This window comes from Pseudonocardia sp. Ae505_Ps2 (assembly GCF_001932425.1).
Lineage (GTDB): Bacteria > Actinomycetota > Actinomycetes > Mycobacteriales > Pseudonocardiaceae > Pseudonocardia.
Map to the genome: position 1 here is coordinate 775884 of NZ_MCIP01000001.1, position 57122 is coordinate 833005.

Genomic DNA, 57122 nt, shown 5'->3' on the forward strand with positions numbered 1-57122 from the left:
CGCGGCACCGGTCGGTGGCGATCAGGGTGCCGTCGAGATTCACGTGGGTGTGCCCGGCTGTGCGGGCGGCGAGCAGGGCTCCGTGCAGGCCGGGTGCGGCCGCGGCGAGGACGTCGATGCCTTCGTGCAGGTAACGGTAGGCCGTTGCAGTGCTGATCGCGTTGTCACCGGCCGAACATCGGACCCGGGTAGCATCACAGAACCAGCGGATCACCAGCACTGCCTGGGCGAACGGGGTCAACGCCCGCCGCCGGGTGCCACGTCGACGGCGTTGAAGGACCAGGAGCCGCGCCAGATAGACCACGGTGCGCTCCCCGATCGGGAGGACAGCGGTGTAGGTGACAGGATCAGACATGCAGGACCTCGGTGACGGTGTCGATCTGTGCTGGACCGAACCGATCTACCGGGGTCCTGCCCCGTTCCCGCTCATCTCACCACCCTCGGCGTGTCGCCACGACCTGCCACCCCGCTACTGAGAACACCTCAATGAGCCTTTGCCAACCTGGCTGGGACGGGGTGGGTGGATGTCCTCCGAGGCCACCCGCTGGCCCGCCTGTTCCCTGTCGATGCAGGTCACCCCGGTGACTCCGCCAGCCTCCGATGTCGCGTCTCAAGCTTCTGACCAGGGCCAACGTCAGGTTGGCAAAGGCTCAATGCCCCGGCGTCGTCGGGAGGCCGCTGTCCAGATGTGGGCGACGGTCTCGTATTCACCGTCGTCGTCACGGTCGTGCGCGATGACGAACCCGGCGAGACGACCGATGAAGACCGATAGATTCTCCTCCCGAACGAGGACGGTCTCCAGAACGAGACCGTCCAGGGCCCTGAGACCACCGCAGACGCCTCCTGCCACTCAGGTGGCGCCGCGGAGCTGTCGCAGCACCAGAACGGCGCTGAGACCGCATGCCCCGACGCGGGGCCAGGCACGGACCGTCAGGTGCCGTTCCCCCACTCTTCTTCTGTCACTCTGTCACTACACCGCCCCTGACCAGCACAAACGAGAGTGACAGTTCGAGTGACAGGCCAGTGACACTGTCACTCTGTCACCCGGCGGGCCCCGGAATCGTTCGACGGTAGCGCTCTACGGCCAGGCGTCGTCGACGCTCCTCTCGCCCGCGAGCGAGAGGAGCGAGCGCCCCCGCGTGGGCTTGGCCCACGGAGGGCCCACAGATGCCCGTATCTGGCCGTAGGCGACCGGACACACCCGGACAACGAAAGAGACCCCCGGCTCCGGCGTTTCCGCTGGTCGGGGGTCTCTTTCACGTGCTGTGGCTGGTCCAGGATTCGAACCTGGGAAGGCTACGCCGACGGATTTACAGTCCGCTCCCTTTGGCCGCTCGGGCAACCAGCCGGGGTGCATCTCGGTCTCGCTGAGTGCGTGAACGAGGATACGACACGACCTGAACGACCCCGCCGAGGGGTCCCCGACCGACCCGGAGGAGAGACGATGGCCGACCCGTCGTTCGACGTCGTGAGCAAGGTGGACCGCCAGGAGGTCGACAACGCCCTGAACCAGGCCGCGAAGGAGCTGTCGCAGCGCTTCGACTTCCGCGGCACCAACACCACGATCGCCTGGGCCGGCGAGGAGGCGCTGACCTTCGAGTCCGAGACCGAGGAGCGACTGCTCGCCGGGATCGAGGTCTTCAAGGAGAAGCTGATCAAGCGGCAGATCTCCCTGAAGGCGTTCGAGGCCGATGAGCCGCAGATCTCCGGCAAGACCTACAAGGCGAGCGGCAAGATCCTCCAGGGCATCGCGCAGGACAAGGCCAAGGAGATCAGCAAGGCCATCCGCGACGAGAAGCTCAAGGGCGTCCAGGCGCAGATCCAGGGCGACCAGCTGCGCGTCTCGGGCAAGAAGAAGGACGACCTGCAGGCCGTCATCGCGCTGCTCAAGTCCAAGGACTTCGGCATCGCGCTGCAGTTCACCAACTACCGGTGACCAACCGGCCCTGAGCTGCTGAAGCCCTGGCTCAGGGGTACCGGGTACGGACCAGGTGGCGGGGCCGGCTGGAGTTCGCGCGGACGCTGGTGCCCGCCGTCGACGGGCTGCTGGACCACTCCCCGGCGGACGCAGCCGTGCAGCGACCCGGGGCCGTGACCTGACCCGGCTCCCCTAGGCCGGCGGCGCCGGCCGCAGGTGCGCCCACGGCCGCGCCCGCTCCAGCTGCGCCGCCAGCGCCAGCAGCAGCGGCTCCGAGCCCGGCCGCCCGACGAACTGCACGCCCAGCGGCAGCCCGGACGCCGTCCGGTACAGCGGCACCGAGGACGCGGGCCGGCCGGTCAGGTTCGCCAGCTGGGTGAAGGGGACCGGGGCGAAGTTGGCGTCGACCAGGCTCTCCACCAGCCCGAGCCGTCCGAACAGGCCGGACGCGCCGGCCCGCAGCAGCGCCTGCGCCCCGATCCGGGCCACGGCCGGCAGCCCCAGCTCCCCGATCGGCCACGGCGGCCGGGCCAGGGTCGGGGTGAGGAGCAGGTCGTAGCGCTCGTGGAACGTGGCCAGTGCGCGGGTGTGGTCCTGGCGGCGGGCGAGCGCGGCGAGGTAGTCCGGCGCGGGGGTGGCACGCCCGATGGCGGCCATCACCCGCGTCTCCGTCTCGAAGGCGTCGTCGCCGCAGCCGGTCAGCGCCCGCGCCGAGGCCACCTGGGCCGAGATCGTGGAGAACCAGGTGGTGAGGAAGTCGGTGGCCAGCGCCCGGCCGTCGAGGGCTGGGGCGGACTCCTCCACGACGTGCCCGAGCGAGGTCAACAGCTCGGCGGCGTCGGTGGCCGCGGCGACCGCCTCCGGGTCGACCTCGGTACCCAGCGGCGACGCGGTGGCCAGCCCGATCCGCAGCGGCGCCGGGTCGTCCCGGACGGCGTCGGCGTAGGGGCGCTCCGGCGGGCGCACGACGTAGGGACCCTCCGGTTCCGGCCCGGCCGTCACGTCGAGCAGCGCGGCCGAGTCCCGCACGGTCCGCGACAGCACGCCCTGTACCGCCGCGCCGTGGAAGCCCTCCGCGACGTCCGGCCCGGACGGCGTCACGCCGCGGCCGGGCTTGAGCCCGAACAGCCCGCAGGCGGCGGCCGGGATGCGGATGGAGCCGCCGCCGTCGCTCGCGCCGGCCGCGGGGACGATCCCGGCGGCGACGGCCGCGGCGGACCCCCCGGAGCTGCCGCCGGGGGTGCGGGCGGGGTCCCACGGGTTGCGGGTCGGCCCGCCGAGCGCGGGCTCGGTGACGGCACGGGCGCCGAACTCGGGAGTCGCCGTCCGTCCGAACACCACGAGACCGGCCTCGGTCCAGCGTCGGACCACCGTCGACGTCTCGGGTCGCGGGTGGTCGGCGAGCGGGCGGGAACCGGACGCCGTCGGGACCCCGGCGATGTGCTGGGCGAGGTCCTTCACCAGGAACGGGACACCCGCGAACGGCCCGCTCAGCGGGCCGCGTGCGCGGGAGCGGGCGGCGTCGTCGAGCCGCAGCCGGATGGCGTTGATGCCCGGCTCGACGGCGTCGGCACGGGCGACGGCGGCCTCCAGAAGGTCGGCTGCGCTCACCTCACCCGCCGCGACGAGCGCGGCCAGCCCGACGGCGTCGTGGTTGCGGTAGTCGTCCCAGGAGATCCCCACGGCGGGGATACAAACAGATCGGTCAGGGGGTGGACACCGGGGCGGGCACCGGCGCCGGGGACGCGTCCGAGGTACCGGTGACCCCGGCGACGATGCCGAGAGCCATGACGACCGCGGCCGCGGCACCCAGGACGGCCGGCAGCACCGGCCGGGTGCGAGCCGGAAAGTCGGGCAGCCGGAATCCGCCGGAGGTCCGGGTCGCGCCACCCTCGGGGAGCGGGGCCTGACGGACCGGCTCGGGAAGCGGGGCCCGGCGGACCGGCTCGGGGTGCCGCCGGACGGTCGGGGCCTGGGCCGGGGGGCCCGACGGGAACCGCACGGGCGGGCGCTGGCCCGCCGGGGGCCGGCCCGTGAGGGGATGCCGGGCCGCGGGCGGGCGGGCCGGGTGTCGCGGGCCCGCCGGGGCGTACTGCCCGGGGACGTGACCGCCCGGGGCCTGCCGGGGCGGAACGTGGCCGGGAACGTAGCCGCCCGGGACCTGCCGTGGCGGGACCTGGCCGGGACGCCGGCCGCCGGGCCCGACTGCGTCGCGGGGGCGCGGGACGACGGGCAGCGCGGTGGTCGGTGCGTCGGCGGAGGACCCGCCGCCCGGCGCCGTGTGCGGCGCCGCGGGGCGGGAGGAGCGGGGCTCCGGCGGCGTCGTTCCCGCGGCGGGGGTGGGTGCGGCAGGAGCGTCCGTGACCGGGTCCGGGTCGGAGGCGGTCGTGGTGTCCGCCTCGGCGACCGTCGGCGCGACCGGGGTGTCGGCGTCCGAGGACGGTCGGGCCGACGGCAGCACGACCGGCTCGTCCGGGCCGGCCTCGGTGACCACGTCGTCCCCCGGGCGGGCCGGTGACGGGACCTCGACCGGGCCACCCTGGAGCGGCACCGACGGGGTCTCACCGGTGTCGGTGAGCGCGTGGCGGGGCTTCTGGGACGGGGTCTCGCTCATGGGTCCTCTTCCGCAGGGGGAGCTCTGCTCTGAGAGCTTCATCGCTCCCGGCACCCCGAACCGTTACGGAACAGCGACCCGGGGTCGCGCAACCACCCCCGGAACGGTCCGGTCAGCGGCGAACCATCTGCTGGAGCCGCGCGATCCGGTCCTCGATCGGCGGGTGGGTGGAGAACCACCTCGCCATCTTCTCGCCGGGCCGGAACGGGTTCGCGATCATCAGGTGCGACTGCGCCGTGAGCCGCGGGTCCGGGGGCAGCGGGGCGGCCGCGGTGCCGTACTTGAGCTTGTGCAGCGCCGAGGCCAGGCCCAACGGGTCCCCGGTGAGCTCGGCCCCCGAGGCGTCGGCCTGGTACTCCCGCGACCGGCTGACGGCCATCTGCACCACGCCGGCCGCGATCGGGCCGAGGAGCGCGACCAGGATGATCGCGATCGGGTTCGGGCGGTCCTCGTCGTTGCCGCCGAAGATCGAGGCGAACATCGCGAAGTTCGCGAGGAACGACACCGCCGAGGCGAGCGCTCCGGCGATCGACGAGATCAGGATGTCGCGGTTGTAGACGTGGCTGAGCTCGTGGCCGATGACCGCGCGCAGCTCGCGCTCGTCGAGGAGGTGCAGCAGACCGGTGGTCACGCACACCGCGGCGTGCCGCGGGTTGCGGCCGGTGGCGAACGCGTTGGGTGCGTCGGTCGGGCTGATGTGCAGCGACGGCATGGGCTGGCGGGCCCGCTGGCTCAGCTCGCGGACGATCCGGAACAGCTGGGGGTACTCGGCCTCGGTGATCGGCTGGGCGTGCATCGACCGCAGCGCCATCTTCGCCGAGTTGAAGTAGGCCCACCCGTTCACGGCGAACGCGACGACCAGGGCGATGACCAGTCCGCCGCGGCCACCCAGGACCCCGCCGATCGCGAGGATCAGGGCGCTCATCGCGCCGAGGAGGACGGCCGTCTTCAGACCGTTCATGTGGCTGTGCACGCCGGGGTCACCTTTCCGTGCGGTCCTGCTGGGGTCACCCTTCTCAACGGACGAACCGGGCAGCGCGTTCCCGGGTGTGACCGGGGCCCGGCCCGGGGCACCCGCCACGTGCGGGAGGCCGGCCCGGCGTGGAAGAGTCGGGCCCATGAGCGACGGCGATGTCACGACAGAGGTCCGGACCGAGGTCACCGACGGTGTCGCGGTGCTCACCGTGTCGAACCCGGCACGACGCAACGCGCTGAACCTGGACCTGTCGCAGAAGCTCGTCGCCGCCGTCGAGGCCGCGAACGCCGACGACTCGGTCGGCGCGATCGTCGTCACCGGTCAGGAGCCCGCGTTCTGCGCCGGCGGCGACCTCGCGGAGCTGCAGCAGGCCGACCCGGCGACGCTCAAGCGCGTCTACTCCGGGTTCCTCGCCATCGCCTCCTCCCCGCTGCCGACCCTGGCCGCGGTCAACGGCGCCGCCGTCGGCGCGGGGATCAACCTCGCCCTGGCCTGCGACGTCCGGCTGGCCGGCCCGACCGCACGGTTCGACGTCCGCTTCATGCAGCTGGGCCTGCACCCCGGCGGCGGCTACACGTGGATGGCCCAGCGCGCTCTCGGCGCCCAGGGCAGCGCCGCGATGACCCTGTTCGGCGACGTCCTCGACGCCCGCGAGGCCGAGCGCGTCGGTCTGGTCTGGCGCGCCTACGACAGCGACGAGGACCTGATGGCCGGCGCCCGTGAGCTCGCGGGCCGGGCCGCCGCCGCGCCGCGGGACCTGATCGTCACGACCAAGGCGACGATGCGGATCACCGCCCGGCTCGACGCGCACGCCGACGCCACCGACATCGAGGTCCGCGCCCAGGCCGAGACCGTGCACTCCGAGGCGTTCGCGGAACGCGTCGCGGCGCTGCAGAAGAAGATCAGCAGGAAGTGACCCGCGGCACGAACGTGACGCGGGCCATGTGACGTGATCCCGGGTCTCCGGACAGGGGGACGAACCGGGAGTTAACCTCGATGTATCGAGGGACAATTCGACGCCGAACTGGGGACCATCAGCCCATGACGACCAGCGACACTCCCGTCGAGGCACGCGACTCCGAGGTCGTGCAGCGCGACCGGGTGGTCATCCGGTTCGCCGGCGACTCCGGTGACGGCATGCAGCTGACGGGTGACCGCTTCACCTCCGAGACCGCGAACTTCGGCAACGACCTGTCGACGCTGCCGAACTTCCCCGCGGAGATCCGGGCTCCTGCCGGGACGCTGCCCGGGGTGTCGTCGTTCCAGCTGCACTTCGCGAACTACGACATCCTCACTCCGGGGGACCGCCCGGACGTGCTGGTCGCGATGAACCCGGCGGCGTTGAAGGCCAACATCGGCGACCTGCCCCACGGCGGCGTGCTGATCGTGAACACCGACGAGTTCACCAAGCGGAACCTGACCAAGGTCGGGTACGCGGCGAACCCGCTCGAGGACGGCTCCCTGGAGCCCTACGCGGTGCACGGGGTCGCGATGGCGACCCTGACCCGAGGCGCCCTGGAGGAGACCGGGCTGTCCAAGAAGGACGCCGAGCGGGCGAAGAACATGTTCGCCCTGGGTCTGCTGTCGTGGATGTACCACCGGCCCTCGGAGTCGACCGAGCGGTTCCTGCGGGAGAAGTTCGCGAAGAAGCCCGACATCGCCGAGGCCAACATCCTGGCCTTCCGCGCCGGGCACGCCTACGGCGAGACGACCGAGGCGTTCGCGGTCACCTACGAGGTCGCCCCGGCCCGGCTGGCGCCGGGGACCTACCGGCAGATCACCGGGAACGTCGCGCTGGCGTACGGGATCATCGCCGCCGGACGCACGACGAGCCTGCCGGTGTTCCTGGGCACCTACCCGATCACCCCGGCCTCGGACATCCTCCACGAGCTGTCCAAGCACAAGGCCTTCGGCGTGACCACCTTCCAGGCCGAGGACGAGATCTCCGGCGTCGGCGCGGCGCTGGGCGCGTCGTTCGGCGGCGCGCTCGGCGTCACCACCACCTCGGGTCCGGGGATCGCGCTCAAGGCCGAGACCGTCGGCCTGGCCGTGGCCCTGGAGCTTCCGCTGCTGGTGATCGACGTGCAGCGCGGCGGCCCCTCGACGGGGCTGCCCACCAAGACCGAGCAGGCCGACCTGCTCCAGGCCCTGCACGGGCGCAACGGCGAGGCCCCGCTCCCGGTGATCGCCCCCTGCACCCCCGGCGACTGCTTCATCGCCGCGGTCGAGGCCGCCGCGATGGCCGTGCGCTACCGCACCCCGGTGATGCTGCTGTCCGACGGCGCGCTGGCCAACGGCTCCGAGCCGTGGAAGATCCCCGACGTCGAGACCCTGCCGACGGTGGACCCGGGGTTCGCGACCGAGCCCAACGCCCCCGACGGGTCCGGCGAGTTCTGGCCGTACCTGCGTGACCCCGAGACCCTGGCCCGGCCGTGGGCGATCCCCGGCACCGCGGGTCTGGAGCACCGCGTGGGCGGGCTGGAGAAGGCCGACGGGCGCGGCTCGATCTCCTACGACCCCGACAACCACGACCGCATGGTCCGGCTGCGCCAGGCCAAGATCGACGGCATCGAGGTGCCGGACCTCGTGGTCGACGACCCCGACGGCGACGCGGACTTCCTCGTCGTCGGCTGGGGGTCGACCTTCGGCCCGATCAACGCCGCGGCGCGGCGGGTGCGCAAGCTCGGCCACTCGGTCGCCACGGTGCACCTGCGCAACCTCAACCCGATGCCGGCCAACCTCGGCGAGATCCTGGGCCGCTACCGCACGGTGCTCTGCCCCGAGATGAACCTCGGCCAGCTCGCCATGCTGCTGCGCGCCCGCCACCTGGTCGACGTCAAGAGCTACACCAAGGTCGCCGGGCTCCCCTTCGGCGCCGAGGAGCTGCAGGACGTGTTCCTGGACTACCTCACCGGCAAGCACCCGGAGTCCGCGGCCGACACCACCCCACGGCCCGCCAACGAGACCACTGGAGCGCAGGCATGACCGCCACCGATCTCGGTCTGCCGTCCATCGGCGGCCTCGACGGGGTCCCGACGACGGACGCGAAGCAGACCGCGAAGGACTACACCTCCGACCAGGAGGTCCGCTGGTGTCCCGGCTGCGGCGACTACGCCGTCCTCGCCGCGGTCCGCCAGTTCCTGCCCACCCTGGGCATCAAGCGCGAGAACACCGTGTTCGTCTCCGGGATCGGCTGCTCGAGCCGTTTCCCGTACTACCTCAACACCTACGGGATGCACTCCATCCACGGGCGTGCCCCGACGATCGCGACCGGGCTGGCGACCTCGCGGGAGGACCTGTCGGTGTGGGTCGTCACCGGTGACGGCGACGCCCTGTCCATCGGCGGCAACCACCTCATCCACGCGCTGCGCCGCAACGTCAACATCAAGATCCTGCTGTTCAACAACCGGATCTATGGCCTGACCAAGGGCCAGTACTCGCCCACCTCCGAGGTCGGGAAGGTCACCAAGTCCACCCCCATGGGCTCGCTCGACCACCCGTTCAACCCGATCTCGCTGGCGCTGGGCGCCGAGGCGTCGTTCGTCGGGCGCGCCCTGGACTCCGACCGCAAGAGCCTCACCGCCGTGCTGCAGGCCGCCGCCGAGCACCGCGGTTCCGCCCTGGTCGAGATCTTCCAGGACTGCCCCATCTTCAACGACGGCAGCTTCGACGTCCTGCGCCGCGGCGACAACGAGAACCGGCTCATCCCCCTCACCCACGGCGAGCCGATCACCTTCGGCGCCCCGGGTGAGGACGGACGCGGCTCGCACGCGGTCGTCCAGGACGGGTTCGGCCTCGCCGTCGTCGAGACCGCGTCGGTCGACCCCGCGACGATCGTGGTCCACGACCAGACCGACCACGAGCTCGCCTTCGCCCTGTCCCGGCTCTCGGACCAGGACCTCACCCACACCGTCACCGGGGTCTTCCGCAGCACCGACCGCCCCACCTACGACGACGCCGCACGCGCCCAGGTCCAGGCCGCGAAGGACGCCAAGCCCGACGCCGACCTGCAGGCCCTGCTCAACGGCCGCGACACCTGGACCATCGTCTAGGACCGGCCCGCGACCGACGACGGCCCCGGCACTCCTTCCAGGGAGTACCGGGGCCGTCGTGCGTCCACCGGTGTCCGGGCTCAGCGGGCCCCGGGACGTTCGTTCCACGCGATGAACCCGGCCGCCCGGGCGGCGCCCTCCGCGGTGAAGTACAGGTCCGCCCGCGTACGGACGTAGTACGGCGACTCGGGCGGGTGGAACCGCCGCGACCCGCTGTGCACCTTCACCCGGTGCGTCTCGGGAGGGTCGCCGCCGTCGGCGGGTGCGAGCACCGAGTCCGGGTACGGGCCGGGCCGCACGCCCGGGGGCAGCGGCTCGGACGCCGCCGACGGGCCGATGATCAGGGAGTCGAGCGCCGCCAGCGCCGAACCACCGGCGGGCTGCCGCGTCCGCGACGGGATCGGCAACGGTGCGGGCGGGCCGTCGTCGTCCGACGCGGGGGCCGGCTCGGGCAGCGGCGCCGGTTCGACGTCGTCGCGCAGGGCGTGCCGGCCGGACGGCTCGTCGTCGTCCTCGGCCACCCCGTCCTGCGGCGCGGGGTTGCTCTCGGGGCGAGGAAGGGGCACCGCGGGGGCCGTGGCACCGTCCGGTGCTCCGGCGCTGCCGCCCGGTTCCCCCACGACCGGTGCGGCGGGGGCTGCCGCGTCGTCCTGGGCCGCGTCGCCGTCGGCCGGGGCTTTCTCGGCCGACGCGTCCTCGGTCAGACCGCCCTCGGCCAGATCATCGCGAGCCGCGGCGACCTGGGCCGGGGCGTCGTGAGCCGCGCTGCCGTCGGCCGGGCCGTCCTCGGCCGGGGCCTCCTCGGTCGGACCGCTCTCGGCCAGATCGCCCTCGGCCGGCTCATCCTGGGCAGCGCTGTCGTGCCCGTGGGCCAGGTCGCCGCGGGCCGGGGCGTCCTGGGCTACGGCAACGGGTTCGTCGGTCGCGGGTCCGTCGGTCGCGGGTCCGTCCGCCCCGGTGAGGCCGACGGGTCCGTCAGCCCCGGTGGGGCCGGTCCCGCCCACGGCGGCGGTCCCACCCGTGGCCGCGGTCCCGCTCGCGGCGGCCGGCGAGGGACCGGGCGCCTCGGAGCCGGCCGGCACGTCCGCGGCCACCCCGGGGCGGGCTGCCGGGGGGACGACCTGCTCCCCCGCACCGTCGGCCACGGCGGACGGTGGCGGTGCGCCGTCCGGCGGCGGTGTGGTCGCCCCGGTCACCCGGTCCGGGTCGGCCTCCCCGACGGGCTCGAACAGCCCCACGGTCCCGGGTCCGCTCCCCGGGCCGGGCCCGTCGGACGCCTCCACCGTGTCGGGCGCACCCGTGGCCTCCGGACCGTCCTCGACGGCCCCTGCGCGGCGGCGGGACACCAGCACCCCTGCCGCCACGAGTACCACGAGCACCGCCAGCAGTACCCACATCCAGCCCATGCCGGACCTCCGTCCGCCCGGGACCCTCCCGGACCGCTGTCGCCGTGCTTGGTATCACGGATCGTGCCCGCCTCGCCGTCACCGCGCGCGGTGGCACACCCGTACCGGATCATCGTGCCCGTGACCCACCACCCGAAGCGACCATGACCGCCGCCCGTTCCCCCGAACGAACCACACCCGAACGGAGTGAGCGGAACCCCGCCGGGCTCGCCGCGGGCGTCGGCGCGTACGTGCTGTGGGGTCTGTTCCCGGCGTTCTGGCCGCTGCTGGACCCCGCGGCGCCGCTGGAGGTCCTCGCCCACCGCGTGCTGTGGACCGCCGTGCTGATGGCGGTGGTGCTGACCGTGCTGCGCGGCTGGGGCGACGTGCGCGGGCTCGGTCTCCGCGGGTGGCTCGCGACGGCCGCCGCCGCGGTGTTCATCGCGGTGAACTGGGGCCTGTTCATCTGGGGCGTCTCGGTTGGGCTGGTCGTCGAGTCCGCGCTCGGCTACTACATGACCCCGCTGGTCGGGGTGCTGTTCGGCGTCCTCGTCCTGCGGGAGCGGCTGCGGCCCGCGCAGTGGGTGGCGCTGGGGCTGGCGGCGACGGCCGTCGTGGTCATCGCCGTCGGCAACGACACGGTGCCGTGGCTGTCGATGGCCCTGGCCTGCTCGTTCGGGATCTACGGGCTGTTCAAGGCGACCGCGCCGCTGCCCGCCGCGGCCGGGCTGACCGCGGAGGGCCTCGTGCTCGTCGTACCGGCCGCGGTGTTCCTCGTCGTCCTGGCGCTCACCGGCGGCGGCACGTTCACCGGGCACGGGCCGTGGCACCTGCTGCTCATGCTGTCCGCGGGTCCGGCGACCGCGCTGCCGCTGCTGCTCTACGGCGCCGCGGCGCGACGGCTGCCGCTCACGACCCTCGGGGTGCTGCTCTACGTCAACCCCACGCTGCAGTTCCTGTGGGGCGTGCTGGTCGTCGGACAGCCGATGGCCCCGGCCCGCTGGGCGGGGTTCGCCCTCGTCTGGCTGGCTCTGGTGGTGTTCACCGTCGACCTGCTGCGACGGCGACGCCCACCGGCGGCTCAGCCCACCCGCTCCACCGTGTAGTCGGTCAGCGTCCGCAGCGCCTCGATCGCCGGGCACGGCGGCAGCACCGCCAGCTCGGCACGCGCGCGGTCGGCGTACCCGGCGACGGTCTCGCGGGCCTTGACCAGCGCGTCACCGGAGCGGAGCAGCTCCAGCGCCTCGGCCACCTCGTCGTCGTCGCTGATCGGGGCGGCCAGCAGCTGCCGCAGCCTGCGCGCGTCGGCGGAGTCGTCGCCGTCGCGCAGGGCGTAGAGCATCGGCAGGGTGTGCACGCCCTCGCGCAGGTCGGTGCCGGGCGTCTTGCCCGAGTCGTCCGACGGCGACGCGATGTCGATGATGTCGTCGGAGATCTGGAACGCGGCCCCGATGACCTCGCCGAAGGTCCGCAGCGCCTCGACGTGCTCGGTCGGCGCACCGGAGAACATGCCGCCGTAACGACCCGAGGTCGCGATGAGCGACCCGGTCTTCTCCGCGACCACCCGCAGGTAGTGCTGCACCGGGTCGTCCGACGCCTTGGGGCCGCGGGTCTCGCGCATCTGGCCGGTCACCAGCAGGGCGAACGTCTCGGCGATGATCCGCACCGCGTCCGGGCCGAGGTCGGCCACCAGCCGCGACGCGTGTGCGAACAGGAAGTCCCCGGTCAGGATCGCGACCGAGTTGTCCCAGCGGGAGTTCGCGGACTCCGCGCCCCGCCGCATGGACGCCTCGTCCATCACGTCGTCGTGGTACAGCGTCGCCAGGTGGATCAGCTCCACCACGGCGGCCGCCGTGATCACCTCGTCGCGTTCGGGATGCGGTCCCACCTGGGCCGCGAGCAGCGTGAACAGCGGCCGGAACCGCTTCCCGCCGGCCTCGATGAGGTGCAACGAGGTCTCGGTGACGAACTCGTAGTCGCTGTGCACCTCGCGGTGCAGCAGGTCCTCGACCCGCTTCAGCCCGTCCGCCGTGGCCTCGGCCAGGACCGGATCGGCCATCCGGATCCCGGCCACGCTCTGTGTCTCCACCCCCACAGCGTACGAATCTCAGCCCGCGAACGCGCCGCTGGCGGCCCATTCGAGGACAGGTGTGGGAAGAATCCCGAGAACGAGGGTCGCCAGCGTGCCCAATGTGATGGCCACGGTGGTGAACGCCCCGGGCACGACGACGGCCGGACCGTCCTGGGCGGGCTCGGAGAAGTACATGAGCACCACGATGCGCAGGTAGAAGAACGCGGCCACCGCGGACGCGACCAGCGCGATCACCACGAGCGGCACCATGCCGTCCGCCGACGCCGCCGAGAACACCGCGAACTTGGCGGTGAACCCGCTGGTCAGCGGGATCCCGGCGAGCGCGAGCAGCAGGAACGTCATGATCCCGGCGACGAGCGGGGACCGCTTCGCCAGGCCCGCCCAGGCCGCCAGGTCCGAGGCCTCGCCGTCACCGGTGCGGACCAGCGAGATGATCCCGAAGACCGCGACCGTCGTGAAGCCGTAGGCCAGCAGGTAGAACATCAGGCCCACGGTGCCCTGCGGGGTCAGCGCCATCGCGCCGAGCAGGATGAACCCGGCGTGCGCGATCGAGGAGTAGGCGATCATGCGCTTCACGTCGGTCTGGGTGAGCCCCAGCACCGCGCCGACGACCATCGACACGACCGCGACCACCCACAGCACGCCGCGCCACTCCCACACGGTGCTGCCGAAGCCGACGTAGAGCACCCGGGCGATCGCGCCGAACGCGGCGACCTTCGTGCAGGCCGCCATGAACGCCGTGACCGGCGTCGGGGCGCCCTGGTAGACGTCCGGGGTCCAGGTGTGGAACGGGGCCACCGAGCCCTTGAACAGCAGCCCCACCAGCAGCAGCGCCAGACCCGCGAACAGCAGCGTGTCCGAGGCCAGGGTGCCCGCGGCGGCCTGCGAGATCGCCGAGAGGCGCACCGAGCCCGCGTAGCCGTAGAGCAGCGCGATGCCGTAGAGGAAGAACGCCGAGCCGAACGCACCCAGCAGGAAGTACTTGACCGCGGACTCCTGCGACAGCAGCCGGCGGCGGCGCGCCAGCCCGCACATCAGGTACAGCGGCAGCGACAGGACCTCGAGCGCGATGAACATCGTCAGCAGGTCGTTCGCCGCGACGAAGGCCATCATGCCGCCGAGCGCGAACAGCACGAACGGGAACGGCTCGGTCTGCATCGTCGGTGCCTCGTCGGGCGCCCCGTAGGAGCGGTCGACGTGCTCACCGCCGACCGGGGTGGCCGGGCCGCCGCCGGCGCGGACCGCGGCCCGCTCGGCGGCCGAGGCGACGAACACCCCGCCCGGCTCCACCGACCGGTCCGCGATCAGCAGCAGGCTGGGGATCGCGAGGACGATCAACGTGCCCCACAGGAAGAGCGAGGGCGCGTCCACCGACAACGCGGTGCCGAAGGTCAGCACGGCGGCCGGGGACCCGAGCGCGTACCCGGCCAGCGCGACGAGCGCCGCGACCAGCGTCAGGCCGGTCAGCAGCACCTGCACGGGCCAGCGCTGGTGCCGCGGGAGGAACGCCTCCAGCAGCACCGACACGCAGGCACCCGCGAACACGATCCACAGCGGCGCGGTGGCCGCCCAGTCGACCGCGGGCATCTCGATCGGGGCCACCTGGGCGGGGAGAACCAACGAGCTCATCGAGCGATCCCTCCAGCGACGACCGGGTCGGGCAGGCCGAGCTCGGTCATCGTCGCCGTCACCGACGGGTTGATCAGGTCGAGCACGGGGCCCGGGTAGAAGCCGAGCACCACGATCGCGACGACCAGCGGCGCGAGCACGCCGATCTCACGGGCCGTGAGGTCGGGGAAGCCGGAGCCCGTGCGCTGCGCGGCGACCGCCGGGTCGATCATCGACCCCGGGCCGCCCGCGCCACCGCGCTCCAGCGCCGCCATGACCGCGGTGCCGCGCACCGGGCCCTGCATCGTGCGCTGGTAGAACCAGAGCACGTAGAGAGCGGCGAAGATGATGCCGATCGTCGCGATCACGGTGAACACCGGCCGGTTCGGGAACGACCCGACCAGCACCAGGAACTCCGAGACGAACGAGTTCGTGCCGGGCAGCGCCAGCGAACTCATCCCGGCCAGCAGCAGGCAGCCCGCCATCACCGGCGCGATCCTCGCGACGCCGCCGTAGTCGGCGATCAGGCGCGAGCCGCCGCGGCTGATCAGCACGCCGACCATCACGAACAGCATGCCGGTCGAGAGACCGTGGTTGACCATGTACAGCGTCGCGCCGGCGAAGGCCTGGCTGGAGAACGCGAACACCCCGAGCGCGATGAAGCCGAAGTGTGCCACCGAGGTGTAGGCGACGAACCGACCCATGTCGGTCTGGGCGACCGCCAGCAGCGCGGCGTAGACGATCCCGGCGACGGCGAGCACCAGCACCAGCGGCGCGAGGACCTGGCTGGCCTGCGGGAACAGCGGCAGCAGGTAGCGCAGGAAGCCGTAGGTGCCGACCTTGTCGAGCACGCCGACCAGCAGCACCGCACCCACGATCGGGGCCTCGGCACCCGCGTCGGGCAGCCAGGTGTGGAACGGCACCAGCGGCGCCTTGATCGCGAACGCGACGAAGAAGCCGAGGGACAGCCAGACCTGGGTCGACTCCGGCACGCTCGACGCCATCGCCTGCAGCTCGGCCCAGGTGAACGTGCCCTGGCCCAGCTGCTGCTCGCTGACGACGAACAGCCCGATCAGCGACGCCAGCATGATCAGGCCGCCGAGCAGCGAGTACAGGAAGAACTTGACCGCCGCGTACTGCCGTCGCGGCCCGCCGAAACGGCCGATCAGGAAGTACATCGGGACCAGCATGGCCTCGAAGAACACGTAGAAGAGGAAGACGTCGGTGGCGGCGAAGACGCCGACCAGCGTCGCCTGGGTCGCCAACAGCAGTGCGAAGTACCCGGCGGCCGAGCGGCCCTCGGGCAGCTTCTCCGCCCACGCGAACAGCATCAGCCCGGGCACCAGGAACGCGGTGAGCCCGATCAGCGCCAGCGCGATCCCGTCGACGCCGAACGCGATGTGCGTGCCGAACGCGGGGATCCAGGACATCGAGAACTCGAGCTGGAACCGGGCGCCGGCCTGCGCCGCGGGGATGGAGTAGAGCGCCCACGCGACGACGACGAGCACCAGCTCGAGCAGCGCCGTCGCCATCGCGACCGCCTTGGCGGCCCCGGTGTTGGCACGCAGCGGGTACATGACCAGTGCGCCGAGCACCGGCACCAGCAGCAGGGCGATCAGGAACGGGTTGCCCCCGGAGCCGGGGACGATGGGAGCCGTGTCCAGGGGAGTCATGAGACGAACCTCACCGCCAGCATCGCGGCGACGACGATGACCGCCCCGCCGAGCATCGAGAGTGCGTACGACCGGACGAAGCCGGTCTGGAGCCGGCGCAGGCGGCCGGACCCGCCGCCGAACGCCGACGCGGTGCCGTTGACGGCCCCGTCGATGCCGCGGTCGTCGAACCAGGCCAGCAGCCGGGTCAGCGCGATGCCGGGCCGCTCGATGAACGCCTCGTTGAAGGCGTTCGCGCCGAGGTCCGCGCGGGCCGCGGCGACGACCGGCGACACCCGCTGCGGGCGCTGCACCGGCACCGGGGAGCGCCCGACGAACAGGTAACCCGCCAGCACGCCGAGCAGCGAGACGCCGACCACCAGCCACGGGATCACCGCGTGCGGCAGGGCGCCGCCCTCGAGCTCGACGCGCTCCCCCACCACCGGGGCGAGCCACTCCGGGATCAGCCCGTAGAGCACGCCACCGCCGAAGACGGAGCCGACGGCCAGCACGATCATCGGGACGGTCATCGTCGCCGGGGACTCGTGCGGGTGGTAGTCGCGGCCGTCGGTGGACCGCACCGTGCGCCAGCGCTCCGCACCGAAGAACGTCATGATCATGAGGCGGGTCATGTAGAACGCGGTGAGACCGGCCGCGAGCGTCGCGAGCCCGCCGAACACCCAGCCCTGCCAGCCCTCCTGGGCGAACGCGGCCTCGATGATCGCGTCCTTGGAGAAGTAGCCGGACAGGAACGGGAAGCCGATCAGCGCGAGGTAGCCGAGGCCGAAGGTCACGAAGGTGACCGGCATCTTCCGCCACAGGCCGCCGAAGCGGCGCATGTCGACGTCGTCGTTCATGGCGTGCATGACCGAACCGGCGCCGAGGAAGAGCCCGGCCTTGAAGAAGCCGTGCGTCAGCAGGTGCAGGATGCCCAGCGCGTAGCCGGCCGGCCCGAGCCCGACGGCGAGGATCATGTAGCCGATCTGGCTGACCGTGGAGTAGGCCAGGACCTTCTTGATGTCGTCGTAGGCGCAGCCGATGATCGCGCCGATCATCAGCGTGACGACACCGATGAGCGCGACGACCAGCCGTCCGGTCTCGGACAGGTTGTAGATCGGCGACGCCCGGGCGATGAGGTAGACGCCCGCGGTGACCATCGTGGCCGCGTGGATCAGGGCCGAGACCGGGGTCGGGCCCTCCATCGCGTCCGGGAGCCAGGACTGCAGCGGGAACTGGCCGGACTTGCCGCAGGCGCCGAGCAGGAGCAGCAGCGTGATCGCGAGGACCGTGCCGCCGCCGACCTCGCCGATGCGCGCGAACACCTCCGTGTACTGCAGGGTCCCGAGCTCCAGCCAGAGCAGGAAGATCGCGATCGCCAGGCCGACGTCGCCGACCCGGTTCATCAGGAACGCCTTCTTCGCCGCCGTCGCCGCCGACGGCCGGTCCTGGTAGAAGCCGATCAGCAGGTACGACGCCAGACCGACGCCCTCCCAGCCGAGGTAGAGCATCACGAAGTTGTTGCCGAGGACCAGCACCAGCATCGCGGCGACGAACAGGTTCAGCTGCGCGAAGAACCGCCGCCGGTTCGGGTCGTGGCTCATGTAGCCCACCGAGTAGAGGTGGATGAGCGCCCCGACCCCGGTGATCAGCAGTACGAACGTCAGCGACAGCGTGTCGATCCGGAGCCCGAAGTCGACCTCCAGCGCGCCGGAGGACATCCAGGACCACAGCGACTGCTCGCGCAGGCGCTCGTCGGCGGGGAGACCGAGGGTCTGCAGGAATATCGTCACACCGACGACGAACGCGCCGACGACGGTCGCGACGCCGAGCCAGTGGCCCCAGGCGTCGGCCCGCCGTCCGGCGAGGAAGAGCACGAGTGCACCGGCCGCGGGGAGCGCGATCAGCAACCAGGCCAGCGAAGCGGCGCCGGTCGCCTGCGGGGCGGCCTGTGCGAGAAGGACGGTCACCAGCGCGCTCCTAGTACTTCAAGAGGTTCGCGTCGTCCACCGACGACGACTGGCGGGTGCGGAAGATGGCCGTGATGATCGCGAGCCCGACGACGACCTCACAGGCCGCGACGACCATCACGAACAGGGCCATCACCTGGCCGTCGAGGTTGCCGTTGATGCGCGAGAACGTGACCAGGGTCAGGTTCACCGCGTTCAGCATGAGCTCGATGCACATGAACACGACCACGGCGTTGCGCCGCACCAGGACGCCGACGGCGCCGATGGTGAACAGCAGCGCCGAGAGCAGCAGGTAGTACTCGGGCCTCATCGGTGCTCCCCGGTGTCGGCGGCCTCACCGGAGGCGGCGGTCCGGTCGGGTGCGGGGCGGCCGGTCAGCGCGTGCGCGTCCGGGGTCGTCGTGTCCGGCACGTCGACCGCGACCGACTCGATGATCTCCGACAGCGACTCCGGGGCGATCGAGCCGTCGGGCAGGATCGCCGGGACCGCGACCGAGTTCGCCGTCGCGTAGACGCCGGGGCCGGGCAGCGGGGAGATGCGGGCGTGCTCGCCGCGCAGCCGTTTCAGCACCGTCGCGCGCTGGCCGATCTTGGTGTGCTGGCTGCTCTGCGAGCCGGACAGCACCATCGCGCCGAGCGCGGCGACCATCAGCAGGGCCGCGGTCAGCTCGAACGCCAGCAGGTAGTCGGTGAAGATCAGCCGGCCGAGGCCGGGGACGTTGCCGTTCCACCCGAGCCCGCCCTGCGCCAGCCCCGCGGGGGTGACGCTGGTCAGGCCGCGGGCCAGCCCGCCGACCAGGAGCGCGGCCAGCGCCACGCCGAACACCAGCGCCGCGGCCCGCTGCCCGCGCAGGACCTCGATCACCGAGTCCTTGGAGTCCCGTCCGACCAGCATGAGGACGAACAGGAACAGCATCATCACGGCGCCGGTGTAGACGATGATCTGCACGAACCCGAGGAACGGGGCGGACTGCACCAGGTACAGCACCGCGATCGAGAACATCGTCAGGACCAGCAGCAGCGCGGCGTGCACCGCGTGCCGGGCGAAGACCAGGCCGAGCGCACCGGCCAGCGCAACCGGTCCGAGGATCCAGAACGCGACCGCCTCGCCGGTGCTCACCTCCCCGGCCGCCTGGGCCAGGACCGCGGCGGCCGTGGTCATCGGGCCTGCTCCTTGGTCTGGTCCTGGGCGGCGGCCCCGGAAGGCGATGGCACAGCGAGCGTCGGGCCGGAGACGTAGTAGTCCTGCTCGTCCTCGCCGAGGCGCATGGGGTGCGGCGGCTGCTCCATGCCCGGCAGCAGCGGGGCCATCAGCTGCTCCTTGGTGTAGATGAGGTCCTGCCGGTTGTCGTCGGCCAGCTCGTAGAAGTTCGTCATCGTGAGCGAGCGCGTCGGGCAGGCCTCGATGCACAGGCCGCAGCCGATGCACCGCAGGTAGTTGATCTGGTAGATCGCGCCGTAGCGCTCACCCGGCGAGTACCGCGCCTCCTCGGTGTTGTCCCCGCCCTCGACGTAGATGGCGTCGGCCGGGCAGGCCCAGGCGCACAGCTCGCAGCCGACGCACTTCTCCAGCCCGTCCGGGTGCCGGTTGAGCTGGTGGCGCCCGTGGTAGCGCGGTGCCGCCGGCGGGAAGTCCTCGGGGTACTCCTCGGTGACGACCTTCTTGAACATCGTCGAGAAGGTGACGCCGAAACCCTTGAAGAAGTCGAACATCTAGCGCGCGTCCTTTCCGGCCGTGACGGCCTTCCGACGCTTCGGGGGTGAGTCGGGGACCACCAGGTCCAGCGGCGGGACGGGGTAGTCCGACGCCGGTTCGACCGGCGGTGCCTCGGTCTGCCGGTCGGGCAGCAGGAACGCCACCGCCAGCACGACGGCCAGCACGAAGCCGATCAGCGACAGCAGCAGCACGTAGTTGTCCGAGCCGGTGTTGACGAAGGCCCGGATGCCGAAGATCGCGACGATCCAGACCAGCATGACCGGGACCAGGACCTTCCAGCCCAGCTTCATGAACTGGTCGTAGCGGAACCGCGGCAGCGTCCCGCGCAGCCAGATGAACACGAACAGGAACAGCAGCACCTTGATGATGAAGGCGACGAACTGCATCCAGCCGTAGGCGTTGAGGAAGCTCAGCGGCCAGGGCCACATGCCGCCGCCGAGGAACAGCGTCACCGCCATCGCCGAGACGGTCACCATGTTCACGTACTCGGCGAGGAAGAACAGTGCGAACTTCAGCGACGAGTACTCGGTGTGGAACCCGCCGACCAGCTCCGACTCGGCCTCGGGGAGGTCGAACGGGGCCCGGTTGGTCTCGCCGACCATCGCGATCACGAAGACCACGAAGCTCGGCAGCAGCAGCCAGAAGTACCAGCCCGACGCCTGCGCCCCGACGATCGTCGCGGTGGACAGCGAGCCGGAGTAGAGGACGACGCCGACCACGGCCAGGCCCAGCGCGATCTCGTAGGAGATGACCTGGGCGGCCGAGCGCAGCGCGCCCAGCAGCGAGTACGGCGAGCCCGATGCCCAGCCGCCGAGCACGATGCCGTAGACGCCGATCGAGGAACAGGCCAGCACCACGAGCACGCCGACCGGGACGTCGACGAGCTGGAGCACCGTCGGCTCGCCGAAGATCGTGACCTCGCCGCCGAACGGGATCACCGAGAAGGCGACGAACGCGGGGATCGTCGAGATGACCGGGGCGATGAAGTAGACCTTCTTGTCGGCCATCGCCGGCATGATGTCTTCCTTGAACGCCAGCTTCAGACCGTCGGCGAGGCTCTGCAGCCAGCCGCCGGGGCCGGTCCGGTTCGGGCCCGGACGGTGCTGCATCCGGCCGACGACCTTGCGCTCCCAGTTGATCATGAACAGGGTCAGCACGACGCCGAGCGCGAACAGCCCGACGACCTTGATCAGGATCAGCCAGATCGGGTCGTCGGCGAGCAGCGCCTGGGTGTGCGTCAGCTGGTCCACCGGGGTGGGCGGCACCTGGGACAGGTTCACGACGCGCTTCCGTTCCCGGCCGGACCGACCGTCACGAGGTCACCGTGGCCCACCCCGAGCGTGGGGCGGACGTGCGAGCCGGGCGAGCAGGCCGGCAGCCAGACGACGCCGTCGGGCAGGTCGGTCAGCGCGACCGGCAGGGTGATCGCCCCGTGGTCGGTGCGGACCGTCGCCTCGGCACCCTCGACCAGCGCGAGCCGCTCCGCGGTGGCCGCGTTGACCTTGACGTAGGGCCGCCGCGCCGTGCCGGCGAGCGCGGGCTCGTCGATCTGGAGGCTGCCGTCGTCGATCATCTGGCGGGAGGTGGCGAGGACCGCCTGGCCGTAGCCGGGACGCCGGGGCCGGCCCGCCGTGTGGTCCGGCGCGGCGGCGCCGGGGCGGCGCGAACCGAGCCGCTCCAGCTCCCCCGCCGCGGCGGCCGGGGTCTGGGTGAACAGGTCCGCGTCCATCTCGACGCCGAGGGTGTCGAGCACCCGGCAGTCCGGCAGCACGCCGGTCGCGTCCAGTGCGACGGCGAACTCGCGGCGGCGGCCCTCCCAGTTGACGTAGGCACCGGAGCGCTGGGCGTCCGGGGCGACCGGGAGGACGACGTCGGCGAGCTCGGTGACCGCCGAGGTGTGGATCTCCAGGCTGACCAGGAAACCGACCTCCCGCAGCGCGGTGATCGCCGCCGTCGGGTCGGCCATGTCCTGCGGGTCGACCCCGCCCACCACCAGGGCCGCGAGCGCCCCGCTCGCCGCGGCGGCGAGGATCGCGTCGCCGTCGCGGCCGGGCGTGGCCGGCACGGGGGCACCCCAGACCTGCTCCAGCTCGGCGCGGGCGGCGGCGTCGGTGACGAGCCGGCCGCCGGGCAGCAGGGTGGGCAGCGCGCCCGCCTCGACCGCACCGCGGTCCCCGGCCCGGCGCGGCAGCCAGCCGATCGCCGCGCCGGTGCGGGCGGCGAGCGCGGACACCGCCGAGTACAGGCCCGGCGACTCCGCGGCCCGGTCCCCGACCAGGATCACCGCACCCGGCTGCTCCAGCGCGGCGACGACGTCGGCGCCCGGGTCGGCGACGACCGCGGCCTCCGCGCCGGGCACCGCGTGCAGCACGGTGGCGCCGGTCTTCTCCGCGCCGTAGCTGGTGAACGGACCGACCTGGAAGTGACGCAGGCCCTTCTTCCGGTACGCCTTGCGCAGGCGGAGGAAGACGATGCCCGACTCCTCCTCCGGGTCGGTGCCGACGGTGAGCACGGCCGGGGCGTTCTCGATCGCGGTGAACGTGACCGAGTCCTCGGGCGTCCCACCGACGACGTGCGCGGCGAGGAACTCCAGCTCCTCGTCCGAGTGCGGCCGGGCACGGAAGTCGATGTCGTTGGTGCCGGCGACGACGCGGGCGAACTTGGCGTAGGCGTAGGCGTCCTCGACGGTCAGCCGTCCCCCGGGCAGGACGCCGATCCCACCGGCCGAGCGGGCCGCGAGCAGCCCCTCCGCGGCGACGGCCAGCGCCTCGGTCCAGGAGGCCTCGGTCAGGGTGCCGTCCGCGCGCCGGACCAGCGGCCGGGTGATGCGGCCCTGGCTACCGGTGTAGCGGAAGGCGAACCGGCCCTTGTCGCAGAGCCACTCCTCGTTGACCTCCGGGTCGTTGCCGGCGAGGCGGCGCAGCACGGTCCCGCGCCGGGAGTCGGTGCGCATCGAGCAGCCGGAGCTGCAGTGCTCGCAGGTCCCCGCGGTCGAGCGCAGGTCGAACGGGCGCGACCGGAACCGGTAGGCGGCACTGGTCAGCGCGCCGACCGGGCAGATCTGGATCGTGTTGCCCGAGAAGTAGGACTGGAACGGCTGGTCCTCGGCGATCCCGATCTGCTGCTTCGCCCCGCGCTCGAGCAGGTCGATGAACGGGTCGCCGGCGATCTCCTCGGAGAAGCGCGTGCAGCGCTGACAGAGCACGCAGCGCTCGCGGTCGAGCAGCACCTGGCTGGAGATCGGCAGCGGCTTCGGGAAGGTCCGCTTCTTCTCCACGAACCGCGAGTCCGCCCGACCGTGCGCCATCGCCTGGTTCTGCAGCGGGCACTCGCCGCCCTTGTCGCAGATCGGACAGTCCAGCGGGTGGTTGATGAGCAGCAGCTCCATCACACCCTGCTGCGCCTTGTCCGCCCGCTCGGAGGTGGCTTGCGTCTTCACCACCATCCCGTCGGCGACGGTCATGGTGCAGCTGGCCTGCGGCTTCGGCATCGGCCGGCCGCCCATCTCCACCTCGACCAGGCACTGGCGGCAGGCGCCGGCCGGATCGAGGAGCGGGTGGTCGCAGAACCGCGGGATCACGATGCCGAGGCGCTCGCAGGTGCGGATCAGCAGCTCGCCCTTGGGGGCGTCGACGACCTGGCCGTCGATGGTGAGGCGGACGTGGCCCTCGGGGACGGGTGTCTCCGTCGTCTTCTCGGGAGAGAGGGTCATGCGGTGGCTCCCGTGAGCTCGGCCAGCTGCTCCGGGCGGTCCACATCGGGCTGCTCCGCGATGAGGTCCAGGAACTCCTGGCGGAAGTACTTGATGGCGCTGGTGATGGGGCTCGTCGCGCCGTCGCCGAGGGCGCAGAAGGAGCGGCCGAGGATGTTGTCGCAGACGTCGAGCAGGGTGTCGATGTCGGTCGAGGTGCCCTCGCCACGCACCATCCGCTGCAGCACCTGGACCAGCCAGTAGGTGCCCTCGCGGCACGGGGTGCACTTGCCGCAACTCTCGTGCTTGTAGAACTCGGTCCACTTCATGACCGCCCACGGCACCGAGACGGTCTCGTTGAAGACCTGCACCGCGGTCGTCCCCAGCATGGAGCCGGCCTCAGCGGCGCCCTCGAAGTCCAGCGGGACGTCGAGGTGCTCGGCGGTGAACAGCGGTGTCGACGAGCCGCCCGGGGTCCAGAACTTCAGCGGGACCCCGTCCTTCATCCCGCCGGCGAGCTCGAGGAGCTCTCGCAGCGTGATGCCGAGCGGCGCCTCGTACTGGCCGGGCCGCTCGACGTGCCCGGAGACCGAGTAGATCTTCGGGCCGGGCGACTTCTCCCGGCCCATCGAGCGGAACCAGGCCGCGCCGCCGTTGACGATGGCGGGGACGCTGGCGATGGTCTCGACGTTGTTGACGACGGTCGGGCAGGCGTAGAGCCCGGCGGTCGCCGGGAACGGCGGCTTGAGCCGGGGCTGTCCGCGACGACCCTCGAGCGAGTCGAGCAGCGCCGTCTCCTCGCCGCAGATGTAGGCGCCCGCGCCGGCGTGCACCACGATCTCCAGGTCGAACCCGGAGCCGAGGATGTCGCGCCCGAGGTAGCCCTTCGCCTTCGCCTCGCGGACGGCGGCGCGCAGCCTGCGGATGCAGTGCAGCGCCTCGCCGCGGACGTAGATCGCGCAGAAGTTCGCGCGGATCGCGTAGCTGGTGACGATGCAGCCCTCGATGAGGGCGTGCGGGTCGGCCATCATCGTCGGGATGTCCTTGCAGGTACCCGGCTCGCCCTCGTCGGCGTTGATGACCAGGTACTTCGGCTTCGCGCCGGGCCCCTTGCCGCTGCCGTCGTCCTGCGGGATGAACCCCCACTTCATGCCGGTGGGGAACCCGGCACCGCCGCGGCCGCGCAGCCCGGAGTCCTTGACCAGCTGGATGAGCTGGTCGGGGTGGGCGGCGAACGCGGTCCGCAGGGAGGTGTAGCCCTCCAGCTGCTCGTAGGTGTCGATCGACCAGGACCGCGGCGACAGCCAGCGCCTGGTCAGGACGGGTGTGATCGGGTCCGGCTTGCGCACGGGCTCGGTGGTGCTCATGCGATCACTTCTTCTCCGGTAGCGCGGGCATCGCCGGCGGCTCGTCGGGCAGCGCCGGAGCGGTCCAGCCGTTCTCCTGGGCCATCCGGGCCCCGCGCACCGACTCGATCGCGCCGGACGGACCCTCGACACGGGCCGTCGTGTCGACGCCTCCGGCGTCGTCGGTGAAACCGGCCAGCTCCAGCTCGACGGTCCGCAGGTCGGTCAGCGGCGCGCCGCGGGTGGGCTGCGGGCGCTCACCGCGACGCAGTGCCTCGACGAGCTCCACAGCGGACTCGACGGTCTGGTTGTCGAAGTACTCGTAGTTGACCTGCAGCACCGGGGCGAGGTCGCAGGCCGCGAGGCACTCGGCGTGCTCGAGGGTGATCGATCCGGTGGTGCCGGGCTCCCCCGCGGTCTCCTCGTGGCCCAGCGGGCGGTCCTCGGTGCCCAGCTGCGTGCGCAGGCGGGCGTAGATGTCGTCGCCGCCCAGCGCCGCGCACAGGGTGTTGGTGCAGACGCTGACCAGGTGCTCGCCGCAGGGGGAGCGCTTGTACATCGTGTAGAACGTCGCGACCGCGGACACCTCGGCCGTGGTGAGCCCGAGGGCCTCGGCGCAGTAGCGGACGCCGTCCGGGCTGACGTAGCCCTCGACCGACTGCACCAGGTGCAGCAGCGGTAGCAGCGCCGACCGGGACTCCGGGTAGAGGGAGATGATCTCCGCCGTGCGCTGCCGGGTCAGCTCGTCGAAGACCGGCGAGACCGGGCTCTTCTCCTGCGGGGGGACCGTCATCGGTCGCAACCTCCCATCACGGGGTCGATCGAGGCGACGGCCGCGATGACGTCGGCGACCTGGCCGCCCTCGCTCATCGCGGGCATCGTCTGCAGGTTCACGAAGCTGGGGTCGCGGACGTGGATGCGGACCGGGCGGGTGCCGCCGTCGGACACCGCGTGCACCGCGAGCTCGCCGCGCGGGGACTCGACGACCGCGTAGGCCTGCCCCGGCGGGACGTGGAACCCCTCGGTGACCAGCTTGAAGTGGTGGATCAACGACTCCATCGACTGACCCATGATCTTGCGGACGTGCTCGAGGGTGTTGCCCATGCCGTCGCTGCCGATCGACAGCTGCGCGGGCCAGGCGACCTTCGGGTCGTCGACCATGACGCGGCCCGGCCCCAGCTCGTCGAGCTTGGTCACCGCCTGCTCCATGATCTTGAGCGACTCGTGGATCTCGGCGACGCGCATCCGGTAGCGGGCGAAGCAGTCGGCCTCGGTGGCCGTCGGGACCTCGAAGTCGTACTGGTCGTACACCGAGTACGGCATGTGCTTGCGCAGGTCCCAGGCGAGCCCGGCCGAACGCAGGATCGGGCCGGACGCGCCGAGGGCCAGACAGCCGTCGACGGGCAGATAGCCCACGCCCTCCAGGCGCTGGCGCCAGATCGGCTGCCCGGTGAGCAGCCGGTCGTAGTCGGGCAGCCGGGAGTTCATGACCTTCAGGAAGTCGCGGACCTTGTCCTGCCAGCCCTCGGGCATGTCCTGGGCCAGCCCGCCGGGCCGGATGAACGCGTGGTTCATCCGCAGGCCGGTGAGGAACTCCAGCAGGTGGAGCACCTCCTCGCGCTCCCGGAAGCCGGAGGTCATACCGGTCAGCGCGCCCAGCTCCATGCCGCCGGTGGCCAGCGCGACGAGGTGCGAGCCGATCCGGTTCAGCTCCCAGAGCAGCACCCGCAGGTGCTCGGCCCGCTGCGGGACCTCGACGCCCAGCAGCTTCTCGACGGCCATGCAGTAGGCGCCCTCGTTGAACAGCGGGGACAGGTAGTCCGCGCGGGTCACGAAGGTGACGCCCTGGGTCCAGGTCCGGTACTCGCAGTTCTTCTCGATACCGGTGTGCAGGTAGCCGATGACCGCGCGGCCCTGGGTGACGGTCTCGCCCTCCAGCTCCAGGACCAGGCGCAGCACCCCGTGCGTCGACGGGTGCTGCGGGCCCATGTTGATGACGATCCGGTCGTCGTGCTCGACCTCGAGCAGGTCGTCCCAGTCGCCGCCGGTGACGGTGTAGACCGTGCCCTCGGTGGTCTCCCGGCCGGGCGCGGCGTACGGGTCGGTGCCCGTGGTGGGGTCCGCGTCGGTGCCGATGCTCGTTCCGCGTGCGCTGCTCTCGGTGGTCACGAGTAGGCCCTCCGCTCGTCGGGCGGGGGGATCTCCGCGCCCTTGTACTCCACGGGGATGCCGCCCAGCGGGTAGCTCTTGCGCTGGGGGTGGCCGTCCCAGTCGTCCGGCATGAGGATCCGGGTCAGCGCGGGGTGGCCGTCGAAGACGACGCCGTACATGTCCCAGGTCTCGCGCTCGTGCCAGTCGGCCGTCGGGTAGACGTCGACGACGCTGGACACGGTGGGCGGGTTCGCAGCGTCTCCGATGTCGAGGGCGACCTCCAGGCGCACCCGGCGCCGGTAGGTCATCGACAGCAGGTGGTAGACGACGTGCAGCGGTCGGTCGACCGGCGCACCGTCCGGCGCCGAGTAGTCCACACCGGACACCCCGGAGCAGAACTCGAAGCGCAGGCCCGGGTCGTCGCGCAGGGTGCGGGCGACCTCGTGCAGCCGGGCGGGCTCGACGTAGAGGGTCATCTCGTCGCGGTCGATCGTGACCTGCTCGATCGCCGAACGCGGGATGCTGCGTTCGTCGAGGGCCGCGCCGAGCTCGTCGGCGAACTCGTCGAACCAGCCGCCGAAGGGCCGCTCGGCCGGTGCCGGGGCCCAGCCGGGCAGGCGCAGTCCGCCGTAGCCGGAGGTGTCGCCGGAGCCGCGGACGCCGAACATGCCCGAGCGCGTGCGGGTCTCGGTCATCTTCTGGGCGGGGCGGGCCCCGCCCAGCGCGTCGGACGGGGTGGCCGCGTCCTCGGGGCCGGCCAGGTCGCCGGGGGCCTCGCCGCCCGCCGCCCGCTGCTGCTCGGCCGCGGCGCCGCTCTCCTGCGACGACGAGTGCGCGCCGCCGGTGGGCTCGGTCCCGTCCTTGGAGGTGCCGGTCGGCTCGGTCACGTCGCGTCACCTCCGCGGGCGGCGTCGGCCAGCGACGGCAGCTCCATGGTCTCCCCCGGCGCGAGCGCGTTCGGGGCCGGCTTGGGCTGCGAGCCCGGCTCCAGGTAGTTCGGGACGTCGGGGGTGTGCGTGGTCTTCAGCGCGCCGAGCCGCTTGTGCTTCGGCGCGTACTTGACCGACGACGGCACCATCGGCGTCCGGTACCCGGACTCGGCGAGCTCGGCGGCCCGCTTCGGGCCGAGCGGCTCGTCCATGATCTTGGCGTGGATCTTGAGGATCGCGTCGATCAGCATCTCCGGCCGCGGCGGACAGCCGGGCAGGTACATGTCGACCGGCACGACGTGGTCCACGCCCTGGACGATCGCGTAGTTGTTGAACATGCCGCCGGAGCTGGCGCAGACGCCCATGGCCAGGACCCAGCGCGGCTCGGGCATCTGGTCGTAGATCTGGCGCAGGACCGGCGCCATCTTGTTGCTCACCCGGCCCGCGACGATCATCAGGTCCGCCTGGCGCGGCGAGGCCCGGAAGACCTCCATGCCGAAGCGGGCGAGGTCGTAGCGCGGGGCGCCGGTGGTCATCATCTCGATGGCGCAGCAGGCCAGGCCGAACGTGGCGGGCCAGAGCGACGACTTCCGGGTCCAGTTGACCAGCTTCTCGACATTGGTCAGCAGGACGCCGCTGGGCAGGTTCTCCTCGAGTCCCATGACGGCCTCAGCTCCACTCGAGCCCGCCGCGACGCCACTCATAGGCGTACGCGAAGGCGATCGTGGCGATGTAGAGCGTGATGGCCACGAACCCGAAGACGCCGACCGCATCGGCGACGACGGCGTACGGGTACATGAACACCAGCTCGATGTCGAACAGGATGAACAGCATCGCCGTGAGGTAGTAGGCGACCGGCACCCGACCGCCACCGACGACCGGCTGCGGCGAGGGCTCGATACCGCACTCGTAGGAGTCCAGCTTGGCCCGGTTGAACCGGCGCGGACCGATCAGCGGCGCGGACGCGACCGAGAACAGCGCGAAGCCCGCCGCCAACACGAACAGCAGGACGAGCGGGAGATAGGGATCGAGCATTCCTACACCTTCGTTGTCGCGGCGCCACCGTCGTTGGTGGTGATCGACGAGCCGGTCGCGGCGACCCTATGTCCGGCCCCCTGTGACCAAGAACCCAGGCGAGCCTTACCTGGCACGGGGTGCAGGTCACATGTGATCCGCATCCGTGCAGGTCGGCGCGCTGCGGGCCGCGTGACCCCCACCGCCCTTGTGAAAAAGTTCACGAACTGCGCGAGCAGTGTAGGACGGTGCCGCGGTGATCGCGTGGGCGGATCGGGCGATGCTCGGGGAGTCCTTGCGGCGCAACGGGGCTCGACGCGGTGTCACCGGGTGGTGACGATCGGTCCGCCCGGCCCGACAAGCCCCGGGGCGCCCCGCCGCGGCCCGGACCCGGACCCGGACCCGGACCCGGACCCGGCCCCGGCCCCGGCCCCGGCCCCGGCCCCGACGCCCTACTACCGCGGTATTCGCTTACCCGGTAAGCGAATACCGGTCCCCTCCCCTGCCGGGTTCCTCGTCGCGGCTCCTCGTCGGGAGGGCGGATCGAGCACGTCCGTCCCACGAGGTCCAGGGGAGATCCGGGGGGCGCGATTCCGTGACGCGGCGCGGTGGAGAGTCGGCCTACCTCGGACCGGGCCCTGGAGCCAAGGGAGTGTCGGGAGAACTCGCTTACCTGGTAAGCGAATCCGTAGGTCCCGGTCCTCAGAACCCGGCGTCCAGGGGGGATCCCAGCTCCAGGGGCCGGCCTGCAGAGGGCCGGCCTGCAGAGGGCGGGACGGCAGAGCGCGGGACGGCAGAGCGCGGGACGGCGAGGCGGAGCGGGAACGGCGCGGCGGGGCGGGGCGGGGCGAGACGGGGCGAAACGGCGGGGCGGGGCGGGGCGAAACGGCGGGCAGGACCGGCGGGGTCAGGCCGGCTTGTACGCCCGGTGCAGCGCGACGGCTCCGAAGGTCAGGTTCCGCCAGGCGGGGCGCTCCCAGCCTGCGTCGGCGATCTTGGCGGCGAGCGAGGGCTGGTCGGGCCAGTCCCGGATCGACTCGGCCAGGTACAGGTAGGCCTCGGGGTTCGACGAGACCGTCCGGGCGATCGCCGGGAGGGCGTGACCGAGGACCGCGTTCTGGTAGAGCACGCGGAAGGGGGCCCAGGTCGGCGTCGAGAACTCGCAGACGACCAGGCGGCCTCCGGGGCGGGTCACGCGGGCCATCTCGTGCAGGCCGGCGACGGTGTCGTTCACGTTGCGCAGGCCGAAAGAGATGGTCACGGCGTCGAAGCTGCCGTCGGCGAAGGGCAGGTGCAGCGCGTCGGCGGCGACCTTCGGGACGTCCCGGCGGGCACCGGCCCGCAGCATGCCGAGGGAGAAGTCCGCGGCGACGCACCAGGCACCGTCCTTCGCCAGCTCGACGGTCGAGACCGCGGTGCCCGCGGCGAGGTCGAGGACCTTCTCTCCCGGGCGGAGCCCGAGGGCACGGCGGGTCTGGATCCGCCAGTAGCGGTCCTGGCCGCCCGACAGCGCGGTGTTGGTCAGGTCGTAGCGCCGGGCGACGCCGTCGAACATGCGGGCGACGTCGGTCGGGTTCTTGTCGAGCTCGGCGCGGGACACGGACACAGCTTAGGCGACCCGGCAGACCCTCACCGCTGACCGAACTGCTCGCGCAGCACCTCGCGCAGGCCCCTCAGGTACTCCGCGCGCACCCGGGCGGCGACGCCGGCCCACTCGGCCGACGGCGTGGCCACCCCGGTGCCGTCGCCGGTGAGGGCGCCCATGCCGTGCAGGGCGATCCAGCGGTGGTCGTAGTCGTGGGGCGCCGCCCGGTCCCAGGCGACGGCGCGGATCGCGGCGCGGCGGACCCGGGCCGGGTCGGCGAAGGCCCACCGGTTCACCGGCTCGCCGAACCGGTCGCGCAACACCGCCAGCGCCTGGGCCGCGGTGGTGTCGGTGCAGCGGCAGGCGTCGTAGCGGGCCCGCAGCTGGCCCGCGTAGAACCAGCGGGCGGCCTCGGCCATCTCGCCGTCGGCGACGAGGTTCTCCGACAGGGCGAACAGCACCGGCGGCATCTGCCGGTGCGGGGCGTCGAGGACCTCGGCGCGGGCGGCGGACCGGACCGTGGGCGCGGGGTCGAGGAGGTGGGACATCAGGCGGACGGCGGCGGAGGTGTCGACCGTGGCGAGCTCGCCACGGGGCGCGACGACGACGGTGCGGCTCATGGACCCACCGTCGCCGACCTGCCGTGGCCCCGGATCCGCACGACTACGGAGCCGGCCCGATCGGGCTGAGATGATCAGGCCGACGATCGGGCTAAGAACGATCAGGCTGAGAACGATCAGGCCGCGACGATCAGGCCGCGACGCGCTCCGGCGCCGCAGCGCGGAGCACCTCGCCGTAGTGGGCGAGCAGCTCGTCGCCGACCGCGGTCCAGGTGCGGCGCAGCACCGACTGGCGGGCGGCCAGGCCGAACTCCCGGTTGCGCTGCGGCTCGCACAGCGCCGCGACCGCGGCGACCAGCTCACGGTCGGCGGCGTCGGTGGCCGGGTCGCCGGGCGCTCCGCCGTCCGGACGGGGCGCCACGAGGTAGCCGGTGCGGTCGGGCAGCACGAGGTCGCGCGGGCCGCCCGCGTCGGGTGCCACGACCGGGACGCCCGAGGCGAGCGCCTCCTGCACGGCCTGGCAGAACGTCTCGGCCTGTCCGGTGTGGACGAATACGTCGAGGCTCGCGTAGATCTGCGCGAGCTCGTCGCCGCCGCGGTGCCCGAGGAACGCCGCCGACGGCAGCCGCTCGCGCAACCCGTCGGCGCTGGGGCCGTCGCCGACGACGACCAGCCGCGTCCCGGGCAGCTCACCCAGCACGGCGAGCCGCTCGACCTGCTTCTCCGGGGCGAGGCGGCCGACGAACCCGATGAGCCGCTCGCCGTTCGGGGCCAGCCGGCCGCGCAGTGCGTCGCTGCGCCGCGACGGGGTGAACCGGCGGGTGTCGACGCCGCGCGCCCACTGGTGCACCCGCGGGACACCGCGCTCGCGCAGCGCCCCGGTCGCCCAGCTCGACGGTGCGAGGGTCCGGTCGGCCATGCCGTGCAGCCGGCAGGTCCAGCGCCACGCGGCCCGCGCGGTCAGCCCGAGCCCGTAGGCGGAGGCGAACCCGGCGACGTCGGTCTGGTAGATCGCGACCGTCGGCACGCCGAGGCGCCGCGCCGCCGCCAGCCCCCGCGCCCCGACGACGAACGGCGCCGCCAGGTGCACCACGTCGGGCCGGAACCGGCGCAGCGCGGTCAGGATCCGCCTGCTGGGCACACCGACCGGCATCGAGTTCACCACCGGCAGCTCGACGGCCGGGATCCGCACGACCGGGATCCCCTCGTGGGAGTCCGGCTCGCCGGTACCCGGCGCGATCACCACGACGTCGTGACCCCCTGCCCGCAGGTGCTCGCACACCCGCAGCACCGAGTTGGTGACGCCGTTGACCACCGGCAGGAAGCATTCCGAGACGATTGCGACGCGCACGGCCGGAACGGTGACGGGGTCGGGACAGCGGGTCGGGTCCCTGGCGTGATCAACCACCCAACCCTGGGAGAACATCGGGTGGGCGGGTCACGAGTTGGCGCGTCCGGCACAAGGTGGACACCCGCGCGTCGTCGCCGGGACATCACCCGCCCGGACACTCGGGTCGCATGACGGCCGTGCCCCACACCCCGCCACACACGGTGCCACCCCTGGTGCCGTCCCCCCGGCCGGTGGACCCGGCACTGCTCTCCCGTGCCCTCGAGACCGCGGGCCGGCTGGCCAACGACGCCGCCGAGGTGATCACCGCGACGCTGGGTCGCGAGCACACCGGTTCCCTCGACGCCTCCGCCAAGGCCAACCCCTTCGACTGGGTCACCGACACCGACCGCACCCTGGAGCGGCACACCCGCCGGGTGCTGGCCGCGGAGTTCCCCGGCTGCCCGGTCGTCGGCGAGGAGTTCGGCGCCGACGCCGGTGCCGACACCGCGCCGCTGCGCTGGGTCGTCGACCCGGTCGACGGGACCGCGAACTACGTCGCGGGCCTGCCCTGGTGCGCCTACAGCCTGGCCCTGGTCGACCGCGACGGCCCGGCCGTGGGCGTCGTCGCCGACCCTGGCCGGGGGCAGATCTACGCCGCCGCCCGCGGGCGCGGCTTCCGGGCCAACGGCGTGCCGGTGCCGGAGCGGCGCACCGCCCGGGTCGCCGGGTCGCTCATCTGCGCCGAGGATCCCGAGCCCGGGTTCGTCGAGCGCGCCCGCGCCGCGCACGTCGGCGTGCGGGTGCTCGGCTCCGCCGCGCTGGCGATCACCCAGGTCGCGCTCGGCAACGCCGTCGCCGCGGTGCTGACCCGCTACCACGAGTGGGACATCGCCGGGGCGCTCTGCCTGGCCACCGAGGCCGGCGCGCTGGTGCTGGGCCGCGACGGCCGGTCGACGCCGCTGCCCGAGGGCGGGCTGCTCGTCGTGGCGCCGCAGGTCGTCGCCGAGGTCGGGGCGCTCTGGCGGGGCTGAAGCACGACATCGCCGCCCACCGCCCGACACAGTCGGGCGGCGCGGGCCGGGTCGGGCCGGCGGCCTCAGACGGTGCCGGTGCGGGCCCGGCGGCGGCGCAGCCACACGTACAGCGGCCCGAGGAGGACCCAGCCGCCCGCGATCAGCCCGGCGATCGGGAGGATCCCGTCGACGGCGGTGCGACCCGCGACACGCACGTGCGTCGGGTCGGCGGTGTCGTACTCCACGTAGATGTTCTCGCCCGGGGTGAGCCCGACCGGGTAGGAGATGCCCGCGGCCGGGGTCTGCAGCCGGCCCTCGTCGTCGACGAAGCTGACCAGGGTGCGCCAGTAGTCCGAGCCCGGCAGGACGGTCGCGGCGGTGGTGCCGCGGTTGCCGTCGATCGCCGCGTCCTCCAGGAACGCGCCGCCCAGCGCCACCAGCGCGACCAGCGTCCACACCAGCGCGACGACCAGGACGATCTCGGGCAGGTGGTACCGCGTCCGGCGGAGCAGCCGGGCCGCGACGGCCGAGGTCTCGGTCAGCACATCGCCGGTGGGACGGCCGCTCGGACTGGTCACGGGACCCGATTCTAGGAGCGCCCCGGCACTCGGGTGTGTCCGGTGCCTCGCCCCCTCACGCCAGCCTCCCGGGCGGAGGTTGCCTACTCTCGAAGGGTGACCGTCGCACCGGCCAGCACCGCGTTGCGCGTCCGGACACGCCCCCTGCGACTCGACGGGCGGCTGCTGGACGCGCTGCCCGCCGACGCCGGGGCGCTGTCCTGGGTGCGCGACGGCGAGGGCGTGGTCGGCTGGGGCGAGGTCGCCCGGTTCACCGCGTCGGGGCCCGAGCGCTTCGCCGAGGCCGACCGCTGGTGGCGCCGTGTGGTCGACCGGCTCGACGCCGGCGCCGGCTACGACGACGTCCGCCTCCCCGGCACCGGCGCCCTCGCGTTCGCCTCGTTCACCTTCGCCGACGGCTGCCCGGGCTCGGTGCTCGTCGTCCCGCGGGTGATCGTGGGACGGCGCGGGCACCGCGCCTGGATCACCGAGATCACCACCGCCGACGCCCCGGAGACTCCCGGCAGGCTGCCGGTCCCGTCGCCGGTGCGTCCCAGCGGACGGCTGCGCTACGCCGACGGCCAGGTCTCCGCGCACCGGTACCGGGCCGCCGTCGCCTCGGCGGTCGGGCGGATGCGCGACGGGGAGCTGGAGAAGGTGGTGCTCGCGCACGACCTGCTCGCCGTCGCCGACCGCCCGCTGGATCCACGGTTCCTGCTCCGCGGGCTGGCCCGGCGCTACCCGACGTGCTGGAGCTACGCGGTCGACGGCCTGGTCGGTGCCACCCCCGAGCTGCTGCTGCGGCTGCGCGGGCGCACCGTGGAGTCGCGGGTGCTGGCCGGCACGATGTGGCCCGGGTCCGGACCGGACGCCGACACCGCGGGCGCGCTGATCGGCTCGTCGAAGGACCGCCGCGAGCACACCTACGCCGTGGACTCCCTCGCCGAGTCGCTGCGCCCGCTGGTGGCCGAGCTGCACGTACCGGACGCGCCGACGGTGCTCACCCTCCCGAACGTCTCGCACCTGTCCAGCGACGTGCACGCCCGCCTCGACCCGTCCCGGCCCGCGTCGCTGCTGACACTGGTCGGCGCCGTGCACCCGACCGCCGCCGTCGGCGGCACCCCGACCCCGGACGCGACGGCGCTGATCTCCGAGATCGAGGGTCTCGACCGCGGCCGCTACGCGGGCCCGGTCGGCTGGGTCGACGCCGAGGGCACCGGCGAGATGGGCATCGCGCTGCGCTGCGCGGAGCTGCAGGGACGCACGGCACGGCTGTTCGCCGGGTGCGGGATCGTCGCCGACTCCGATCCCGACGGCGAGGTGCGCGAGGCCGCCGCCAAGATGCGCGCGGTCCGCGAGTCCCTGGAGGGCTGAGCCCCGACCGGCCGCAACCGCGGGCCCGGAGGGCTCAGTCGAGCGCTGCGGCGAGCGTGCGGCGGAGCCCGGCGTGCGCGTCGCGCAGCCCGTCGCGGCGCGCCGCGACCCGGACCAGCCGCCGTCCCGAACCCGGCCGGGCCGCGAGTTCGCATGCGTCGCCGCCCCAGTCGGTCGCCGCCCAGCCCGCCGCCCGGGCCAGCGCGACGACGTCCACCCCGGTCGGCGTGCCGAAGACCCGCTCGAAGGCGTGGGCGTGCGCCGGGCCGCCCTGTTCGAGCAGGTGGAAGATGCCGCCGCCGTCGTCGTCGAGGACGGTGACGGTCAGGTCCGGGGACGGCTCCCCCGGTCCGACGACCAGCCCGGTGGTGTCGTGCAGCAGCGTGAGGTCGCCGAGCAGCAGCGCCGTCGGGCCCGGGTGCGCGAGCGCGGCGCCGAGGGCCGTCGACACCGTCCCGTCGATGCCCGCGACGCCGCGGTTGGACCGCACGGTGAGCCCGGGGCGGGGCACGGCGGCCAACGCGACGTCGCGCACCGGGTTCGACGAGCCGAGGACGAGCTGCCCGCCGTCGGGCTGGGCGGCGACCAGGTCGCGGGCCAGCCGCAGGCCGGGCGCACCCGCGGCGGTGCCGTCGTCGAGCGCGGCGTCGAGGGACGTGGCCGCGACCTGGTCCGCGTCGCGCCAGGACCGCACCCAGTCCTCGGGCGGGGACAGCGCGGGCAGCGCGCCGACGGCCCGGACCGTGCCGGCGACGTCGGTCCAGGGAGCGCCGTCCGGGCCGGGGTCGGCGAACACCGCCACCGACGGGTCGGCCAGCAGCGCGGCGACCCCCCGGTGCAGGGTGGGCCTGCCGAGCACGACGACCTGGGCGGGGCGCAGCCCGGGGCGGCCGAGCAGCCACGGGCCGGTGCGCAGCGCGTGCGGCCACCAGCGCGAGGACGGCTCCGCGACCAGCGGGGCCCCGCCGAGCAGCGAGGGGTCCGGCGCGGGCCCGCCCGCCCCGGCGACGACGAGCGTGCGCGCCCCAGGGTCCAGTTCCAGCGGCGGCAGCGTGCGGACCGGGCGGGACACCGCGGTCCACGGCGCGCCACCGGGGCGCCCGGCGGGCAGGTCCGCGCCCGGCGGACCGGCGTCGTGCTGCCCGGTGCCCGGCCCGGCCGGGTCGTCGTCGGGCACGAGCGGGTCGGTGTAGGGCAGGTCCAGGTGCACCGGGCCGGGGGCACCCGCGCCGGCACCGGTGGCCGCGGCGAGCATCCGCGCGACGACCGCGCGCCAGCGCCGCGCCTCCGGCTCGGTGCTGCCCAGCGGCACCGGCAGCGCGCCGGCCCAGCGCACCGCACCGCCGTACAGACCGGACTGGTCCACGGTCTGGCTGGCGCCGGTGCCGACCAGCTCCGGCGGCCGGTCCGCGGTCAGGACCAGCAGCGGGACCCCCGAGTGCGACGCCTCCAGCACCGCGGGGTGCAGGTTCGCCACCGCCGTCCCGGACGTGACGACGACCGGGACCGGGCGGCCCGACGCCAGCGACAGGCCGAGCGCGAGGAAGCCCGCGGCACGCTCGTCGATGCGCACGTGCAGCCGGACCGTGCCGCACGCGTCGGCCCGGGCCAGCGCGAACGCGGGTGGTGCGTTGCGGGATCCGGGGCACAGGACCGCGTCGGTGACACCGGCTCGCGCCAGCTCGTCGACGAGGACGCGCGCCTGCGCGGTCGAGCCGTTCACCCCATCACCCCTCGCGACGACGGTACCGGCGCGGTGACCGCGGTCCGCACCAGGCCGGTACCGATCCGGCCGGAACCGGTGAAATCGCCCCACGAGGGCCCTACCGTGACGCAGGCGCAGAAGTCCGTCGATGGGGAGGGACCGTGTCCGAGCCCGGCAGGCCGGAACACCGCGGGTCCCGGGCGACCAGGACCGCGCCGCCCGGGGACCTGATCCGGTACGTACCGCCCGAACCGCGTCGCGCCCCGGCGGGACGCGGTTCGCCGGGCGTAGAACGGGGGCGTAGAACGGGGTCGACCCGTCGCTCACCCCCGGGAGGCCGGAGACGTGCCACGCACCGACTTCACGATCAGCACCCCCGACGGCGACGCCGCCGCCGTCCTGCACACCCCCGACGGCGACGGCCCGTGGCCGGGCGTGCTCCTCTACCCCGACGCCGGCGGTGTCCGGCCGGCCATCCACGACATGGCCGCACACCTGGCGTCGCTGGGCTACGCGGTGCTGCTGCCCGACGTCTACCACCGGCACGGCGACTGGGCCCCGTTCGACTTCGCCACCGTGTTCTCCGACCAGCCCGAGCGGGAACGGCTGATGGGCATGGTGCGGTCGCTGACGCCCGAGCTCGTGGCGGTCGACGCCGAGGCCTGGGTGACCGCGCTGCTGGCGCGCCCCGAGGTCCACGGCAGGGCGGTCGGCACCACCGGCTACTGCATGGGCGGGGTGATGAGCCTGCGCACCGCGGCGACCCAGCCGGAGCGGGTCGCGGCCGCGGCGTCGTTCCACGGCGGCAACCTCGCCACCGACGACCCGACCAGCGTGCACCGACTCGCCGACCGCATCCGGGCCGAGGTGTACGTGGCCGGCGCGACCGACGACTCCTCCTTCCCCGACGAGCAGAAGCAGCGCCTCGCCGACGCGTTCTCCGCCGCCGGGGTGTCGGCGACCCTGGAGACCTACCCGGCCGCGCACGGTTTCGCGGTGCCGGACGCCCCCACCCACGACGACGACGCCGAGCAGCGGCACTGGGAGGCCCTGCACCGCCTCTTCGGGGCGAACCTGTAGGGGTAGCGTCTGCGCTCGACATGAGCGCGACCCTTCACGTGACGGGCCTGGCCGCGGGCCACGGCGACCGCCCCCTGTTCTCCGGGCTGGACCTCGTCGTCGCACCCGGCGACGTCATCGGGCTGGTCGGTGCCAACGGCGCCGGCAAGTCCACCCTGCTGACGGTGCTGGCCGGCTCGCGGCCCGCGGACGACGGGTCGCTGACGCTGGCCCCGCCCGACGCGACCGTCGGGCACCTGCCGCAGGAGCCCGACCGGCGTCCTGGGGAGACGGTCGCCGGGTTCCTGGCGCGCCGGACCGGCGTCGCCGACGCGCAGGCGACGATGGACGCCGAGGCGGAGGGGCTGGCGTCGGGCACCCCCGGCGCCGACGACCGCTACGCCGCCGCGCTGGACCGCTGGCTGGCCCTCGGTGGCGCCGACCTCGACGAGCGCTCCGGGGAGGTGCTGCGCGAGGTGGGCCTGGCCGTCGGTCCGGACGCCCCGATGACCGGGCTGTCCGGTGGGCAGGCGGCGCGGGCGAACCTCGCCGCGCTGCTGCTGTCCCGCTACGACCTGCTGCTCCTCGACGAGCCCACCAACGACCTCGACCTCGACGGCCTGGAGCGGCTGGAGCGGTTCGTGGGCGGCCTCGCCCGGCAGGGCACGCCGACCGTGCTGGTCAGCCACGACCGGGAGTTCCTGGCACGCACGGTGAACCGGATCGTCGAGCTGGACCTGGTCCAGCAGCGGATCGACGTCTACGACGGCGGTTACGAGTCCTACCTCGCCGAGCGCGAGGTGGCCCGGCGGCACGCCCGCGAGGACTACGAGGAGTACGCAGGGAAGCTCGGGTCCCTCCAGCAGCGCGCCGTCATGCAGCGCAACTGGATGGCCCAGGGCGTGCGCAACGCCCGGCGCAAGACGAAGGACCCGGACAAGAACGTCCGCGCGCAGCGCCAGGAGTCCAGCGAGAAGCAGGCCGCGAAGGCCCGGCAGACCGAGCGGGCGATCGAGCGGCTGGAGGTGGTGGAGGAGCCCCGCAAGGAGTGGGAGCTGCGGATGGAGATCGCCTCCGCGCCCCGGTCCGGGTCGGTCGTCGCGCGGGCCGACGCCGCCGCCGTGCGCCGCGGTGACTTCGCGTTCGGCCCGGCCACCGTGCAGGTGGGCTGGGCGGACCGGGTCGTCGTCACCGGTGCGAACGGGGCGGGCAAGTCGACGCTGCTCGGGCTGTTGCTGGGGCGGATCACCCCGGACTCGGGTTCGGCCGGTCTCGGCTCGGGGGTGCTGGTCGGCGAGATCGACCAGGCCCGCGGGGCCTTCCTCGGGGAGGCGACGCTGCTGCGCGCCTTCGGCGAGCAGGTGCCGGACTGGCCGGAGTCCGAGGTGCGGACGCTGCTCGCGAAGTTCTCCCTGGGCGCCGACCAGGTGCTGCGGACGGCGGCGTCGCTGTCGCCCGGTGAGCGGACCCGCGCCGCGCTGGCGCTGCTCCAGGCACGCGGGGTGAACCTGCTGGTGCTCGACGAGCCGACCAACCACCTCGACCTGCCCGCCATCGAGCAGCTGGAACGGGCGGTCGAGGAGTTCGACGGGACCGTCCTGCTGGTGACCCACGACCGGCGGATGCTCGACACGGTGCGCGCCACCCGCCGCTGGGACGTGCGCGACGGGACCGTCACCGAACTCTGAGTCGCTCCGGGACGACCGTGGCCCCACCGGTGTCCGGTGGGGCCACGACGCGCGGTCGGGGTGGGGTCAGGCCTGCGGGGCGTCCGCAGCATCGGGCTGCTCGACGATTGCGAAGCGCAGCTCCTGCTCGCCCTGCTCGGTCGCCACGGGCTGGACGTCGAGGACCTTGTCGTCCAGCAGCTGGGCCGCGGCCGGCTCGAGGAAGACGGTGATGCCCTCCCCTCGCAGCACGGTGTCCTGCGCGTCGCCCGCCTGCGCGAGGGCCAGCTCCAGCCCCTGCGCCGGGTCCGGCGCGGAGATGCGCAGGCCCCCGTCCTCGGGCAGCTCGGCGTCGGTGCTCAGGGTCTTGATCGCCTCGGCGGCGTTCTCGGTGATCGCCAACATCGTCCCCACCGTACGGACGTGTGCGCCCACGTCCACCGGGTCGCCCCGGGGCGGGCCCCCGTCGGGTGACGACCGGCGCCGTGCCCACCGGAAACATCCGGAGTGACACGCGTCACCCTCCCCGTCACGACGACGGCCCGGCGCCCCTGCGCGAGGGTGCCGGGCCGTGGTGTCGCGGGGCGCGGATCAGCCGAAGTCGTCGGGGTCCGGGCCGATGCGCTTGCCGGTGTGGAGCTTCTCCACCGCGGCGATGTCGTCCTCGCTCAGCGCGAAGTCGAAGATCTCGAAGTTCTCCTTGATGCGCTCCGGGTTGTTCGACTTCGGGAACACGATGTTCCCGAGCTGGATGTGCCAGCGGAGCACGACCTGCGCGGCCGACTTGCCGACCCGCTGGGCGATCTCCGTCAGCTCGGGCGCCTCGAGCAGTCCCTTGCCCTGGCCGATCGGGCTCCACGCCTCCAGCGCGATGTCGTGCTGCTGGAGGTACTCGCGCAGCTCGCGCTGCACCAGGCGCGGGTGGAACTCGATCTGGTTGACCGCCGGGACCGTGGAGGTCTCCTTCGCCAGCCGGTCGAGGTGGTCGGTCTGGAAGTTCGAGACGCCGATGGACAGCGCCTTGCCCGCCTTCTGCGCGTCCTCGAGGCCCTGCCAGGTCTCGACGTAGCGGTCCTGCTTCGGCTGCGGCCAGTGGATCAGGTAGAGGTCCACGTGGTCGAGGCCGAGCTTGGTGAGGCTCTCGTCGAGCTTGCGGACCGCGGCCTCGCGGCTGTGCCCGTCGTTGTTCAGCTTGGTGGTGATCCACAGCTCGTCGCGCGGGATGCCGGAGTCGGCGACGGCCTTGCCGACGCCCTCCTCGTTGCCGTACATCTGCGCGGTGTCGATGTGCCGGTAGCCGAGGTCCAGGGCCGCCTTGACCTTGTCCGCGGTGTCACCGGGCTCGATCTGGAAGACACCGAAACCCAGCTGCGAGATCTGCCGGCCGTCGTTCAGCTTGATCGTGGGAACAGTCATGTCCGTCGGCTACCCGCACCGGCGCACGCTCATACCGGCCCGTGGGATCCGTCTCTGGCGGGAATGCGGGCCCGGCTCAGCGCCAGACCCGTGCGACCTCGGCGGCGACGTCCGCCGCCTGCGCCCGGCCGGCCCGCGCCGACGCGGGGCGGCGGGCCGGGTCGAGGGGGTTGCGCCCGAACGCCCGGCGCGAACGCCGGTCGGGCTCGACGACGGCGACCCGGGCCAGCGCGCCGAGCGCCTCGGCCTGCACCCGCGGTGTCCCGGCCCCACCGAGCCCCAGGGAGAGCGGCGCGATGACGACGACCCGGCCGTACCCGGCGGCGAGGTCGGCGTTGGCGGCCGAGCGGGCCCCGCCGTCGATCCAGCGGGTGCCCGCGGCCGTGACCGGCGGCCAGACGCCGGGCACCGCGCAGCTGGCGGCGACCGCGGTGGCGAGCTCGACGCCGTCGTCACGGCCGAAGGCCCGGAACGCGCCGGTGTGGGCGTCGACGGCGGTCACCCGCAGGTCCCGGTCGGCAGGCCAGTCGGCGCCGTCCAGCCGGGACCGGATCACCGCGATCCGATCCGCCTCCGGCACCGTCTCGGCGTCGAGGGCGAGGCGGCCGATCCGGGCCCGCACCCGGGTCGCGTCGCGCGGGCCGGCGAGCGCGGCGAGACCGTAGCGGACCGCGAGCCGCAGCCCGAGGGTCGCGGCGATCTCCCCGGACGGCGGGGCGAGCTGGGTCTGCGCGAGCGCGGCCGGGTCACGCCCGACCGCCAGGTTGGCGCCCACCACCGACCCCGCCGAGGTCCCGACGACGAGGTCGGCGTCCCGCAGGTCGACGCCGTCGGCGAGGAGCCCGGCCAGCAGCCCGTACATCCAGGCGATGCCGGTCAGCCCGCCGCCGCCCAGCACCAGCGCCCGTCGGTCGTCGGACATGGGTCCTCCTCGTCGGCGCCCTGCATGATCACCACGGGTGAGGGGTCCGGTTCCGGATCCGGCACCGGGCCCCTCACTCCCGACGATCACCCTCGCAGGGCGCGGTACGCGATCTGGGCCAGGTGCACCGGCTCCCGTTCGCCGGCCTGGCGGACCTGGGTGCGGCAGGAGTAGCCGTCGGCCAGCAGGGCCACGGACTCGTCGGCGGCCCGGACCGCGGGCAGCAGGGCCCGCTCGGCACACGCCATCGAGACGTCGTAGTGGCCGTCCTCGAAGCCGAAGTTGCCGGCCAGACCGCAGCAGCCGGAGTCGAGCACGGTGGCGTCGACGCCGAGTGCCGCGAGCACCGCGCGGTCGGGCTGGGAGCCCAGCTCGGCGTGCTGGTGGCAGTGGATCTGCACCAGCGCCGCGCCGTTGCCCTCGCCCGCGACGGCGGACAGCTCGTCGGCATGCCGGGCCAGCAGCTCGGCGAAGGTCGACACCTGGTTCTTCAGGGCCTTCACCCGGGGCTCGTCGGGCAGGAGCTCGGCGGCGTCGCTGCGCAGCGCCGCGGTGCAGGACGGCTCCAGCCCGACGACCGGGATCCCGGCGTCGAGCGCCGGGCCGATCGCGCGCAGGCTGCGCGCCAGCACCCGGCGGGCCGCGGTGACCTGGCCGGTGGAGGTCCAGGTCAGGCCGCAGCAGACGTTGCGCGGGGGCAGCTCCACCCGGTACCCGAGCCCGGTCAGCACCGCGACGGCATCGGCGGCGATCTCCGGGTCGAAGTGGTCGGTGAAGGTGTCGGTCCACAGCAGCAGCGGGCCGCGGCTGCCGGGCGGAACACCGAGGTCCGGCACCGTCGACATGGGCAGCCCGCGGGCGGCCTGGGCGGTGTAGGTCTCCCGGGCGATCGGCGGGATGGCGCGGCGGGCGTCGATGCCACCCGCCTTCTTCGCGACCTTCGCCAGGAACGGGACCTGCGCGAGCCGGTTCAGCCCGTCGACGGCCGCGGCCGGCAGCACCCCGACCGCGCGCAGCCAGCGCGGGAGCGCACCCATCGAGTAGTGCGTGCGCGGGCGCAGCTTCCGGTGGTAGCGGTTCGCGAGGAACTCGGTCTTGTACGAGGCCATGTCGACCCCGACCGGGCAGTCGGACTTGCAGCCCTTGCAGGACAGGCACAGGTCGAGCGACTCGGCGACCTCGTCGGACTGCCAGCCGTCGGTGATGATCTCGCCGTTCGCCATCTCGAACAGCAGCCGGGCGCGGCCGCGGGTGGAGTGCTTCTCCTCCTTGGTCACGTTCCAGCTGGGGCACATCACCCCGGAGCCGGTGTCGACGGCGCACTTGCCGACACCCAGGCAGCGCCGGGTCGCCCGGTGGAAGCTGCCGCGGTCGTGGCCGAAGGCCAGCTTCGGCTCGTCCGGCATGGTGGGCATGCCGAGCTGGACGCGCAGGTTCTCGTCCATCGTCGCCGGGCGCACGACGCGACCCGGGTTCATCCGGTCGTCCGGGTCCCAGATCCCCTTGAAGTCCTCGAAGGCGGTGATGATCTGCGGCGGGTACATCCGCGGGAGAAGCTCGGCGCGGGCCTGGCCGTCGCCGTGCTCGCCGGACAGCGACCCGCCGTGCGCGACGACGAGGTCCGCGGCCGCGATCATGAAGTCGCGGAAGTTCTGCACACCGGGCTTGGTGAGCAGGTCGAAGTCGATCCGCACGTGCAGGCAGCCGTCGCCGAAGTGGCCGTAGTAGATGCCCTTGCGGCCGTGGGACTCCAGGACCTTGTCGAACTCGCGCAGGTAGGCGCCGAAGCGCTCCGGCGGGACGGCGGCGTCCTCCCAGCCGGGCCAGGCCTCGCCGCCCTCGGGCGAGCGGGTCAGCAGCCCGGCGCCCTCCTCTCGGACCTTCCACAGCGCGGCCATCTGCTTCGGCTCACCGACGACGACGGCGCCGGTCGTGTAGGCCTTCATCGCGTCGACGACGGCCTGCGCGGCGGCCTCGGCCTCGGCGCGGGTGGCGCCGCCGGTCTCGACGTAGAGCCAGCCCTTGCCCTCGGGCAGCATCCGGCTGGTCGTCTCGTCGGGGCGCAGCGCCCGCAGCGAGGCGATCAGCCCGGCGTCCATGCCCTCGATGGTCAGCGGCTTCTGCTCGCGGACGATCATCACGTTGTCCGCGGCATGGTAGGCGTCCGGGAAGCCGAGCACGGCCAGCGCACGGGCGGGCGGGGACTCGACCAGGTCGACGGTCGCGGACAGGATCGTCGCGCAGGTCCCCTCGGTGCCGACCAGTGCCTTCGCCAGGTTCACGTTCCCCGGCACGAGCTGGTCGAGGTTGTAGCCCGACACCCGCCGGGTCAGCTCGGGCACGTGCTTCTCGACGTCGCCGGCGACCCTCGTCCCGAGTGCGCGCAGCGCGTCCGGGATCGCGCCGGTCTCGGTGCCCTCGCCGCCGAGGACGATCCGCTCACCGCGGTAGGTGAGGACCTCCAGCTCGCGGACGTTGTCGACGGTCTTGCCCCAGGCCACCGAGTGCGAGCCGCAGGCGTTGTTGCCGATCATGCCGCCGATCGAGCAGCGGTTGTGCGTCGACGGGTCCGGGCCGAACGTCAGCCCGTGCGGCTTGCCGGCGTCGCGCACGGCGTCGCAGACGGCGCCGGGCTGCACGGTCGCGGTGCGGGCGTCGGGGTCCACGGACAGGATCGCGTCCATGTGCGTGCGGAAGTCCATCGCGACCGCGGTGTTGACGGCCTGGCCCGCGATGGAGGTGCGGGACCCGACCGGCATGACCGGGACGTCGTGCGCGCGGCACACGGCCATGGCGGCCTCGACGTCGGCGGCGTCGCGCGGGGCGATCACGCCGATCGGGACGCCCCGGTAGTTCGAGGCGTCCGCCGACCACATCGCACGGCTGCCCGCGTCGAACCGGACCTCCCCGCCGATGGCGGCACGCAGGTCGTTCTCCAGGGCGCGGTACGCGGTGGTCGAACGCGATCCGCCTTCGCTCCTCGCGGTGGTGGGACGCGCGGCGCTGTCGGTGGTCACGGGGCTCCTCTCGGCACGGGCTCCGATCCACGGGAACTGCTCGTGGCCGGCGCCGTCACGACGCTACCCGGGTCACCGACAACTACCGCTCCCGCCGGCGGCGAGCCGAGACCGGGAACTCTGGGCCTGGGCTGTACCTCACCGCGTTTCCCCGAGTCTGCTCGGAGGTACGGATGACGACGCCTCGCTCCACGAGCTCTCGAAGGATCGCGGAGCCGCGGTGGACGTCCACGTCGAACAGGTTCTGCACCGTTCTGTTGTTGATCGACCCGTACTCTTGGACGTGCTCGACGATCTTGCGGTCCCGCTCGTCACTCGGGGCTCGGTGGTACGCGACGGCGGATCCCAGCTCAGCAAGCACGGGGCCGCGGAGCCGGTAGTTGGGCTGCCTCCGATGAGCGGTCCCCTGAGTCGGTTCCAGAACGGCGGCCTCTCCCTCCGCCAGCCGGCGCAGCAAAGCCTGCGTGTCGTCGAGCGAACGCTGGATGACAGATGCCACGGCGGAGGCCGCGACGCTGCGCCTGCGGCGAAGGACGGCGAGGATCAGCAGGACATCCAGGTCGTCCCGCCGCTCCGGACCGAGTTGGTTCACATACCGTGCGACCCTCATATTCGGCTGATCGGAGACGAAAGTCACCGAGACCTGGTCGCGGTCCTCCGTGATTCTCGGGGGATTGCGGCCCACCCTGAGCATCTCCCGGTACATGCGGTCCACCCCGAGCCCCACCTGCTCCACCAGCCCGAGATGGCGGAGCGCTCCGAACAACGATCGGAACCGGGCCCGGTGAGGGTGACGCAGGATGTTCTCCGGAGTCACGCCCGCCACAAGGGGACCGGGCGAGGTGATCGTCAACCAGTCCGGCGAATGTTCGACCTGGATGGGTCGGCCGGTCCGGTGGTCTCCGTGAGCCACTGCGTTCATGACGGCTTCACGCACGGCGGCCATCGGAAAGTCCTGGACCTGCAGCTGTTGTCCACCGGTGAGATTGAGCGGTGTAGCTGTGAGCCGCAGCTCGATGGCCTCGAGCAACCGTTGCATGGCCACCAACAGCGGTCCGTGCAGGTGCAAGATCGTGTCAGCCTCGCCGGAGGCGGCCTTGCGGTGCTGATAGACGATCTCCGGCTGCGCAGAGGCCTCCCGCCTGCCGAGGAGTACGACTCCGGCGTTTGACAGTCGTCCGCGAGCAGTCAGCAGACCAAGTCCAGACAACAGCTCGCGGTCGTCGGACGCGCGCAATGCGGTGGCGCCGTCGGTCGGCACTGCCTGCAACAACTCTCGCACCCGGACCAGGGCCGACGGATCCGCCACCCCTGCGGCCACCCTGCTGGAGCGGGATGACCAGTCCTCCCCTCGGCGTTCCTCCCGTAACCGGCCGACGTCCTCAGCCGTCATCGGCGGGCAGTCCGTTCCTCGGCGCCAGCAGTAGCGTCCCGTCGATGTACTGACGACCTCGATGCCCTCGGGCACGTCGACCCGAAGCAGGTCGACGCCCTCGAACGTCAGACGAGTCACCACGACGTCCAACGAGGGCGTTGTCCGTTCGTAGATTCCGTGCCGGACCGTGTCCGGGTCCATACTCGTTCCCACGATCCCGGCTGGGCCGGCGATGTCGTCAGCCACTCCGAGGACCAGAGTCCCGCCGGTGGCGTTTGCGAAGCAGACAGCTGCCTCGGACAAGTTCACCAGGGTGTCCTTCAGCTTCCCGGACGCCTGCTTGAAGTCCAGGGTCGAGGTCTCGAGCTTGCGAGCAGTCGTTCCGGACCGCACTCGTCGGAGGGCTTGCTCTACCTCGTCCGCCACTTTCGTCTCCCTTTTGGTGAACCACCCATGGGTAGTTCACCAAAAGTAGCAGCAAAAGTGGAGCGGCTCGCTGTCGACGAGCTCCCGTCGGAGCCCCTCCCGCCGTCGACGGGAACCCGGTTGCGTGATCCGGATCGCCTCGGCACGCTGCGCCGATGCCCCGTGACGAGCTCGCCGACACCGTGGTGCGTACCTGGGGCCCGGCGGGCGCGACCTGGCTGGCCGCCCGGGACCGGCTGCTCGGCGACCTCGCGGGCGAGCTGGACCTGGAGCTCGGCGCGACGCTGCCGCAGACCTTCCACGCGGTGCGCGCGGTGACCTGCGCGGACGGCACCCCGGCCGTGCTGAAGGCCGGCGTGCCCGACGGCCACCTCGACGCCGAGACCGCCGCGCTGCGCGCCTGGGACGGCGACGGCGCGGTCCGGCTGCTGTGGGCCGACCCGGCCCGCGGGGCGCTGCTGCTGGAGCGCGCCGAGCCCGGCACCGAGCTCACGGCCGTGCCCGACGACCGGGCCGTCGAGGTGATCGGCGGGCTGCTCGCCCGGCTGCACCGCGCACCCGTCCCGGCGGGGCTCGACCACGTCGCGGTCGAGCGGGCGGCGTTCGACGCGCACCTGGCCCGCCCCGACGCGGTCCTGCCCCGGCCGCTGGTGGAACGGGCGGCGGCGGTGTGGACGCAGCTGTGCGGCTCCGCGGAGCGCGAGGTGCTGCTGCACGGGGACCTGCACCAGCACAACGTCCTGGCCGCGACCCGCGAGCCGTGGCTGGCGATCGACCCGCACGGCCGGGTCGGCGACCCGGGCTACGACTGCGGGCAGCTGCTGTACAACCCCCTGGACGCCGACCCGGCCGAGCTGGCCCGCCGCGCCCCGGGCCGGCTGGAGCGGCTCGCCGACGCCGTCGGGATCGGGTGGGACCGCGCGGTGGCGTGGGGGTTCGCGGTGTGCGTGCTGTCGGAGGTCTGGGACGCCGACGGCGACGCCGGGTGGGCCGGCCCCGGCCCCGCGCTCGCCGTCGCACGGCGGCTGGCGCCGCTCGTCGCGGACTGAGTCCTTACAGTGCGGCCATGACCGTCTCCGAGACCTTCGATCCGGACGCGTGGACGCCGGTCGACGGGTTCGACTTCCGCGACATCACCTACCACCGCGCCCGGGGCACCGGCGCGGTCCGGATCGCGTTCGACCGCCCCGAGGTCCTCAACGCCTTCCGGCCGGGCACCGTCGACGAGCTGTACCGCGCCCTGGAGCACGCCCGGACCAGCTCCGACGTCGGCGCGGTCCTGCTGACCGGCAACGGCCCCTCCCCCAAGGACGGCAAGCGCGCCTTCTGCTCCGGCGGCGACCAGCGCATCCGTGGCCGCACCGGCTACCAGTACGCCTCCGGGGACACCGCGGACACCGTCGAGCAGGGTCGGGCGGGGCGGCTGCACATCCTGGAGTGCCAGCGGCTGATCCGCTTCATGCCCAAGGTCGTCATCGCCGTGGTCAACGGCTGGGCCGCCGGGGGCGGGCACTCGCTGCACGCCGTCGCCGACCTCACGATCGCCTCCCGCGAGCACGCCCGCTTCAAGCAGACCGACGCCGACGTCGGCTCCTTCGACGGCGGCTACGGCTCGGCCTACCTCGCCCGCCAGGTCGGCCAGAAGTTCGCCCGGGAGATCTTCTTCCTCGGCCGGACCTACAGCGCCGAGCAGATGCACCACATGGGCGCGGTCAACGCCGTGGTCGACCACGCCGAGCTGGAGACCGAGGCCCTGCAGTGGGCCCGGGAGATCAACGGCAAGTCGCCGCAGGCCCAGCGGATGCTGAAGTACGCGTTCAACCTCGCCGACGACGGCCTGGTCGGCCAGCAGCTCTTCGCCGGCGAGGCGACCCGGCTGGCCTACATGACCGACGAGGCGGTGGAGGGCCGGGACTCGTTCCTGGAGAAGCGCGACCCGGACTGGTCGCCCTTCCCCTGGCACTACTAGGTCCTCACTCCGCGGTCGGGCGCGGCCGGGGCACGGGGACCGGCCGCGCCGCGGCGCCCCGCGGGCCGCTCTGCTGCGGGACCGCGACCGCCGGGTGCTGCGGCACCGGGGCCGGGGCGGGGGCCGGCACCGGGGCCGGAGCGCCGACCGGGCCGGACGGCAGCTCGAAGGCCAGTGCCGCGAGTTCACCGGCGTCCGCACGGTGCCCGGAGCCGGCGGGCCGACGGCAGCGCAGCGAGCGCGGGCTCCCGGTCGGGGACGCGTCGGCGGAGGCGGTGTACGGCATGGTGAGCTCCTTCGAACCCGTGACCGGCGGGCGGGTGCGCCGCCGCTCTCGCCCCCTGAGTCGGGCGGGAGGCCGTCCGCGTTGCACGTGCCCTACACCGTTCCCCGAATCTGATGAAAGAGGCCGTTCGGACGCTGCTTCCGGTTGCGTGCGTCACGGCAGACAGGGTTGACAGCATGACTGTGCGCGCACTTCCGGTGGACGGCTCCGCGGAGTCGGTGACCCGGCTGGCCGCCGCGCTGCGGGCCGCCCTCCACGGCACGGGGCCCGCGGTGCTGCCCGTGCGATCCGGGCCCGGTCCGGATGTGGGCGCCGGGCAGGCCGACATTGGGCACGCCGCCGCGCTGCCGGGGCCGGTGGCGCGGGCAGCAGCCGCCGGGGAGCTGCCCGACGGGCTGGTCGCCGTCGTCGCCACGTCGGGATCGACCGGGGAGCCCAAGTACGTCGCGCTCACCGCGGACGCGCTGCGGGCCTCGGCCGCGGCAACGCACGCCCGTCTCGGCGGCCCGGGGTCGTGGCTGCTCACGCTGCCCGCCGAGCACGTCGCCGGGGTCCAGGTGGTGCTGCGGGCCCTGCTCGCGGACACGGCCTGTGTGGTCCAGGACGTCCGCGACGGCTTCCGGCCCGACGGCCTGGCCCGTGCGACCGGGCGGATGGCGCACGGCACCCGTCGCTACACCAGCCTCGTCCCGACCCAGCTGGCACGGGTCCTCGACCACGGCGCCGCCCCGCTGTACGCCCTGGCCGGGTACGACGCCGTGCTCGTCGGCGGGGCGGCGCTGGACCCGCGGCTGCGCGAGCGCGCGCTCGCCGCGGGGGTGCGGGTGGTCACCACCTACGGGATGAGCGAGACCTGCGGCGGCTGCGTCTACGACGGCGTCTCGCTCGACGGCGTCGAGGTCACCCTCGACCCGGCCGACGGTCGGGTGGTGCTGGGCGGGCCGGTCGTCGCCGGCGGGTACCTGGGGGCACCGGAGGCGACCGCGGAGGCCTTCGTGTCCGACGGAGGCGTCCGCCGGTTCCGGACGGGGGACCTCGGCGCGCTCGCGCCGGACGGGACGCTGACCGTCCTGGGCCGGGCCGACGACGTCGTCAACACCGGGGGCGAGAAGGTCGCGCCGGCCGCGGTGGAGCGGGCGCTCCTGGCGGTCGACGGCGTCCGCGCGGCGTGTGTCGTCGGCCTTCCCGACGACGAGTGGGGTCAGATCGTGGCCGCACTCGTGGTGCCCGCCGCGGCCGCCCCGGACGATCACGCCCTGCGCGCCGCGGTCCGCGCGGCCTGCGGTCGTGCCGCCGTACCGCGGCTGCTGCTGCGGGCCGACACCGTGCCCGAGCGCGGGATCGGCAAGCCCGACCGCACCGCCGTCGCGGATCTCCTGATGCGGGCACGCTCCGCCTGACCGCTCACCCAGCGGAGTTGTCGGTCACGTTCAGCAGTGGGATCGCGCCGTTGCGTCACGGTCTCCACCACCCGATCCGCGTACACACCTTGGAGTTGGTTCACACAGAGTGCGTTGCGTGCGCCCGTGAAATCGAGTGTGCTACGACCACTGGCGACTCAGAACCCACACCCATCACAGGGTTCCCCGTCGTCACACGAGTCACAGCTATCAGCGGGGGTTGTCCATGCGCAGCATCACGCGGGCCGGGCTGCGGGCCATCGGTCTGCTCGCCGCGACCGGCGCGCTCTGTGCCGCCGCCACGGTCCCGGCGATGGCCGACGAGCCGGGCACGACGTGGCAGCCGGAGCTGAGCGAGGGCACCGGCAACGGTGTCGTCGTCTCGCCCGACGGGGCCCGGTTCGACCGGTCGACGGCCTTCGGGGCCCCGGCGGACGAGGGGGACACGGAGTCCTCCGCGGACCCGGCCGAGGTCGTCCCCACCGGGCTGCTGACCCTCGCTCCGCACACCCTGGACACCCCGACCCGCGAGGTCGACTCCCGGCTGGTCGCGGACACCCCTCACGGTTCGACGGCGTCGGTCGACGTCCGGGGCAAGCGGGCAGGCGGCGGCTGGACCGAGTGGATCCCCGCCGAGGGCTCCCGCACCGAGCTGCCGGAGGCCGTCACCGAGGTGCAGGGACGCCTGGTCCTCACCGCCACCGGCGCGGCCGATCCGACCGTCCGGGAGGTCACCCTCACCGCGACGCCGAGCGCCGGCGCCGAGGGCGAGCCGCTCACCGAGGCCGCTCCGCGCAGCTACTCGGTGTTCGTGACCCGCGAGGGGCTCGTCGGCGGCACCACCGCGAACGGCCACAAGATCGTCAACCGGGACCGCTTCGTCGCGCTGCCGTCGCGTCGGGCGCTCTCGGCCAACGGCAAGACCGACTACTCGGTGAAGGTCTGCGCCCCCAACGGCCGCTGCGCGATCGCCCCGGTGTGGGACATCGGCCCGTGGAACACCAAGGACGACTACTGGAACCCGTCGAACGAGCGCCAGATGTGGAAGGACCTGCCCCAGGGCGTGCCGCAGGCCGCGGCCGCGCGCAACGGGCACAACGGCGGCAAGGACCAGTTCGGCCGCAAGGTCGCCAACCCGGCGGGCATCGACCTGGGCGACGGCATCTTCTGGGACGTCCTGGGACTGAAGGACAACTCGCAGGTCCAGGTCGACTACCTGTGGACCGGGTCGCAGCGGCTGTCCGCGATCCGCACCGAGGGCGCCCCGGACGTGCAGATCCTCGCCCGGCCCGAGACCGGCGCGGAGTCGGTCGGGATCGCCGTCGACGCCACCGAGGTGCCGGTGCAGTGCACCTCCGGCGCGTTCGTCCGGATCGGCGACGGCCAGTACCTCCCGACGACGGCGTTCGCCGGGCTGCCGGGCGACGTCCCGGCCTGCGACGCCCCGGCCGCGCCCACTCCGTCCGACGCCTCTGCCGCCGGGCCCACGCCCGCTGCGCCGTCCGCGCCCGGCGCCTCGGCTGCGCCTGGTGGGTCTGCTGCGCCCGCCGCGTCGGGTGGTTCCACTTCTCCCGCCGCGTCCGGCGGCACCGCTGCTCCCGCGGCGTCCGGCGGCACCGCCGCTCAGGCGGCCGCCGGCTCCGCTGCTCCGGCGGCGCCCGCCGGGCCCGCGGCCTCCCCCGCGCCCGGCGGGTCCGCGACCTCCCCGGCACCCGGCGGGTCCGCCGGGGCAGCCGGCTCACCGGCTCCGGCCGCTCCCTCCGCCCCGGCAGGCGCCGCACCGGCCTCCCCCGCACCGTCGCCCTCCGGGGCGGACCGGCCGGGCACCGGGGCTCCGGCCGCCGGCGGGTCCACGGCGGGCACCCCCTCGCCCGGGCCCACCCCCACGCCAGCGCCCACGAGCGACGTCCCCGACGGCGCCAGCCAGGCCGCCCGCGTGATGCCCGGCTCGGCCCAACGGGCGCCCTCCGGCACCCCCTGACCTCCCGGGTCCGCAGCCACCCCCCTGGGCCGGTCCTCACACCCGTTGCAGCGGGTGTGGCGACCGGCCCAGGGGTGTGGCTGTGAGGTGGGACGGTTCCGGCGGGACGGCGGCGCGGCGGGATAGGTTTCCGGGGTGGCCACCACGGCAGAGTGGGTCGAGGGCGCGCGGCCGCGCACCCTTCCCACCGCGATCTCCCCCGTCCTCGTCGGGACCGGCGCCGCGCTCGGCGCGGGCGCCGTCGCTCCCGGCTCCGCACTGCTCGCCCTCCTGGTGGCGGTCGCGCTGGTGATCGGGGTGAACTTCGCCAACGACTACTCCGACGGCATCCGCGGCACCGACGACGAGCGCGTCGGCCCCCAGCGCCTGGTCGGCTCCCGGGCCGCCGACCCGGCCACCGTGAAGACCGCGGCGTTCGCCTGCTTCGGGATCGCGGCCGTCGCCGGTCTGGTGCTCACGGCGGTCTCGGGCCAGTGGTGGCTGCTGCTCGTCGGGGCCCTGTGCATCGTCGGGGCCTGGTACTACACCGGCGGATCGCGGCCCTACGGCTACGCCGGGCTCGGCGAGGTCGCGGTGTTCGTGTTCTTCGGCCCGGTCGCGGTGCTGGGAACCATGGTGACCCAGGCCGGGCGCGTCGACGCCGCCGCCGTCGGGGCCGCGGTCGGTGCCGGGCTGCTGACCTGCGCCGTGCTGGTCGCGAACAACCTGCGGGACATCCCGGGCGACCGGGTCGTCGGCAAGCGCACCCTCGCGGTGCGGCTCGGGGACCGCGGCACCCGGATGCTCTATCTCGCGCTGGTGCTGGTGCCGTTCGTCGTCGCGGTCGGTGCCGCGTTCGACCGGCCCGGCGTGCTGCTGGCGCTCCTCGCACTGCCCGCGGCCGTGCGGCCGGTGCGGATCGTGCTCGGCGGGGCACAGGGCCCCGCGCTCATCCCCGTCCTCAAGGACACCGGCCTGCTCCTGCTGGCCTGGGGCGTGGCCGTGGCGGTCGGGCTCGCGTTCGGCTGAGACCGGTCCCGGCACCGCCGGCGGATCGATCCGTCCCCGGACCGAGGCGCGCCGTCCGCACGTCGGAGTACGGCCGTCGGCCGTGCCGGGTCGATCCGTCCCGGGGGGCCCGCGGGCCCACACGCCGGAGCGCGACCGGCAGGCGGGCCGGGGCGTCCGACCGTCAGCGGGCCGGGCCGTCGGCCGCCGACGGGGCCGGGTCGGACCCGGCGGACGCCTCAGCGCCGTCAGCGCCGTCAGCGACCGACTGCGACGCGGCAGACGGGAAAGCGCCCGACGGAGACGCGGTGGACGGAGACGCGGTGGAGGGTGCTCCGGTCGCCGACGGGGACGTGTCGGCCGACGGAGAGGCCGGCTCGGCGGGTGTGACCGGGGTCGGCGGCGGGCCGACGTCGCCGCGCAGCTGGGCACGCAGCGACGCCCGCTCGGACGACCGGCGGGCCGTCGACGCGGCGATCGCCCGGTCCAGCCGCTCCCGCAGCCCGCGGAACAGCACCATCGACAGCGGCAGCGCGACGACGAGCGCCACGAGCAGCGCGACGAGCCACGGCACGCCGATCAGCGCGAGGACGACCGTCATCACGGCGAGCAGACCGAGCCGCGCGAGCGTGTAGAGCGCCACCGTGGTGGCCAGCCCGGGCTCACCGGCACGCTCCCGCGCCGCGGCCTGCGGCGGGGTCGGAGACGTCATGGCCACCAGGGTACGGGCCGGACCGGCCGGGCCGCGGCTGCCCGGTTCCGCCCGGGCCCGGCACGGACGTCCGGATCGCCGCCACCCCACCGGGTGGCGGTCCCTCCCCGGATGCCCCCGGCTGTCCGGTTCGACTCGTTCACCGGCTTTGCCCTTTAAGAACCCTTTACCCACACAACACCGTTCGAGTACCCGGGGTCTGTGGTGTCACGATGGCCCGGAAAGAGAGAGCGGTACCCGGCCGGATGCCTCCGGCGAGCACCGTGACACATACTCCACGTGCACTTCGGGAGGATCCCCATGGCAGCTCCGACTCAGGCACCCGAGCGACTTCTCACCCCGGGTGAGGTGGCCACGCTCTTCCGCGTCGACCCCAAGACCGTGACCCGCTGGGCGTCGGCCGGGCGGATCGGCTCGATCCGTACGCCGGGCGGACACCGCCGGTTCCGCGAGTCCGAGGTCCGTGGCCTGCTGGCCGACCTCACCAGCGAGGCGAACAGCGGCTTGCGCTGATCCGGACCACGCACATGGGGTGAGGGTCTCGACTTCACCCGTACGTCAGGCCACCTTCGCTAGGCTGGACAGCGGAGGTGGCCTGATGTTGTTCTTCCTGATCCTTCTCGTCGGCGCGGCCGTGGTCGCGGTGCTGCTCGTGCGGACCCTGCGGTCCGAACAGGTGGTCTCCGACCGCATCCCGCGCGCGGAGTTCCCCTGGTCATCGGGCCAGCGACCCGAGAAGCCACGGGCGACCGGCCCCGACGACGACCCCGACTTCCTGCGTGAGCTCGACGAGAAGGTCCGCAACCAGGAGGACCCGCCCGAGCGTCCCTGAGCGGGTTCGCACGGCCGGCACCTCCACCAAGACGCCTTTACCGAAGGGCGGTCCCCCTGACCGGGCGGACCGCCCTTCGGTGTCTCCGCTCACATATCGGGCGTCGCCAGGCCCGTCCGTGGCCCGGGATCAGACCGGGAAGCCGTCGGCGACGGCCGCCGCCAGCTCCAGCAACGCCGTGCGGGTCGCCTCCTCCAGGCGGTCCAGGTCGATCTCCGCGCCCTCCTCCAGGTGCGGGTCGAACGGCACCTTGACCACGGCCCGGCACCGTCCCGAGAAGTGCTCGGCGACGCGGTCGAGGTCCACCCCGCCACCGGTACCCCGCCGGTAGACGGTGTTGATGACGACGACGGCGTTGCGTACCAGCGCCCCGTAGCCGTGCGCGTCGAGCCAGTCCAGGGTCGCCGAGGCGCTGCGGGCCCCGTCGATCGAGCCCGACGACACGACGACGATCTGGTCGGCCATCCCCAGCACGCCGTACATCGCGGAGTGCATCAGGCCGGTGCCGCAGTCGGTCAGGACGAGGTTGTAGAAGTGCTCCAGCAGGTCGACCGCGCGCCGGTAGTCGTCCTCGCTGAACGCCTCCGACACCGCCGGGTCCTGCTCGCTGGCGAGCACCTCGAGCCGGGACACACCCTGTGAGGTGTAGGCCCGGACGTCGCTGTAGCGGCGGACGCGGTCGGCGTCGCGCAGCAGGTGGCGGACGGTCGCGGTGGTCTCCAACGGGATCTTCTGGCTCAGCGTCCCGCGGTCGGGGTTGGCGTCGACGGCCACCACCCGGTCGCCACGGTGCGACGCGAACGTCGCCCCGAGGGTCGCGGTGACCGTCGTCTTCCCGACCCCGCCCTTGAGACTCAGCATCGCGATCTTGTGCGAGCTGATCAGCGGGCGGTTCGCGCGGGCCACGAGGTCGCGCCGGTGCAGCTCCGCGGGGCTCTCCCCCGGGTTCACCAGGCCGCCGGTGAGCACGTAGACCCAGCGCCGCCATCCGCTCGTCGGCGGACGCCCCGCGCCGCCGTGCCCCATGCGCGACGGCGCGAGGTCCAGCCCGCCGTGCGGCTCGTCGCCGCGGCGGTGCTGCGCGGCCCGGGCCTCGATCGCCTCGGGGGCCGTCCAGCGAGGCCGCTTCACCCCCGTCTGCGGGCGGCCGCGCGGCGGGGTCAGGGTGCGCTGGGGTCCGGTCTCCGCGGACTCGTCGTCCCACGCCGCGCGCCAGGGACGGTCCGTCTGACGGGGGCGGCGGTCGTCGCGGGACCGGTCGTCACGGGACCGGTCGTCACGGGAACGATCCGTCCGTGGGGTCCCGGGCCGGGCGGGGGGCGTCGGGGCGGCTCCGGCGGGCTCCCGTGTCCCCTCGGTGGGAGCCGCGGCACCACGTCCGGGTGCTGCCGGCTCGGCGTACGGCTGATACCCGCCCCGCGCCGCGCGGCCACCGCTCTCCGTGGGGTCCGCGGGCCCCGGACCCGCAGGATCCGCGGGCGCCGGACCCGCGGGATCCGGGAGCGACCGAGCCGTGGGATCCGGGTGCGACCGCCCTGTGGGGTCCGGGTGCGCCACGGCGGTGGGCACGACCGGTCCGTCGTACCCGGCGGGCGCGGAGCGGTCCGAGGAGTCGTATGCAGCGACCGAGGAGCGGTCCCGGGAGTCGGCTGCAGCAGCCGAGGAGCGGTCCGGGGAGTCCGGGTCGGCCGCCGAGGAGCGGACCGGGGAGTCGGGCGCGGCCGCCGGGGAGTCGTCCCCGGACGTCGTGGCACGGTCGCCGGCGTCGGCGGCCGTGCGCCCCCCGGACCGGTCGGCACGCCAGATGAGGTCCGCGTCGGGGTCGTCGTCGGGCACCG

General features: G+C 73.5%; 48 protein-coding genes, 1 tRNA gene and 1 pseudogene. 16 read left to right on the forward strand and 34 right to left on the reverse strand.

All coding sequences use genetic code 11. The features are described from left to right. Both Ae505Ps2_RS33080 and Ae505Ps2_RS03545 read right to left on the reverse strand, forming a co-directional pair. Positions 1 to 355: pseudogene (locus tag Ae505Ps2_RS33080) on the reverse strand (IS5/IS1182 family transposase); the annotation flags it as partial. Positions 356 to 1266: 911 nt separating this feature from the next. Continuing rightward, a tRNA-Tyr gene (locus Ae505Ps2_RS03545) sits at positions 1267 to 1348 on the reverse strand. A 96-nt stretch (positions 1349 to 1444) separates the two neighbouring features. Between Ae505Ps2_RS03545 and Ae505Ps2_RS03550 the strand changes: the two genes are divergently transcribed. After that, positions 1445 to 1936, forward strand: a complete 492-nt coding sequence (locus tag Ae505Ps2_RS03550) for a YajQ family cyclic di-GMP-binding protein (RefSeq protein WP_020624857.1) — start codon at positions 1445 to 1447, stop codon at positions 1934 to 1936. A gap of 174 nt (positions 1937 to 2110) precedes the next feature. Here Ae505Ps2_RS03550 and Ae505Ps2_RS03555 read toward each other — a convergent pair whose 3' ends face one another. The 3 genes from Ae505Ps2_RS03555 to htpX all read right to left on the reverse strand — a co-directional run bounded on the left by Ae505Ps2_RS03555 (position 2111) and on the right by htpX (position 5505). Continuing rightward, the gene (locus Ae505Ps2_RS03555) at positions 2111 to 3595 is read right to left on the reverse strand and encodes an amidase (RefSeq protein WP_075312768.1); all 1485 of its coding nucleotides are present in this window, start codon (positions 3593 to 3595) and stop codon (positions 2111 to 2113) included. 28 nt (positions 3596 to 3623) lie between these two features. Further along, complete coding sequence (locus tag Ae505Ps2_RS30880) at positions 3624 to 4532, reverse strand: hypothetical protein (RefSeq protein ID WP_075553405.1); 909 nt, start codon at positions 4530 to 4532, stop codon at positions 3624 to 3626. A gap of 112 nt (positions 4533 to 4644) precedes the next feature. After that, positions 4645 to 5505: a zinc metalloprotease HtpX gene (gene htpX, locus Ae505Ps2_RS03565; RefSeq protein ID WP_075310056.1), complete on the reverse strand. Its 861-nt coding sequence runs from the start codon at positions 5503 to 5505 to the stop codon at positions 4645 to 4647. A 145-nt stretch (positions 5506 to 5650) separates the two neighbouring features. Between htpX and Ae505Ps2_RS03570 the strand changes: the two genes are divergently transcribed. The 3 genes from Ae505Ps2_RS03570 (at position 5651) to Ae505Ps2_RS03580 (ending at position 9560) form a co-directional block, all read left to right on the forward strand. After that, the gene (locus Ae505Ps2_RS03570) at positions 5651 to 6424 is read left to right on the forward strand and encodes an enoyl-CoA hydratase (RefSeq protein ID WP_075310054.1); all 774 of its coding nucleotides are present in this window, start codon (positions 5651 to 5653) and stop codon (positions 6422 to 6424) included. A gap of 125 nt (positions 6425 to 6549) precedes the next feature. Continuing rightward, positions 6550 to 8493 carry a 2-oxoacid:acceptor oxidoreductase subunit alpha gene (locus Ae505Ps2_RS03575; RefSeq protein WP_075310052.1) on the forward strand — a complete coding sequence of 648 codons (1944 nt, stop codon included), beginning with the start codon at positions 6550 to 6552 and terminating at the stop codon, positions 8491 to 8493. Then, complete coding sequence (locus Ae505Ps2_RS03580; RefSeq protein WP_020627672.1) at positions 8490 to 9560, forward strand: 2-oxoacid:ferredoxin oxidoreductase subunit beta; 1071 nt, start codon at positions 8490 to 8492, stop codon at positions 9558 to 9560. Before Ae505Ps2_RS03575 ends, Ae505Ps2_RS03580 begins: the two co-directional genes overlap by 4 nt. 80 nt (positions 9561 to 9640) lie before the next feature. On the opposite strand, the gene Ae505Ps2_RS03585 is transcribed toward Ae505Ps2_RS03580, so the two are convergent. After that, positions 9641 to 10966 carry a hypothetical protein gene (locus Ae505Ps2_RS03585; RefSeq protein ID WP_075553406.1) on the reverse strand — a complete coding sequence of 442 codons (1326 nt, stop codon included), beginning with the start codon at positions 10964 to 10966 and terminating at the stop codon, positions 9641 to 9643. 143 nt (positions 10967 to 11109) lie between these two features. Here Ae505Ps2_RS03585 and rarD point away from each other — a divergent pair, with 143 nt between their 5' ends. Further along, on the forward strand, positions 11110 to 12051 hold the full coding sequence (gene rarD / locus Ae505Ps2_RS03590) for an EamA family transporter RarD (RefSeq protein WP_075553407.1): 942 nt from the start codon (positions 11110 to 11112) through the stop codon (positions 12049 to 12051). On the opposite strand, the gene Ae505Ps2_RS03595 is transcribed toward rarD, so the two are convergent. The 18 genes from Ae505Ps2_RS03595 to Ae505Ps2_RS03680 all read right to left on the reverse strand — a co-directional run bounded on the left by Ae505Ps2_RS03595 (position 12027) and on the right by Ae505Ps2_RS03680 (position 32607). Beyond that, positions 12027 to 13004: a polyprenyl synthetase family protein gene (locus tag Ae505Ps2_RS03595; protein ID WP_051050104.1), complete on the reverse strand. Its 978-nt coding sequence runs from the start codon at positions 13002 to 13004 to the stop codon at positions 12027 to 12029. The two genes, rarD and Ae505Ps2_RS03595, sit on opposite strands and share 25 nt — an antisense overlap. 48 nt (positions 13005 to 13052) lie before the next feature. Continuing rightward, a complete protein-coding gene (gene nuoN, locus Ae505Ps2_RS03600) occupies positions 13053 to 14666 on the reverse strand; it encodes an NADH-quinone oxidoreductase subunit NuoN (protein ID WP_075310046.1) in 1614 nt (537 codons plus the stop codon). Further along, positions 14663 to 16318: an NADH-quinone oxidoreductase subunit M gene (locus Ae505Ps2_RS03605; protein WP_075310044.1), complete on the reverse strand. Its 1656-nt coding sequence runs from the start codon at positions 16316 to 16318 to the stop codon at positions 14663 to 14665. The genes nuoN and Ae505Ps2_RS03605 overlap by 4 nt, the downstream gene beginning before the upstream one ends. Further along, positions 16315 to 18264, reverse strand: coding sequence for an NADH-quinone oxidoreductase subunit L (gene nuoL, locus Ae505Ps2_RS03610; protein WP_075310042.1), 1950 nt, complete (start codon positions 18262 to 18264; stop codon positions 16315 to 16317). Before nuoL ends, Ae505Ps2_RS03605 begins: the two co-directional genes overlap by 4 nt. A gap of 10 nt (positions 18265 to 18274) precedes the next feature. Then, entirely contained in the window at positions 18275 to 18574 is a 300-nt protein-coding gene (gene nuoK / locus Ae505Ps2_RS03615; RefSeq protein WP_060710483.1) for an NADH-quinone oxidoreductase subunit NuoK, read from the reverse strand. Continuing rightward, a complete protein-coding gene (locus tag Ae505Ps2_RS03620; RefSeq protein ID WP_075310040.1) occupies positions 18571 to 19425 on the reverse strand; it encodes an NADH-quinone oxidoreductase subunit J in 855 nt (284 codons plus the stop codon). Before Ae505Ps2_RS03620 ends, nuoK begins: the two co-directional genes overlap by 4 nt. After that, the gene (gene nuoI / locus Ae505Ps2_RS03625) at positions 19422 to 19976 is read right to left on the reverse strand and encodes an NADH-quinone oxidoreductase subunit NuoI (RefSeq protein WP_075310038.1); all 555 of its coding nucleotides are present in this window, start codon (positions 19974 to 19976) and stop codon (positions 19422 to 19424) included. The genes Ae505Ps2_RS03620 and nuoI overlap by 4 nt, the downstream gene beginning before the upstream one ends. Then, complete coding sequence (gene nuoH / locus Ae505Ps2_RS03630) at positions 19977 to 21221, reverse strand: NADH-quinone oxidoreductase subunit NuoH (RefSeq protein ID WP_043277392.1); 1245 nt, start codon at positions 21219 to 21221, stop codon at positions 19977 to 19979. It lies immediately after the preceding gene. A 35-nt stretch (positions 21222 to 21256) separates the two neighbouring features. After that, positions 21257 to 23692 (reverse strand): NADH-quinone oxidoreductase subunit G, encoded by a 2436-nt coding sequence (locus Ae505Ps2_RS03635; RefSeq protein WP_075310036.1) that lies wholly within the window; start codon positions 23690 to 23692, stop codon positions 21257 to 21259. Next, complete coding sequence (nuoF, locus tag Ae505Ps2_RS03640; protein ID WP_020628047.1) at positions 23689 to 25038, reverse strand: NADH-quinone oxidoreductase subunit NuoF; 1350 nt, start codon at positions 25036 to 25038, stop codon at positions 23689 to 23691. The genes Ae505Ps2_RS03635 and nuoF overlap by 4 nt, the downstream gene beginning before the upstream one ends. A 4-nt stretch (positions 25039 to 25042) precedes the next feature. Continuing rightward, complete coding sequence (nuoE, locus tag Ae505Ps2_RS03645) at positions 25043 to 25810, reverse strand: NADH-quinone oxidoreductase subunit NuoE (RefSeq protein WP_020628046.1); 768 nt, start codon at positions 25808 to 25810, stop codon at positions 25043 to 25045. Further along, positions 25807 to 27153 carry an NADH-quinone oxidoreductase subunit D gene (locus Ae505Ps2_RS03650; RefSeq protein ID WP_075554166.1) on the reverse strand — a complete coding sequence of 449 codons (1347 nt, stop codon included), beginning with the start codon at positions 27151 to 27153 and terminating at the stop codon, positions 25807 to 25809. The genes nuoE and Ae505Ps2_RS03650 overlap by 4 nt, the downstream gene beginning before the upstream one ends. Positions 27154 to 27182: 29 nt before the next feature. After that, entirely contained in the window at positions 27183 to 27929 is a 747-nt protein-coding gene (locus Ae505Ps2_RS03655; RefSeq protein ID WP_233147804.1) for an NADH-quinone oxidoreductase subunit C, read from the reverse strand. A 122-nt stretch (positions 27930 to 28051) separates the two neighbouring features. Next, positions 28052 to 28759, reverse strand: coding sequence for an NADH-quinone oxidoreductase subunit B (locus Ae505Ps2_RS03660; RefSeq protein WP_083695297.1), 708 nt, complete (start codon positions 28757 to 28759; stop codon positions 28052 to 28054). A 7-nt stretch (positions 28760 to 28766) separates the two neighbouring features. Next, positions 28767 to 29132, reverse strand: a complete 366-nt coding sequence (locus Ae505Ps2_RS03665) for an NADH-quinone oxidoreductase subunit A (protein WP_020622119.1) — start codon at positions 29130 to 29132, stop codon at positions 28767 to 28769. Between the two features lie 886 nt (positions 29133 to 30018). Next, a complete protein-coding gene (locus tag Ae505Ps2_RS03670; RefSeq protein WP_075554167.1) occupies positions 30019 to 30711 on the reverse strand; it encodes a demethylmenaquinone methyltransferase in 693 nt (230 codons plus the stop codon). A 29-nt stretch (positions 30712 to 30740) separates the two neighbouring features. Then, positions 30741 to 31316, reverse strand: a complete 576-nt coding sequence (locus tag Ae505Ps2_RS03675; protein ID WP_075310032.1) for a hypothetical protein — start codon at positions 31314 to 31316, stop codon at positions 30741 to 30743. Between the two features lie 130 nt (positions 31317 to 31446). Beyond that, positions 31447 to 32607 (reverse strand): glycosyltransferase family 1 protein, encoded by a 1161-nt coding sequence (locus Ae505Ps2_RS03680; RefSeq protein WP_020622122.1) that lies wholly within the window; start codon positions 32605 to 32607, stop codon positions 31447 to 31449. Positions 32608 to 32774: 167 nt separating this feature from the next. On the opposite strand from Ae505Ps2_RS03680, the gene Ae505Ps2_RS03685 reads away from it, so the two are divergent. Next, positions 32775 to 33617: an inositol monophosphatase family protein gene (locus tag Ae505Ps2_RS03685; RefSeq protein ID WP_075310028.1), complete on the forward strand. Its 843-nt coding sequence runs from the start codon at positions 32775 to 32777 to the stop codon at positions 33615 to 33617. 65 nt (positions 33618 to 33682) lie between these two features. Here Ae505Ps2_RS03685 and Ae505Ps2_RS03690 read toward each other — a convergent pair whose 3' ends face one another. Next, complete coding sequence (locus Ae505Ps2_RS03690; RefSeq protein WP_139318916.1) at positions 33683 to 34177, reverse strand: DUF3592 domain-containing protein; 495 nt, start codon at positions 34175 to 34177, stop codon at positions 33683 to 33685. Positions 34178 to 34273: 96 nt separating this feature from the next. Here Ae505Ps2_RS03690 and Ae505Ps2_RS03695 point away from each other — a divergent pair, with 96 nt between their 5' ends. Continuing rightward, entirely contained in the window at positions 34274 to 35530 is a 1257-nt protein-coding gene (locus Ae505Ps2_RS03695) for an isochorismate synthase (protein WP_083695299.1), read from the forward strand. Positions 35531 to 35564: 34 nt separating this feature from the next. Here Ae505Ps2_RS03695 and menD read toward each other — a convergent pair whose 3' ends face one another. Next, positions 35565 to 37253: a 2-succinyl-5-enolpyruvyl-6-hydroxy-3-cyclohexene-1-carboxylic-acid synthase gene (gene menD / locus Ae505Ps2_RS03700; protein WP_075553408.1), complete on the reverse strand. Its 1689-nt coding sequence runs from the start codon at positions 37251 to 37253 to the stop codon at positions 35565 to 35567. A gap of 327 nt (positions 37254 to 37580) precedes the next feature. On the opposite strand from menD, the gene Ae505Ps2_RS03705 reads away from it, so the two are divergent. After that, positions 37581 to 38315: a dienelactone hydrolase family protein gene (locus Ae505Ps2_RS03705; RefSeq protein ID WP_075333914.1), complete on the forward strand. Its 735-nt coding sequence runs from the start codon at positions 37581 to 37583 to the stop codon at positions 38313 to 38315. Positions 38316 to 38335: 20 nt separating this feature from the next. Next, positions 38336 to 39982: an ABC-F family ATP-binding cassette domain-containing protein gene (locus tag Ae505Ps2_RS03710; RefSeq protein ID WP_075310022.1), complete on the forward strand. Its 1647-nt coding sequence runs from the start codon at positions 38336 to 38338 to the stop codon at positions 39980 to 39982. A 66-nt stretch (positions 39983 to 40048) separates the two neighbouring features. Here Ae505Ps2_RS03710 and Ae505Ps2_RS03715 read toward each other — a convergent pair whose 3' ends face one another. The 5 genes from Ae505Ps2_RS03715 to Ae505Ps2_RS03735 all read right to left on the reverse strand — a co-directional run bounded on the left by Ae505Ps2_RS03715 (position 40049) and on the right by Ae505Ps2_RS03735 (position 47117). After that, positions 40049 to 40366, reverse strand: a complete 318-nt coding sequence (locus Ae505Ps2_RS03715; protein WP_043279789.1) for an adhesin — start codon at positions 40364 to 40366, stop codon at positions 40049 to 40051. A 186-nt stretch (positions 40367 to 40552) separates the two neighbouring features. Beyond that, positions 40553 to 41377: an aldo/keto reductase gene (locus Ae505Ps2_RS03720; protein WP_075310020.1), complete on the reverse strand. Its 825-nt coding sequence runs from the start codon at positions 41375 to 41377 to the stop codon at positions 40553 to 40555. A gap of 76 nt (positions 41378 to 41453) precedes the next feature. Then, positions 41454 to 42299, reverse strand: coding sequence for a patatin-like phospholipase family protein (locus tag Ae505Ps2_RS03725; protein WP_075310018.1), 846 nt, complete (start codon positions 42297 to 42299; stop codon positions 41454 to 41456). An 86-nt stretch (positions 42300 to 42385) separates the two neighbouring features. Beyond that, a complete protein-coding gene (locus tag Ae505Ps2_RS03730) occupies positions 42386 to 45316 on the reverse strand; it encodes an FAD-binding and (Fe-S)-binding domain-containing protein (protein ID WP_233147669.1) in 2931 nt (976 codons plus the stop codon). An 82-nt stretch (positions 45317 to 45398) separates the two neighbouring features. Then, positions 45399 to 47117, reverse strand: a complete 1719-nt coding sequence (locus Ae505Ps2_RS03735) for an RNA-binding domain-containing protein (RefSeq protein WP_075333916.1) — start codon at positions 47115 to 47117, stop codon at positions 45399 to 45401. A 155-nt stretch (positions 47118 to 47272) separates the two neighbouring features. Between Ae505Ps2_RS03735 and Ae505Ps2_RS03740 the strand changes: the two genes are divergently transcribed. Further along, positions 47273 to 48166, forward strand: coding sequence for an aminoglycoside phosphotransferase family protein (locus tag Ae505Ps2_RS03740; protein WP_075329703.1), 894 nt, complete (start codon positions 47273 to 47275; stop codon positions 48164 to 48166). Positions 48167 to 48183: 17 nt separating this feature from the next. After that, entirely contained in the window at positions 48184 to 49086 is a 903-nt protein-coding gene (locus Ae505Ps2_RS03745; protein ID WP_075333918.1) for a 1,4-dihydroxy-2-naphthoyl-CoA synthase, read from the forward strand. A gap of 4 nt (positions 49087 to 49090) precedes the next feature. On the opposite strand, the gene Ae505Ps2_RS03750 is transcribed toward Ae505Ps2_RS03745, so the two are convergent. Next, the gene (locus Ae505Ps2_RS03750) at positions 49091 to 49372 is read right to left on the reverse strand and encodes a hypothetical protein (protein ID WP_075310014.1); all 282 of its coding nucleotides are present in this window, start codon (positions 49370 to 49372) and stop codon (positions 49091 to 49093) included. A gap of 182 nt (positions 49373 to 49554) precedes the next feature. Here Ae505Ps2_RS03750 and menE point away from each other — a divergent pair, with 182 nt between their 5' ends. The 3 genes from menE to Ae505Ps2_RS03765 all read left to right on the forward strand — a co-directional run bounded on the left by menE (position 49555) and on the right by Ae505Ps2_RS03765 (position 53761). After that, the gene (gene menE, locus Ae505Ps2_RS03755; RefSeq protein WP_075310012.1) at positions 49555 to 50772 is read left to right on the forward strand and encodes an o-succinylbenzoate--CoA ligase; all 1218 of its coding nucleotides are present in this window, start codon (positions 49555 to 49557) and stop codon (positions 50770 to 50772) included. Positions 50773 to 50998: 226 nt separating this feature from the next. Further along, positions 50999 to 52753, forward strand: a complete 1755-nt coding sequence (locus tag Ae505Ps2_RS03760; RefSeq protein ID WP_075553409.1) for a hypothetical protein — start codon at positions 50999 to 51001, stop codon at positions 52751 to 52753. 135 nt (positions 52754 to 52888) lie between these two features. Beyond that, a complete protein-coding gene (locus tag Ae505Ps2_RS03765; protein WP_075310008.1) occupies positions 52889 to 53761 on the forward strand; it encodes a 1,4-dihydroxy-2-naphthoate polyprenyltransferase in 873 nt (290 codons plus the stop codon). A 163-nt stretch (positions 53762 to 53924) separates the two neighbouring features. Here Ae505Ps2_RS03765 and Ae505Ps2_RS32425 read toward each other — a convergent pair whose 3' ends face one another. After that, the gene (locus Ae505Ps2_RS32425; RefSeq protein ID WP_075310006.1) at positions 53925 to 54452 is read right to left on the reverse strand and encodes a DUF4229 domain-containing protein; all 528 of its coding nucleotides are present in this window, start codon (positions 54450 to 54452) and stop codon (positions 53925 to 53927) included. Positions 54453 to 54752: 300 nt separating this feature from the next. Here Ae505Ps2_RS32425 and Ae505Ps2_RS03775 point away from each other — a divergent pair, with 300 nt between their 5' ends. Next, complete coding sequence (locus Ae505Ps2_RS03775) at positions 54753 to 54965, forward strand: BldC family transcriptional regulator (RefSeq protein WP_043276768.1); 213 nt, start codon at positions 54753 to 54755, stop codon at positions 54963 to 54965. A gap of 85 nt (positions 54966 to 55050) precedes the next feature. Continuing rightward, complete coding sequence (locus Ae505Ps2_RS03780; RefSeq protein WP_020622554.1) at positions 55051 to 55284, forward strand: hypothetical protein; 234 nt, start codon at positions 55051 to 55053, stop codon at positions 55282 to 55284. Between the two features lie 129 nt (positions 55285 to 55413). On the opposite strand, the gene Ae505Ps2_RS31755 is transcribed toward Ae505Ps2_RS03780, so the two are convergent. Next, the gene (locus Ae505Ps2_RS31755; protein ID WP_075334363.1) at positions 55414 to 56853 is read right to left on the reverse strand and encodes a MinD/ParA family protein; all 1440 of its coding nucleotides are present in this window, start codon (positions 56851 to 56853) and stop codon (positions 55414 to 55416) included. Between the last annotated feature and the right edge of the window lie 269 nt (positions 56854 to 57122).

Coding starts and splice junctions, on each gene's coding strand:
- Ae505Ps2_RS03550 (WP_020624857.1), top strand. CDS start 1,445: ATGGCCGACCCGTCGTTCGACGTCGTGAGCAAGGTGGACCGCCAGGAG.
- Ae505Ps2_RS30880 (WP_075553405.1), bottom strand. CDS start 4,532: ATGAGCGAGACCCCGTCCCAGAAGCCCCGCCACGCGCTCACCGACACC.
- Ae505Ps2_RS03570 (WP_075310054.1), top strand. CDS start 5,651: ATGAGCGACGGCGATGTCACGACAGAGGTCCGGACCGAGGTCACCGAC.
- Ae505Ps2_RS03575 (WP_075310052.1), top strand. CDS start 6,550: ATGACGACCAGCGACACTCCCGTCGAGGCACGCGACTCCGAGGTCGTG.
- Ae505Ps2_RS03580 (WP_020627672.1), top strand. CDS start 8,490: ATGACCGCCACCGATCTCGGTCTGCCGTCCATCGGCGGCCTCGACGGG.
- Ae505Ps2_RS03585 (WP_075553406.1), bottom strand. CDS start 10,966: ATGGGCTGGATGTGGGTACTGCTGGCGGTGCTCGTGGTACTCGTGGCG.
- rarD (WP_075553407.1), top strand. CDS start 11,110: ATGACCGCCGCCCGTTCCCCCGAACGAACCACACCCGAACGGAGTGAG.
- Ae505Ps2_RS03595 (WP_051050104.1), bottom strand. CDS start 13,004: ATGGCCGATCCGGTCCTGGCCGAGGCCACGGCGGACGGGCTGAAGCGG.
- nuoN (WP_075310046.1), bottom strand. CDS start 14,666: ATGAGCTCGTTGGTTCTCCCCGCCCAGGTGGCCCCGATCGAGATGCCC.
- Ae505Ps2_RS03605 (WP_075310044.1), bottom strand. CDS start 16,318: ATGACTCCCCTGGACACGGCTCCCATCGTCCCCGGCTCCGGGGGCAAC.
- nuoK (WP_060710483.1), bottom strand. CDS start 18,574: ATGAGGCCCGAGTACTACCTGCTGCTCTCGGCGCTGCTGTTCACCATC.
- Ae505Ps2_RS03620 (WP_075310040.1), bottom strand. CDS start 19,425: ATGACCACGGCCGCCGCGGTCCTGGCCCAGGCGGCCGGGGAGGTGAGC.
- nuoI (WP_075310038.1), bottom strand. CDS start 19,976: ATGTTCGACTTCTTCAAGGGTTTCGGCGTCACCTTCTCGACGATGTTC.
- Ae505Ps2_RS03635 (WP_075310036.1), bottom strand. CDS start 23,692: ATGACCCTCTCTCCCGAGAAGACGACGGAGACACCCGTCCCCGAGGGC.
- nuoF (WP_020628047.1), bottom strand. CDS start 25,038: ATGAGCACCACCGAGCCCGTGCGCAAGCCGGACCCGATCACACCCGTC.
- nuoE (WP_020628046.1), bottom strand. CDS start 25,810: ATGACGGTCCCCCCGCAGGAGAAGAGCCCGGTCTCGCCGGTCTTCGAC.
- Ae505Ps2_RS03660 (WP_083695297.1), bottom strand. CDS start 28,759: ATGGGACTCGAGGAGAACCTGCCCAGCGGCGTCCTGCTGACCAATGTC.
- Ae505Ps2_RS03665 (WP_020622119.1), bottom strand. CDS start 29,132: ATGCTCGATCCCTATCTCCCGCTCGTCCTGCTGTTCGTGTTGGCGGCG.
- Ae505Ps2_RS03675 (WP_075310032.1), bottom strand. CDS start 31,316: ATGAGCCGCACCGTCGTCGTCGCGCCCCGTGGCGAGCTCGCCACGGTC.
- Ae505Ps2_RS03685 (WP_075310028.1), top strand. CDS start 32,775: ATGACGGCCGTGCCCCACACCCCGCCACACACGGTGCCACCCCTGGTG.
- Ae505Ps2_RS03710 (WP_075310022.1), top strand. CDS start 38,336: ATGAGCGCGACCCTTCACGTGACGGGCCTGGCCGCGGGCCACGGCGAC.
- Ae505Ps2_RS03715 (WP_043279789.1), bottom strand. CDS start 40,366: ATGTTGGCGATCACCGAGAACGCCGCCGAGGCGATCAAGACCCTGAGC.
- Ae505Ps2_RS03720 (WP_075310020.1), bottom strand. CDS start 41,377: ATGACTGTTCCCACGATCAAGCTGAACGACGGCCGGCAGATCTCGCAG.
- Ae505Ps2_RS03725 (WP_075310018.1), bottom strand. CDS start 42,299: ATGTCCGACGACCGACGGGCGCTGGTGCTGGGCGGCGGCGGGCTGACC.
- Ae505Ps2_RS03740 (WP_075329703.1), top strand. CDS start 47,273: ATGCCCCGTGACGAGCTCGCCGACACCGTGGTGCGTACCTGGGGCCCG.
- Ae505Ps2_RS03745 (WP_075333918.1), top strand. CDS start 48,184: ATGACCGTCTCCGAGACCTTCGATCCGGACGCGTGGACGCCGGTCGAC.
- Ae505Ps2_RS03750 (WP_075310014.1), bottom strand. CDS start 49,372: ATGCCGTACACCGCCTCCGCCGACGCGTCCCCGACCGGGAGCCCGCGC.
- Ae505Ps2_RS03760 (WP_075553409.1), top strand. CDS start 50,999: ATGCGCAGCATCACGCGGGCCGGGCTGCGGGCCATCGGTCTGCTCGCC.
- Ae505Ps2_RS32425 (WP_075310006.1), bottom strand. CDS start 54,452: ATGACGTCTCCGACCCCGCCGCAGGCCGCGGCGCGGGAGCGTGCCGGT.
- Ae505Ps2_RS03775 (WP_043276768.1), top strand. CDS start 54,753: ATGGCAGCTCCGACTCAGGCACCCGAGCGACTTCTCACCCCGGGTGAG.
- Ae505Ps2_RS03780 (WP_020622554.1), top strand. CDS start 55,051: ATGTTGTTCTTCCTGATCCTTCTCGTCGGCGCGGCCGTGGTCGCGGTG.